Source organism: Leifsonia sp. 71-9 (assembly GCF_001898805.1).
GTDB lineage: Bacteria > Actinomycetota > Actinomycetes > Actinomycetales > Microbacteriaceae > Leifsonia.
Map to the genome: position 1 here is coordinate 39,234 of NZ_MKVJ01000004.1, position 56,644 is coordinate 95,877.

The 56,644-nt window shown below is 71.7% G+C and carries 49 protein-coding genes (1 of these 49 running past the window's edge); 21 read left to right on the forward strand and 28 right to left on the reverse strand.

Annotation, left to right across the window (positions count from 1 at the left end):
• The 6 genes from BGO91_RS03850 to BGO91_RS03875 form a co-directional block, all read right to left on the reverse strand.
• Positions 1-938: heme ABC transporter ATP-binding protein (locus BGO91_RS03850; RefSeq protein WP_366925289.1), on the reverse strand; the 938-nt coding region annotated here is incomplete at its 3' end.
• Positions 935-2,053: an iron ABC transporter permease gene (locus BGO91_RS03855; RefSeq protein ID WP_290471555.1), complete on the reverse strand. Its 1,119-nt coding sequence runs from the start codon at positions 2,051-2,053 to the stop codon at positions 935-937. The genes BGO91_RS03850 and BGO91_RS03855, both read right to left, overlap by 4 nt.
• Positions 2,050-3,180 carry an ABC transporter substrate-binding protein gene (locus BGO91_RS03860; RefSeq protein WP_290471556.1) on the reverse strand — a complete coding sequence of 377 codons (1,131 nt, stop codon included), beginning with the start codon at positions 3,178-3,180 and terminating at the stop codon, positions 2,050-2,052. The genes BGO91_RS03855 and BGO91_RS03860 overlap by 4 nt, the downstream gene beginning before the upstream one ends.
• A gap of 20 nt (positions 3,181-3,200) precedes the next feature.
• On the reverse strand, positions 3,201-6,821 hold the full coding sequence (locus BGO91_RS03865) for an HtaA domain-containing protein (RefSeq protein WP_290471557.1): 3,621 nt from the start codon (positions 6,819-6,821) through the stop codon (positions 3,201-3,203).
• A 196-nt stretch (positions 6,822-7,017) separates the two neighbouring features.
• A complete protein-coding gene (locus BGO91_RS03870) occupies positions 7,018-8,067 on the reverse strand; it encodes a biotin/lipoate A/B protein ligase family protein (RefSeq protein ID WP_290471558.1) in 1,050 nt (349 codons plus the stop codon).
• Positions 8,068-8,154: 87 nt separating this feature from the next.
• Entirely contained in the window at positions 8,155-9,006 is an 852-nt protein-coding gene (locus tag BGO91_RS03875; RefSeq protein ID WP_290471559.1) for an alpha/beta fold hydrolase, read from the reverse strand.
• Between the two features lie 72 nt (positions 9,007-9,078).
• On the opposite strand from BGO91_RS03875, the gene BGO91_RS03880 reads away from it, so the two are divergent.
• The 8 genes from BGO91_RS03880 to BGO91_RS03915 all read left to right on the forward strand — a co-directional run bounded on the left by BGO91_RS03880 (position 9,079) and on the right by BGO91_RS03915 (position 18,218).
• Positions 9,079-9,513 (forward strand): MarR family transcriptional regulator, encoded by a 435-nt coding sequence (locus BGO91_RS03880; protein WP_290471560.1) that lies wholly within the window; start codon positions 9,079-9,081, stop codon positions 9,511-9,513.
• Positions 9,514-9,518: 5 nt separating this feature from the next.
• Positions 9,519-10,817, forward strand: a complete 1,299-nt coding sequence (locus BGO91_RS03885; RefSeq protein ID WP_290471613.1) for an MFS transporter — start codon at positions 9,519-9,521, stop codon at positions 10,815-10,817.
• Positions 10,818-10,970: 153 nt separating this feature from the next.
• Positions 10,971-12,032 (forward strand): LacI family DNA-binding transcriptional regulator, encoded by a 1,062-nt coding sequence (locus BGO91_RS03890; RefSeq protein ID WP_290471561.1) that lies wholly within the window; start codon positions 10,971-10,973, stop codon positions 12,030-12,032.
• Positions 12,033-12,237: 205 nt separating this feature from the next.
• Complete coding sequence (locus BGO91_RS03895) at positions 12,238-12,564, forward strand: L-rhamnose mutarotase (RefSeq protein ID WP_290471562.1); 327 nt, start codon at positions 12,238-12,240, stop codon at positions 12,562-12,564.
• A gap of 46 nt (positions 12,565-12,610) precedes the next feature.
• Positions 12,611-13,774 (forward strand): L-rhamnose isomerase, encoded by a 1,164-nt coding sequence (rhaI, locus tag BGO91_RS03900; RefSeq protein WP_290471563.1) that lies wholly within the window; start codon positions 12,611-12,613, stop codon positions 13,772-13,774.
• A gap of 5 nt (positions 13,775-13,779) precedes the next feature.
• Positions 13,780-14,655, forward strand: a complete 876-nt coding sequence (locus tag BGO91_RS03905) for an alpha/beta hydrolase (protein ID WP_290471564.1) — start codon at positions 13,780-13,782, stop codon at positions 14,653-14,655.
• Between the two features lie 42 nt (positions 14,656-14,697).
• On the forward strand, positions 14,698-16,734 hold the full coding sequence (locus tag BGO91_RS03910; protein WP_290471565.1) for a bifunctional aldolase/short-chain dehydrogenase: 2,037 nt from the start codon (positions 14,698-14,700) through the stop codon (positions 16,732-16,734).
• A complete protein-coding gene (locus tag BGO91_RS03915) occupies positions 16,731-18,218 on the forward strand; it encodes a rhamnulokinase family protein (RefSeq protein ID WP_290471566.1) in 1,488 nt (495 codons plus the stop codon). The genes BGO91_RS03910 and BGO91_RS03915 overlap by 4 nt, the downstream gene beginning before the upstream one ends.
• 73 nt (positions 18,219-18,291) lie before the next feature.
• On the opposite strand, the gene BGO91_RS03920 is transcribed toward BGO91_RS03915, so the two are convergent.
• The gene (locus BGO91_RS03920; RefSeq protein WP_290471567.1) at positions 18,292-21,183 is read right to left on the reverse strand and encodes an Ig-like domain-containing protein; all 2,892 of its coding nucleotides are present in this window, start codon (positions 21,181-21,183) and stop codon (positions 18,292-18,294) included.
• 297 nt (positions 21,184-21,480) lie between these two features.
• Here BGO91_RS03920 and BGO91_RS03925 point away from each other — a divergent pair, with 297 nt between their 5' ends.
• On the forward strand, positions 21,481-22,128 hold the full coding sequence (locus tag BGO91_RS03925) for a nucleoside/nucleotide kinase family protein (RefSeq protein WP_290471568.1): 648 nt from the start codon (positions 21,481-21,483) through the stop codon (positions 22,126-22,128).
• Between the two features lie 9 nt (positions 22,129-22,137).
• Positions 22,138-22,386 carry a glutaredoxin family protein gene (locus tag BGO91_RS03930; RefSeq protein WP_290471569.1) on the forward strand — a complete coding sequence of 83 codons (249 nt, stop codon included), beginning with the start codon at positions 22,138-22,140 and terminating at the stop codon, positions 22,384-22,386.
• A 39-nt stretch (positions 22,387-22,425) separates the two neighbouring features.
• Here the strand turns inward: BGO91_RS03930 and BGO91_RS03935 are convergent, their stop codons facing one another.
• On the reverse strand, positions 22,426-22,992 hold the full coding sequence (locus tag BGO91_RS03935; RefSeq protein ID WP_290471570.1) for a TetR family transcriptional regulator: 567 nt from the start codon (positions 22,990-22,992) through the stop codon (positions 22,426-22,428).
• Positions 22,993-23,076: 84 nt separating this feature from the next.
• On the opposite strand from BGO91_RS03935, the gene BGO91_RS03940 reads away from it, so the two are divergent.
• Positions 23,077-23,976, forward strand: a complete 900-nt coding sequence (locus tag BGO91_RS03940; protein WP_290471571.1) for an SDR family oxidoreductase — start codon at positions 23,077-23,079, stop codon at positions 23,974-23,976.
• A 127-nt stretch (positions 23,977-24,103) separates the two neighbouring features.
• On the opposite strand, the gene BGO91_RS03945 is transcribed toward BGO91_RS03940, so the two are convergent.
• Positions 24,104-24,733 (reverse strand): MBL fold metallo-hydrolase, encoded by a 630-nt coding sequence (locus BGO91_RS03945; RefSeq protein ID WP_290471572.1) that lies wholly within the window; start codon positions 24,731-24,733, stop codon positions 24,104-24,106.
• Positions 24,734-24,835: 102 nt separating this feature from the next.
• Here BGO91_RS03945 and BGO91_RS03950 point away from each other — a divergent pair, with 102 nt between their 5' ends.
• Positions 24,836-25,807 carry an aldo/keto reductase gene (locus BGO91_RS03950; RefSeq protein ID WP_290471573.1) on the forward strand — a complete coding sequence of 324 codons (972 nt, stop codon included), beginning with the start codon at positions 24,836-24,838 and terminating at the stop codon, positions 25,805-25,807.
• A 37-nt stretch (positions 25,808-25,844) separates the two neighbouring features.
• Positions 25,845-26,705 carry an aldo/keto reductase gene (locus BGO91_RS03955; RefSeq protein ID WP_290471574.1) on the forward strand — a complete coding sequence of 287 codons (861 nt, stop codon included), beginning with the start codon at positions 25,845-25,847 and terminating at the stop codon, positions 26,703-26,705.
• A 91-nt stretch (positions 26,706-26,796) separates the two neighbouring features.
• Here the strand turns inward: BGO91_RS03955 and BGO91_RS03960 are convergent, their stop codons facing one another.
• The 14 genes from BGO91_RS03960 to BGO91_RS04025 form a co-directional block, all read right to left on the reverse strand.
• Positions 26,797-28,503 carry a beta-N-acetylhexosaminidase gene (locus BGO91_RS03960; RefSeq protein ID WP_290471575.1) on the reverse strand — a complete coding sequence of 569 codons (1,707 nt, stop codon included), beginning with the start codon at positions 28,501-28,503 and terminating at the stop codon, positions 26,797-26,799.
• Positions 28,500-29,387 (reverse strand): MurR/RpiR family transcriptional regulator, encoded by an 888-nt coding sequence (locus tag BGO91_RS03965; protein WP_290471576.1) that lies wholly within the window; start codon positions 29,385-29,387, stop codon positions 28,500-28,502. Before BGO91_RS03965 ends, BGO91_RS03960 begins: the two co-directional genes overlap by 4 nt.
• Positions 29,377-30,357, reverse strand: coding sequence for an N-acetylmuramic acid 6-phosphate etherase (gene murQ / locus BGO91_RS03970; protein ID WP_290471577.1), 981 nt, complete (start codon positions 30,355-30,357; stop codon positions 29,377-29,379). The genes BGO91_RS03965 and murQ overlap by 11 nt, the downstream gene beginning before the upstream one ends.
• 26 nt (positions 30,358-30,383) lie before the next feature.
• Positions 30,384-31,604, reverse strand: coding sequence for an anhydro-N-acetylmuramic acid kinase (locus BGO91_RS03975; RefSeq protein WP_290471578.1), 1,221 nt, complete (start codon positions 31,602-31,604; stop codon positions 30,384-30,386).
• Positions 31,601-33,118 (reverse strand): glycoside hydrolase family 3 N-terminal domain-containing protein, encoded by a 1,518-nt coding sequence (locus BGO91_RS03980; protein ID WP_290471579.1) that lies wholly within the window; start codon positions 33,116-33,118, stop codon positions 31,601-31,603. Before BGO91_RS03980 ends, BGO91_RS03975 begins: the two co-directional genes overlap by 4 nt.
• A gap of 10 nt (positions 33,119-33,128) precedes the next feature.
• The gene (locus BGO91_RS03985; protein ID WP_179700517.1) at positions 33,129-33,956 is read right to left on the reverse strand and encodes a carbohydrate ABC transporter permease; all 828 of its coding nucleotides are present in this window, start codon (positions 33,954-33,956) and stop codon (positions 33,129-33,131) included.
• On the reverse strand, positions 33,953-34,930 hold the full coding sequence (locus BGO91_RS03990) for a carbohydrate ABC transporter permease (protein WP_290471580.1): 978 nt from the start codon (positions 34,928-34,930) through the stop codon (positions 33,953-33,955). Before BGO91_RS03990 ends, BGO91_RS03985 begins: the two co-directional genes overlap by 4 nt.
• A 4-nt stretch (positions 34,931-34,934) precedes the next feature.
• Positions 34,935-36,224, reverse strand: a complete 1,290-nt coding sequence (locus BGO91_RS03995) for a sugar ABC transporter substrate-binding protein (RefSeq protein WP_290471581.1) — start codon at positions 36,222-36,224, stop codon at positions 34,935-34,937.
• Between the two features lie 169 nt (positions 36,225-36,393).
• A complete protein-coding gene (locus tag BGO91_RS04000; protein ID WP_290471582.1) occupies positions 36,394-37,032 on the reverse strand; it encodes a response regulator transcription factor in 639 nt (212 codons plus the stop codon).
• Positions 37,029-38,135, reverse strand: a complete 1,107-nt coding sequence (locus BGO91_RS04005) for a sensor histidine kinase (RefSeq protein ID WP_290471583.1) — start codon at positions 38,133-38,135, stop codon at positions 37,029-37,031. The genes BGO91_RS04000 and BGO91_RS04005 overlap by 4 nt, the downstream gene beginning before the upstream one ends.
• 10 nt (positions 38,136-38,145) lie before the next feature.
• Positions 38,146-38,580, reverse strand: coding sequence for a hypothetical protein (locus BGO91_RS04010; protein WP_290471584.1), 435 nt, complete (start codon positions 38,578-38,580; stop codon positions 38,146-38,148).
• A gap of 79 nt (positions 38,581-38,659) precedes the next feature.
• Positions 38,660-39,529 carry a LysR substrate-binding domain-containing protein gene (locus BGO91_RS04015; protein WP_290471585.1) on the reverse strand — a complete coding sequence of 290 codons (870 nt, stop codon included), beginning with the start codon at positions 39,527-39,529 and terminating at the stop codon, positions 38,660-38,662.
• A gap of 84 nt (positions 39,530-39,613) precedes the next feature.
• Positions 39,614-40,102, reverse strand: a complete 489-nt coding sequence (locus tag BGO91_RS04020) for a hypothetical protein (RefSeq protein WP_290471586.1) — start codon at positions 40,100-40,102, stop codon at positions 39,614-39,616.
• A gap of 128 nt (positions 40,103-40,230) precedes the next feature.
• Positions 40,231-41,712: a peptide MFS transporter gene (locus tag BGO91_RS04025; RefSeq protein ID WP_290471587.1), complete on the reverse strand. Its 1,482-nt coding sequence runs from the start codon at positions 41,710-41,712 to the stop codon at positions 40,231-40,233.
• A gap of 188 nt (positions 41,713-41,900) precedes the next feature.
• On the opposite strand from BGO91_RS04025, the gene BGO91_RS04030 reads away from it, so the two are divergent.
• From BGO91_RS04030 to BGO91_RS04045, 4 genes are all read left to right on the forward strand, one after another.
• Positions 41,901-42,338 carry an Lrp/AsnC family transcriptional regulator gene (locus BGO91_RS04030; protein ID WP_021763688.1) on the forward strand — a complete coding sequence of 146 codons (438 nt, stop codon included), beginning with the start codon at positions 41,901-41,903 and terminating at the stop codon, positions 42,336-42,338.
• A gap of 52 nt (positions 42,339-42,390) precedes the next feature.
• The gene (locus BGO91_RS04035) at positions 42,391-42,816 is read left to right on the forward strand and encodes an SRPBCC family protein (protein WP_290471588.1); all 426 of its coding nucleotides are present in this window, start codon (positions 42,391-42,393) and stop codon (positions 42,814-42,816) included.
• An 88-nt stretch (positions 42,817-42,904) separates the two neighbouring features.
• Positions 42,905-43,642, forward strand: coding sequence for a response regulator transcription factor (locus BGO91_RS04040; RefSeq protein WP_290471589.1), 738 nt, complete (start codon positions 42,905-42,907; stop codon positions 43,640-43,642).
• Complete coding sequence (locus BGO91_RS04045; RefSeq protein ID WP_290471590.1) at positions 43,639-45,072, forward strand: HAMP domain-containing sensor histidine kinase; 1,434 nt, start codon at positions 43,639-43,641, stop codon at positions 45,070-45,072. Before BGO91_RS04040 ends, BGO91_RS04045 begins: the two co-directional genes overlap by 4 nt.
• On the opposite strand, the gene BGO91_RS04050 is transcribed toward BGO91_RS04045, so the two are convergent.
• Both BGO91_RS04050 and BGO91_RS04055 read right to left on the reverse strand, forming a co-directional pair.
• The gene (locus BGO91_RS04050; RefSeq protein WP_290471591.1) at positions 45,066-45,920 is read right to left on the reverse strand and encodes an aldo/keto reductase; all 855 of its coding nucleotides are present in this window, start codon (positions 45,918-45,920) and stop codon (positions 45,066-45,068) included. The genes BGO91_RS04045 and BGO91_RS04050 overlap by 7 nt on opposite strands.
• A gap of 20 nt (positions 45,921-45,940) precedes the next feature.
• Entirely contained in the window at positions 45,941-49,666 is a 3,726-nt protein-coding gene (locus BGO91_RS04055) for a proline dehydrogenase family protein (protein WP_290471592.1), read from the reverse strand.
• Positions 49,667-49,792: 126 nt separating this feature from the next.
• Here BGO91_RS04055 and BGO91_RS04060 point away from each other — a divergent pair, with 126 nt between their 5' ends.
• A complete protein-coding gene (locus BGO91_RS04060; RefSeq protein ID WP_290471593.1) occupies positions 49,793-51,412 on the forward strand; it encodes an NAD(P)/FAD-dependent oxidoreductase in 1,620 nt (539 codons plus the stop codon).
• Between the two features lie 130 nt (positions 51,413-51,542).
• Positions 51,543-52,094, forward strand: coding sequence for an SRPBCC domain-containing protein (locus tag BGO91_RS04065; protein ID WP_290471594.1), 552 nt, complete (start codon positions 51,543-51,545; stop codon positions 52,092-52,094).
• Between the two features lie 4 nt (positions 52,095-52,098).
• Here the strand turns inward: BGO91_RS04065 and BGO91_RS04070 are convergent, their stop codons facing one another.
• Positions 52,099-53,058 (reverse strand): DNA-3-methyladenine glycosylase 2 family protein, encoded by a 960-nt coding sequence (locus BGO91_RS04070; RefSeq protein ID WP_290471595.1) that lies wholly within the window; start codon positions 53,056-53,058, stop codon positions 52,099-52,101.
• 89 nt (positions 53,059-53,147) lie between these two features.
• Here BGO91_RS04070 and BGO91_RS04075 point away from each other — a divergent pair, with 89 nt between their 5' ends.
• A complete protein-coding gene (locus tag BGO91_RS04075) occupies positions 53,148-54,518 on the forward strand; it encodes an FAD-binding oxidoreductase (RefSeq protein WP_290471596.1) in 1,371 nt (456 codons plus the stop codon).
• A 46-nt stretch (positions 54,519-54,564) separates the two neighbouring features.
• On the opposite strand, the gene BGO91_RS04080 is transcribed toward BGO91_RS04075, so the two are convergent.
• Positions 54,565-55,110 (reverse strand): thioesterase family protein, encoded by a 546-nt coding sequence (locus BGO91_RS04080; protein WP_290471614.1) that lies wholly within the window; start codon positions 55,108-55,110, stop codon positions 54,565-54,567.
• 284 nt (positions 55,111-55,394) lie between these two features.
• Here BGO91_RS04080 and BGO91_RS04085 point away from each other — a divergent pair, with 284 nt between their 5' ends.
• On the forward strand, positions 55,395-56,234 hold the full coding sequence (locus tag BGO91_RS04085) for a helix-turn-helix transcriptional regulator (RefSeq protein ID WP_290471597.1): 840 nt from the start codon (positions 55,395-55,397) through the stop codon (positions 56,232-56,234).
• A gap of 141 nt (positions 56,235-56,375) precedes the next feature.
• On the opposite strand, the gene BGO91_RS04090 is transcribed toward BGO91_RS04085, so the two are convergent.
• Positions 56,376-56,644: the final stretch of a hypothetical protein gene (locus BGO91_RS04090; RefSeq protein WP_290471598.1), read on the reverse strand. The gene runs 1,255 nt beyond the window's last position; only the last 269 of its 1,524 coding nucleotides appear in the window; its start codon lies off the right edge, out of view; it ends in the stop codon at positions 56,376-56,378.

Sequence of the window (56,644 nt, forward strand, 5' to 3'; positions counted from 1 at the left end):
GTACCGGAGGGTCGCCGCGCGCCCCGTGGACGCACAGGAAGCACCAAGGGTGCGCCGCTCTCCGGGTGCGGGATGACGTCGACCGGATACGCGTAGACGTCGGCCACCCGCTCGGCGGTCAGGACCTCCTCGGGAGGCCCGTCGGCGATCACCCGGCCGTCGCTCAGGAGCACCACCCGGTCGGCGTAGGCGGCCGCGAGGTTGAGGTCGTGCAGCACGGCCAGCACGGCGCTGCCGGAGCGGGCCAGCTCGGCGGCGAGGGTGAGCACCTGCTCCTGGTGGCCGAGGTCGAGCGCGTCGGTGGGCTCGTCGAGCAGCACGATCGGGCAGCGCTGCGCGAGCACCCGCGCGAGCGAGACGCGGGCGAGCTCGCCGCCCGAGAGCGTGGTGACGTCGCGGTCGGCGAGGTGGGCGGTGGAGGTGCGCTCGAGCGCGTCTGCGATGATCGCGGCGTCGTCGTCGCTCTGCGGCGTGCGCGCCCACGGCATGCGGCCCATCGCGACGACCTCGCGCACAGGGTAGGAGAACGAGACACCCTTCTGCTGCAGGAGCACGGCGCGCAGCCTCCCGAGCTCGCCGACCTTCACGGTGCGGGCGTCGCGGCCGTCGATCAGCGCGGTTCCGGTCTCGGGTGCGGTGTCGCCGGCGAGCACGCCGAGGGCGGTGGACTTGCCTGCGCCGTTCGGGCCGATGAGCGCGACCAGTTCGCCGGCGCGGACGGCGAGGTCGACGCCGTCCAGGATGCGGCGGCCGGCGATCGTCACACCGACGCCGCGCAGTTCGGCGCCGACGGTCGCGGCCGTCGCGCCGGTCGCGGCCGTCTCTCCGGTCGCGGCCGTCGCTCCGGTTGCAACAGCCGCACCGGTCGCAGCCGTCGCACCGGTTGCAACAGCCGCAGCAGCCACCCCGGTCCCAGCGGCGCGGGATGCGGCGCTCATGCGCTCTCCCCCGACGCGACCGTGCGCCGCAGCAGCACGAAGAAGACGGGGCCGCCGACGAGAGCCGTGAACATCCCGATCGGGAGGTCGGCGAACGGGATGGCCGTGCGGGCCACGACGTCGGCGACCGAGATGAGCAACGCACCGCCGAGGGCGCTCGCGGGGAGCAGGGCGCCGTGGCCGGGCCCGATCAGCAGGCGCAGCAGGTGCGGCACGATCAGGCCGACGAACGCGATGATCCCGGCGAACGACACGGCCACCGCGGTCAGCAGGGCGACCAAAAGGATGGAGACCAGCCGCACGCGCTCGACCGGCACCCCGAGGTGGCGGGCGCTGCGGTCGCCGAGCGCCAGCGCATCCAGCCGCCGGGACATCAGGCAGGCGCAGAGCACTCCGACGATCAGGAGCGGGAGCGTCACGCCGACCGCGGACCAGGTGGCGCCGTTGAGGGAGCCGAGCTGCCAGAACATGATCTGCTCACGGCTGGCGGTGTCGGCGAGGAAGACGAAGAGGGCGATCACCGCGTTGGCGATCGCGTTCACGGCGATGCCGGTGAGCACCAGCATGAGCACGCGGGTGCGGCCGCGCGCGCGGGCGAGCACGTACACGAGCACGGTGGTGATCACGCCGGAGACGAACGCCGCGGCCGGGACCGTGGCGGCGCCGAAGGTCTGCAGGCCGAAGACGATCGCGGCGCAGGCCCCGACCGCGGCGCCCGCCGAGACGCCGACGACCGCGGGCTCGGCGAGCGGGTTGGCGAACACGCCCTGCATCAGCGCGCCCGCGACGCCGAGGGCGGCGCCCACGATCAGGCCGAGCACGATGCGCGGGAACCGGACGTTCCAGAGCGCCCCGTCGGCGTAGGCGTCGGCCGGCGCGGTGGGCGCGAGTCCCAGCCGCCGGCCGAACGACGCGAAGATCTCGGCCGGCGACAGGGAGAACTGCCCGAGCGCCGACGAGGTCAGCACGACGGCGAGGAGCAGCACGATCATCGCGCCGATCACGAGTGCGCGCCTCCCCCGCGCCCGGGTCACCGCGGCGACGGCGACCCGATCGGTTCGGGAGGCACGGGAGGTGCGACGGGCCTGCTCGGGCCGGGTGGCGTGGGCGGTCATCCCACCGCCCCGGGCCGGTACAGCGCGTCGGCGAGCGAGCGCAGCACCGCGGGGGTGGTCGGGCCGAAGGACAGGATCTGCCCGTCAGACATGTCGACGATCCGGCGGTGCTGACCGGCGAGCGTGTCCGCCACCCCGGGCCGCTTCAGGAGGCCGTCGACGCCGCCCGTGGACTCCAGCCCGTCGGTCATCATCAGGAAGACGTCCGGGTTGGTCGCCAGCAGCGCCTCGCTGTTCGCGGGTTTCGCGCCGGTGATGCCCGCCGCGGAGGCGACGTCCACCGCACCGACGCCCGAGATCAGGTCGTCGGCACCCATCCCCTTGCCGAAGAGGAAGAACACGCCGGCCGTGCCGCGCACGTAGAGGAACGCGACGCGCAGCTTGTCGGCGTCGGCCTTCGGGGCGAGCTTGGCGATGTCGGCCTTCGCCGTCACGAGCTCCTCGTCGGTGCGCTTCACCAGCTTGTCGCCGACCGCGTCGAGGCCGACCGCGTGCGCGACCGCCTTCGTCTGCGCGCCGATCGTGGCGATGCTGCGCTTGGGGTCGAAGAACACGACGGGGACTCCGGAGGCGCGCAGCTGGTCCTGCACTTCGCGCGGGCCGAGGGTCGTGTCGGTCAGCACGAGCGTGGGGCGCAGGGCGAGGATCGCCTCGCCGTTCAGCTCGTGGCCGTTCTGGGTGACCAGGGGCAGGTCCTTCATCACGTCGAGCGTGTTGGAGGAGCCGCGGCCGACCAGCTTGTCGCCGAGACCGAGTCCGACGACCGTCTCGGCGAGTGTGCCGTAGATGTCGAGGGCCAGGATGCGGCTGGTGTCGGTGATCGTCACCGAGGTGCCCGTCGCGTCGGTCACGGTGACCGGCAGCGACGGCTTCGGGTTCTTCTCCACCGGCTCGATCTGGGCGATGGAGGCCGCGGTCGACGGTCCGGTGATGGTGCGGGGGTCCGGCAGTGCGTCGCCCGTGGCGGTCGCGGAGGCCGAGGGGCTCGCGCTGGTCGGCTTGGCCGCGGGGGCGCCCGCCGCGCAACCCGTCAGGACCGCCGCGAGGACGGCGACGGCGAAGGCACCTGCCGCGCGCATCCGGATGGTGCGGGAACGCCCATGGGCGGCGCCGGAAGCGCCGCCCATGGTCAGAGTGTCGCGGAGACTCACACAGCCTCCACGTCCGCGCGCGCAGCCCGGCGGCGCACGACCGCCACCGCGGCGATGCCCGCGAGGATCAGCAGGCCGCCGAACAGCGGCACGGCGCCCGACCCGGCGCTGCCCGTCGAGGCGAGGCCGGAGGTCGTGGTGCTGTCGCACGCCACCTCGGCGCCGAGCGGGAACCGGAACGAGATCGGGTCGAGCGCGTCGCCGGCGTTGTAGAACCCGGCGAACGCCTTCGCCCCGTCGGCGGTCAGGGCGGTGGCCGCGCCGTCGACCGAGAAGGTCGAGCCGGAGGCCTTCCCGCCCCCGAGCGCGATCGTCGCGAACGAGACGCCCGAGTAGTCGCTCGGCTTACCGCTCATGTCGGTCGAGTGCACGTCCGCGATGAGCGTCGCCTGGGTCGCGCTGGTGACCCGGATCGCGAGGTTCGAGAGCACCAGGTTCAGCACCCCGTCGTGTCCCGTGAACGAGACCGAGCCGGAGTAGCGCACGAGACCGCGGGTCTCGTCCGGGTTGAAGGTGCCCTTTCCGCCGCTCCAGCCGTACTGGCCGCCGGAGTAGGAAACGCCCGCGAGCGTCCAGGAGCCGTTCGCGATGCCGCCGCTGATGTAGTTGCGGAAGCTCGTCTTCACGCCCCAGTTCAGCGAGGCGTCGCTCACAGCGCGCGCCACGCAGGTCGGCTGGGCCGCGGCGACGGGGGCCGGGGCCTCCGGGGTCACGGCGGCGGCCGGGGCGATGACGACGTTCACCTGCGGCGAGACCGTCGGGGTGAACTGACTCGGGTCGTCCGGCGTGAAGCTGGCCGAGAACGCGTGCGTGCCGGAGGTCAGCCCGGGCACGCGCGCGCTCACCGAGGAGGAGCTCGCGGCGAGGGCGGCGAAGGCCGCTGCGCCGGAGACCGGAGCCGTCACATCCCGGACCAGTCGCAGGCCGCTGGCGACGACCTTGCCGTTGTCCAGGATGGTGATGGTGCCGTCGGCCGCCGGGGTGACGCGCACGGTGACGTCGATCGGGTCGCCCGCGTTGCCGGTGCTGCCCGAGGTGGTCACGGTGATCGTCGGCGTGATGGCGGTGCCGGCCTCGGCGTACGCGAGGTTCGTGACGGTGTTCTGCGACGGATCCGCGAAGCCCTGACCGTGCGCCTTCGAGGTGTAGAGCGCGTACGCCGGGGTGGTCGCGCTGGCCGCGGGCACCGTGATGTCGACGGAGAACGTCCCGTCGGCGTTGAGCGGCGCGGTGCGGGCGGTGCCGGTGGTCACCAGCGGGTTGCCTGCGGCGATCCAGACGACCTCGGTCGCGATGAGCTTGTCCGGTGCCGCGTAGAAGCCGCCGAGACCCGCCGGGCCGAGGCCCAGGTAGATGCCGGGTGCCGACGTGGCGAACCCGCTTCCCGTGACGGTGATGGTGCCGCCGCCGGCCGGGACCTGGGGGACGTTCACGGTCGGGACGCCGGCCGGGTTCACGGTGACGGTCACCGCGGTCGAGGTCGCGGTGGTCGCGGCGTTCGGGTCGGCCGGGGTGAAGGTCGCGGTGATGGCGTGGGAGCCGACGGACAGGGCCTTCGTCGCCGTCGCGGCCACGCCGAGCACGACCTCCGAGGAGCCGAGGGATGTGCCCCCGTCGAAGAACTCGACGGATCCCGCGAGAGCGGAGGAGGCCGGGGTCGAGACGGTCGCCGTGAAGCTCACTTGCGTGCCCGTCGTGACGCTCGAGGCGCTGCTCGTCAGCACCACCGACGTCTGCGGCGTCGCGGCGAACGCGATGGGCGTGTACGTGTCCTGGCTGCGGTCGGCGGAGCCGTGCGCGGCGAACGTGTAGACGCCGCACTCGACGGCGCCGCAGTCGACCGTGGCGCCGTTCGAGCTGAACAGGCGCTTGAGCCCCGAGAGGCTGATCGTGAACGAGCCGTCCGCGTTGATCTTCGCGCCGTACGTGCCGGCCGTGGTCGCCCACTTGACGCCCTGGTAGTACTTCGCGTTCGAGGACCAGTCGGCGTTGTCCTTGGCCGACTTCGGCCCGACGCCGATGTAGAAGCCGGGGCCGGTGGTGGCGAATCCGGTGCCGCTGACGGTGAGGGAGCCCGCGGCCGGGTCGACCCCGGTGTTCGGACTGACCACGACGGCGGGTGTCGCGACGGAGGTCACCGTGACGGTGGTCGCCGCGGCGGTCGACGGGGTCGCGACGGTCGCGTCCGCCGGGGTGAAGGTCGCGGTGATCTGGTGCGATCCGACCGCGAGGGCGCTGGTGTCGAGCGTCGCCGTGGTCCCGGAGGCGATCGAGGCGGTGCCGAGCGAGGTGGTGCCGTCGAAGAACTCGACGGAGCCGACCGCCGCCGGCGACACCGTCGCCGTCAGCGTGACGGAGGTGCCGGTGACGACCGACGCGGCCGAGCTGGTGACGGCCAGGGTGGTCGCAGTCGGCGCGGCGAACGCGATGGGCGTGTACGTGTCCTGGCTGCGGTCGGCGGAGCCGTGTGCAGCGAACGTATAGACGCCGCACTCGACGGCGCCGCAGTCGACCGTGGCGCCGTTGGAGGTGAAGACCCGCTTCAGCTTGGTGAGCGGGATCGAGATGGAGCCGTCCGCGTTGATCTTCGCGCCGTACGTGCCCGCCGTGGTGGCCCACTTGACGCCCTGGTAGTACCCGGCGTTCACGAACCAGTCGGCGTTGTCCTTCGCCGACTTCGGCCCGACGCCGACGTAGAAGCCGGTGCCGGTGGTCGAGAACCCGGTTCCGCTCACCGTGACGGTGCCGGCGGCCGGGTCGATGCCGGTCGCCGGGGTGACGGTGACGGAGGGACCGGTCGGCTGGGGCTTGGCGGTGACGGTCACCGTGGTCGCCGACGAGGTCGAGCCGGTGTGCGCGGCCGTGTCCGACGGCGCGAACGCGGCGGTGATGCTGTGGGTGCCGACCGAGAGCGAGCTGGTGGTCAGCGTCGCGGTGCCGCCGGAGACGGGCGTGCTGCCGAGCTCGGTCGAGCCCTCGGAGAAGGTCACCGTGCCGTCGGTCGCGGGCGTGACGGTCGCGGTCAGGGTGACGGCGGCGCCCTCCTCGACGCTCGCGACGTCGCTGGTGAGCGCGACGGAGGTGGTCGTCGGCTCGGGAGCCGCGTACGAGAGCGCCGTGATCGTGTTCTGGGACGGGTCCGCGAAGCCCTGCCCGTGCGCCTTCGACGTGTAGATGGCGTAGGCCGGGGTCTCGGCGGTGGCCGCGGGGACGGTCAGCTTCACCGTGAAGGTGCCGTCCTCCGCCATCGGCTCCTGACGCGCGGTGCCGGACGGGACCTGCTCGTTGCCCGGAGCGATCCAGACCGTCTCGGTCGGCAGGAGGCTGGAGGCGCCCTGGTAGAAGCCGCCGAGGCCGGCCGGTCCGACGGCGAGGTAGATGCCGGGGGCCGTCGCGGCGAAGCCGCTTCCCGTCACCGTGATCGTGCCGCCGGCGGCGGGCACCTCCGGAGCGGAGACGGCGGGGCCGGCGGCCATCGCGGGCGCGGCGCCCACGGCGCTGAGGCCGGCCGCCGCGAGCAGGGTCGCGAGGGCGGCGGCGAGGACCCGGCGCGGACGACGGGGCGCGCGCGGCCTCTCGGGATCGGGGGCTGTCGAAGCAGTTCGGGACGCTGTCATGGCACTCCTGGCAGCGGGTCGGCATGGGCCGATCCGCGGCGATCTCTGAAGGTGAGGTGTAGGTAAGGCTTGGCTAACTAAGCCATGCCTAACCTAACAGACGCGATCCCTTCGCGCGCAAGCGGCAAACAGGAAAAAGCCCGTATGCCACGAACGGCATACGGGCTTTCCGAGCTCTTCCCGGCTCGCCCGCGGCTTACGGCACGCGGTAGAGCCACTCGTCGGTGCCGAACTTCTCGTCGACCAGGCGCTCGGCCTCCGCGTACTCCTCGTCGGTGAGATCGCCCTCCGTCGCGCCGTACAGGCTCGTGAAGGTCTGCTTCATCCGCTCGATGATCTCGGCGCGGCTGAGGCCGGTCTGGCTGCGCAGCGGGTCGACGCGCTTCGCGGCGCTGGTGATGCCCTTGTCGCTGATCTTCTCGCGGCCGATGCGGAGCACCTCCGTCATCTTCTGGCCGTCCATGTCGTAGCTCATCGTGACGTGGTGGAGCACCGCACCGGAGCCGAGGCGCTTCTGCGCGGCCCCGCCGATCTTCCCCGACGGGCTCGTGATGTCGTTGAGCGGCTGGTAGACGGCGTCGATGCCGAGCGACTTCAGCGCCACGATCGCCCACTCGTCGAGGAACGCGTAGCTGTCGGCGAAGCTCATCCCCTGCACCAGGTCGGCCGGCGCGTAGATCGAGTAGGTGACGACCGAGCCGGCCTCCATGAACATCGCGCCGCCGCCGGTGATGCGGCGGACGACCTGGATGCCGTACTTCTCCGCGTTCTCGGGGTCGACCTCGTTCTTCACGGACTGGAAGCTGCCGATGACCACGGCGGGCTCGTCCCACTCCCAGATGCGCAGGGTCGGGCCGCGGCGACCGTCGCCGACCTCGTTGGTGAGCACCTCGTCCAGCGCCAGGTGCATCAGCGGCGAGACGGCCTTGGCGTGCACGATCTCCCACGGGTAGTCGCGCCAGCTGGTCGCCTTGGCGAGCGCGCGGCGGATCGCGACGGCGACGGCGTCGGGCGAGAACCCGAGCAGGATGGCGCCCTCGGGCAGTGCGTCCTTGACGGCCGCGGCGATCGTCTTGGCGTCGGACTCGGCGGGGAGGCCGTTCACCGCAGCGTCGATCGCCTCCAGCGCCGTGTCGGGCTCGAGGAAGAAGTCGCCGGCGAGCCGGAATCCGCTGATCCGCCCGTCCACGACCTCCAGGTCGACCACTACGAGCTTGCCCCCGGGAACCTTGTACTCACCATGCATGCCCCCAGCCTAATTCGGCCGCCGAGCACAGGAATAGTGCTCTGCATGGCGCCGCGAGCGAACACTTTTCCTGTGCTCGCGGGCCGGCTAGGCGCGGGCGGGGAAGCGGTCGCCGAGCCAGGCGGTGAGGTCGGCGATGACTTCGGCGCGGTTGGTCTCGTTGAAGACCTCGTGGCGGGCACCGGGGTAGACGATCGTGGTGACGTCCGTGAGCCCCGAGCGGTCGCGGTAGGCGCGCTCCAGCTTGCGCGCGGACGCCTCCCCGCCGAGCGGGTCGTCCGCGCCCACCTGGATCAGCAGCGGGAGGTCGCGGGCGAGGTGCCGCGCCGGTCGCCCGAGCAGCCGCGCGGCGTCCGCCAGCCCGAAGAGCTTCTGCAGGGGCGTCAGCGTCGTGAGCGGATCGTCGACGAACTCCTGCGCCACCTTCGGGTCGCGGCTCAGCCACTCCGCGCCGGTGGTCCCGAGATGCGCGTGCCGCTTGTTGAGGTCGCCGCTGTTCATCGAGCCGACCATCCGGTACGCCGTGCCGGTGAGCACGGCGGCGTCGTAGTCATCGCTGTGCCGGTTCAGGATGATCTGCCCGATCAGCGAGCCCCAGCTGTGCCCGAGGTACACGAGCGGCAGGTCCGGGTTCTCCCCGCGGATCAGCGCGCTGAACTGGCGGACGTCGCGGATCGCCGCGCGCAGTCCGCCCGGCCCGAGCCGGCCGATCTTCGAGGCGTCGCCGTCCCACTGCTCCATGCCGGTGCGGCCGTGGCCACGGTGGTCGTCGGCATAGACCGCGTATCCGAGGCTCGCGAGCTGCTCGGCGAGCGCGCGGTAACGAGCTGCGTGCTCCCCCACCCCGTGCGCGATCTGCACGACGGCGCGCGCGGGGCCCTGGGCCGGGTACGCGTCGTAGTGGATCCGGATTCCGTCGTCGTCGGTGAAGGTCGCCACGGGCCCATTCTCCTGTACGCGCAGAGCGGACGGGATTTGTTTAGCAAGCCTAAATTGCTAGGCTAAGTATTCATGGCCTCCACCCGTCTCTCGACGCACGACCTCAGCAGCGCGCTGCGGATCTCCGTCGCACGTCTCTCGCGCCGCCTGCGCGCGGAGAAGGAGGACGACGAGCTGAGCGATTCCCAGACCTCGACGCTCGCCTTCCTGGTGCGCGAGGGCTCCGGGACGATCGGGCGGCTCAGCGAGCACGAGCGGGTCACGCCGCCCTCCATGAACCGCACCGTCAACCACCTCGAGGAGGCGGGCTACGTCGAGCGCACCGCCGACGCGGAGGACGGCCGCAAGGTCGTCGTCGTGCCGACCGATGCCGGCCGCGCGCTCATCGCCGAGACGCGCCGCCGCCGTGACGCCTGGCTGCACCTGCGGCTGCGGGAGCTCTCCCCCGAGCAGCGCGCCGTGCTGGCCGAGGCCGCCGCGATCATGCGGGAGGTCGCCGACTCGTGAGCGCGATGTTCCGTTCGCTCGCCGGCGTCAACTACCGCATCTGGGCCGCCGGCGCCCTGGTCTCCAACGTCGGCACGTGGATGCAGCGCACGGCTCAGGACTGGATCGTCCTGACCCAGCTCACCCACAACAACGCCGCCGCCGTGGGGTTCGTCATGGCACTGCAGTTCGGCCCGCAGCTGCTCCTCCTCCCGGTGACGGGATGGGCGGCCGACCACCTCGACCGCCGCAAGCTGCTCATGGCCACGCAGGGCGCGATGGGGGTGCTGGGCCTCGGGCTCGGCCTCCTGACCGTCACCGGGGTCGTCCAGCTCTGGCACGTCTACGTGTTCGCTCTGCTGCTCGGCGTGGTGGCGGCGTTCGACGCCCCGGCGCGGCAGACCTTCGTCTCCGAGCTCGTGACGGGCCCGAACCTCTCCAACGCCGTCGCCCTCAACTCGGCGTCCTTCAACGCGGCGCGTCTGCTCGGCCCGGCCGTCGCCGGCCTCCTGACCGCCGCCGTCGGCGCCGGTTGGGTGTTCCTCATCAACGCCGCCACCTTCGGCGCGGTGCTCATCTCGCTGATGACGCTGCGGCGCGAGCAGCTCTACCGCACCGAGCGGGCGAAGCGGACGCGCGGCGGGCTCGTCGAGGGCTTCAAATACGTGCGCAAGCGCCCCGACATCATGGTCATCCTCATCATGGTGTTCCTCATCGGCACCTTCGGCCTCAACTTCCCGATCTTCATCTCGACCATGTCGGTGACCGTCTTCCACCAGGGCGCGGGTGAGTACGGCATCCTGTCGTCCGTCATGGCGATCGGGTCGGTGGTCGGCGCCTTGCTCTCGGCCCGCCGGGAGCGGCCGCGGGTCGCGCTGCTGTTCGCCGGGGCCGCGCTGTTCGGCGCCGGATGCACGATCGCCGCCGTCATGCCGACCTACTGGCTGTTCGCGATCGCCCTCATCGTGATCGGCGTCTCGTCGCAGACCCTGATGACGACCGCGAACGGCACGGTGCAGATGACGACCGACCCGATGCTGCGCGGCCGGGTCATGGCCATCTACATGGCGATCTTCATGGGCGGCACCCCGGTCGGCGCCCCGATCGTCGGCTGGGTGGCCGACACCTTCGGCCCGCGCTGGGCGATGGGGGTCGGCGGGGCGAGCGGATTCGCGGCCGCCCTCGTCGGCGTCTTCTATCTCGTGAAGTACCGCGGCCTCCGCGTCCGGTTCACCGGGATGCGCCCGCACGTCACCGTGAACGCCCGCGAGGAGCTGCGCGAGGAGCTCGCCGACACCGAGGCCACCGCCACCCGCACCTCCTGAGCGCGCGGCCTCCACGCCGAAGTTCACATAGTGGCGTCCATCAGGTCCGGAATGAGCGCCACTACGTGAACCTCGGCGGCCGCGCCCGCCGCCCCCGGAGCCCGGGACGATACGATGGCTGATCGATCCGGGGATGCGGGGGAAGGAGCACCGATGGCCGCAGCCAAGCGCCCGAGCGTGAAGGACGTGGCCGCGCTGGCCGGTGTCGCCGTCGGCACCGTCTCCAACGTGCTCAACCGCCCCGACATCGTCGCCGAGCCCACCCGCCGCGCCGTCGAGGACGCGATCGCGACCCTCGGCTTCACCCGCAACGAGTCGGCCCGGCAGCTGCGCGCCGGTGCGAGCCGGAGCATCGCGATGGTCGTCATGGACGTCGCCAACCCCTTCTTCACCGACCTCTACGTCGGCGCCGAGAGTTTCGCCCTCGAGCGCGGCTACTCCATCCAGCTCGGCAACAGCGGCAACAGCGGGGAGCGTGAGCAGCAGCAGCTCTCGGCGTTCGAGCAGCAGCGCGTGCGCGGGGTGCTGCTCGCGCCGATCGCCGGCGCCGAGCCCGTGATCGAGCGGCTGCGGGAGCACGGCATCCCGACCGTCCTCGTCGACCGCGTCGCCTCCGACCTCGAAGCGTGTTCGGTCGCCGTCGACGATGTGGAGGGCGGGAGGCTCGCCGTCGGCCACCTGATCGCCGAGGGCCACCGCCGCATCGCGTTCGTCGGCGGTCCCGCCGATCTGCAGCAGATCCGCGACCGCGTGCAGGGCGCGCGCATCGCGATCGCGCAGGCGGAGGCCGCGGAACCCCGCCTCGCCCCGATCGACCTCGAGACCGTCCCGGTCGAGCACCTCGGCGCCGTGGATGGCCGTGACGCCGCCGAGCGCATCGTCGCGCAGGCCCCGGGTGAGCGACCGACCGCGGTGTTCGCCGCCAACGACCTCCTGGCGCTCGGCCTGCTCCAGGGCTTCGTCGCCGGCGGCCTGCGCGTGCCGGAGGACATCGCCCTCGTCGGCTACGACGACATCGACTTCGCCGCGACGGCCGCGGTCCCGCTCTCGGCCGTGCGCCAGCCGCGCCGCGAGATCGGCTACGCCGCCGGCGAGCTGCTCTTCCGCGAGATCGAGGACCTGGAGGCCGGCGCCACGCACGTGCACCAGCACGTGCGCTTCGTGCCCGAGCTGATCGTCCGCCGCTCCTCCTCCGCCGAGGCCCCCGCCGCGTAACCCCGCGCCCGCCCCTCGCACCCCTTCGCGCCCCTCCCCGCCCCTCGCGCCCCTCCGAGGTTCACGTCGTTGCGGCCATTCCGCCGCGCTTGAGCGCCACGACGTGAACCTCGGCGGTCCGTCTTGTGGAGCCGGCGCTCGCACGCTAGTCTTGAATCGTTTCAGAGCGGGTCGCCACCCGCCCGACCACGACGAAGGAGTCACCGTGTCCGCTTCCCGCCGCGTCTGCTTCACCATGCGGTTGAAGCCCGACCGGGTCGACGACTACCTGGCCGCGCACACCACCGTCTGGCCCGACATGCTCGACGCTCTGCGCGAGACCGGCTGGCGCGACTACTCCCTGTTCGTCGACGCGGCGAACGGCCTCGTCGTCGGCTACCTCGAGACCGACGACTTCGACGCCGCGGTCGCCGGGATGAACGCCCGGGAGGTCAACGACCGCTGGCAGGCGTCGATGGCCGAGTTCTTCGCCGAGGAGACCGCGCCCGACAGCACCATGAACCGGCTCACGGAGTACTTCCACCTCGACTGAGGCACCGCCGCCCCGACATCGATCCGTCCCACAGAAAGCGATATCCATGACTCTCACCGACGACATCCGCTCGCAGCTGGCGCTGCAGGCGATCGAGCTGCCGAGCTGGGCGTTCGGCAACTCGGGCACCCGCTTCAAGGTGTTCAGCACGGCCGGCACCGCCCGCGATCCGTTCGAGAAGGTCTCCGACGCCGCCCAGGTGCACAAGCACACCGGGCTCGCCCCGTCCGTCGCCCTGCACATCCCGTGGGACAGGGTCGACTCGTACGCCGACCTGCGCAAGCACGCCCAGGACAACGGCGTCGAGCTCGGCACCGTCAACTCGAACACGTTCCAGGACGACGACTACAAGTTCGGTTCGGTGACCCACCACGACGACCGGATCCGCCAGAAGGCGATCGACCACCACTTCGAGTGCATCGACGTGATGAACGAGACCGGCTCGCGCGACCTCAAGATCTGGCTCGCCGACGGCACCAACTACCCGGGTCAGGACTCGCTGCGCGCCCGCCAGGACCGCCTCGCGGACAGCCTCCAGAAGATCTACGAGCGCATCGGCGACGACCAGCGTCTCGTGCTCGAGTACAAGTTCTTCGAGCCGGCTTTCTACCACACGGACGTTCCGGACTGGGGCACGAGCTTCGCCCAGACCTCCGCCCTCGGCGACCGCGCGCTCGTCTGCCTCGACACCGGCCACCACGCGCCCGGCACGAACATCGAGTTCATCGTCATGCAGCTCCTGCGCCTCGGCAAGCTCGGCTCGTTCGACTTCAACAGCCGGTTCTACGCCGACGACGACCTCATCGTGGGCGCGGCCGACCCGTTCCAGCTGTTCCGCATCGTGTACGAGGTCATCCAGGGCGGCGGCTACGCCAACCCCGACGTCGCCTTCATGCTCGACCAGTGCCACAACCTCGAGGCGAAGATCCCGGGCCAGATCCGCTCGGTGCTCAATGTGCAGGAGGCCACCGCCAAGGCGCTCCTCGTCGACACCGAGGCCCTCGCCGCCGCACAGCGCGCGAACGATGTGCTCGCCGCCAACACGGTGTTCATGGATGCCTTCAACACCGACGTGCGCGCCGACCTCGCCGCCTGGCGCGAGACCCGCGGCCTCCCGGCCGACCCGATGGGCGCCTACAAGGCGTCGGGCTACCAGGAGAAGATCGAGGCCGACCGTGTCGGCGGCACCCAGGCGAGTTGGGGAGCATAACCTCCGTGACCGACAGCACACACAGCACCGACAGCACCGACACCGGCGACACCGGCAGCGGCCCCGCCATCACCATCCGGGATGCCGTGGCCGACGGGCCGCACGGATCCATTCCGATCCGGGTATATGCCCCCTCCACGGGCGGAGTGCACCCCGGCTTCGTCTGGAACCACGGCGGCGGCTTCGTCGGCGGAGACCTCGACATGCCAGAGGCGGACTGGGTCTCCCGGTCTCTCGCGGCGCGGGGGTTCGTCGTGGTGTCCGTCTTCTACCGTCTCGCGGTGGACGGCGTGCACTTCCCGGTACCGTCGGATGACGTCGTGGCCGCCTTCCGCTGGGTCGCCGCCCACGCGGCCGAACTGGGCATCGACCCGGACCGGCTCGCGATCGGCGGCGCCTCGGCGGGCGGCGACCTCACGGCCGGGGCCCTGCTCCGGCTGCGGGATGAGGGCGGCCCGCTGCCCGCCCGCGCCCTGCTCGCCTACCCGATCGTGCATCCCGAGCTGCCGCCCTTCACGGATGAGCTCGCCGCCGCGGTCGAACGCCACTCCCCCGAGGACCCGCCCTTCGAGCCGGCCGCCGTCCGCGAGATGAACCTGAACTTCGCGGGCGACGAGGCCACCATGGCCGACCCCTACGCGTTCCCCGGCCTGGCCGATCCGACGGGCCTCCCGCCGGTGTTCATCCTCAACTCCGAGGTGGACACCCTGCGTGCGTCGGGCGAGGCGTTCGCCGCCTCCCTCGCCACCCACGGCGTCACCGTCCTCTCGCTCTTCGAGCCGGACACCCAGCACGGCCACCTCAACCGCCCCGGCGAACCGGCTGCCCGCCGCAGCCTCGAGCGCATCGTCACGTGGCTGTCCACGCCGGCGCTCCCTTGAACCCCTGACCATCGCACCCTCCTCGCTAAGGAATCACGCATCATGACGAACGAGACCGTCGCCGCCCTCATCGGCCGCTCGAACCGCCTCGGCGCCGACCCGAAGAACACGAACTACGCCGGCGGCAACACGTCCGCCAAGGGCGTCGAGACCGACCCCGTGACCGGCGAGCCGGTCGAGCTGCTCTGGGTGAAGGGCTCGGGAGGCGACCTCGGCACGCTGAAGGAGTCCGGCCTGGCGGTCCTGCGCCTCGACCGTCTGCGCGCCCTCCAGAACGTCTACCCCGGCCTGGACCGCGAGGACGAGATGGTCGCCGCGTTCGACTACACCCTGCACGGCAAGGGCGGCGCGGCCCCGTCGATCGACACCGCCATGCACGGTCTCGTGGATGCGGCCCACGTCGACCACCTCCACCCCGACTCCGGCATCGCGATCGCGACCGCGGCCGACGGCGAGGAGCTGACGAAGACGATCTTCGGCGGCAGGGTCGTGTGGGTGCCGTGGCGCCGCCCGGGCTTCCAGCTCGGTCTCGACATCGCCGCCATCAAGGCCGCGAACCCGGAGGCCATCGGCACCGTGCTCGGCGGCCACGGCATCACCGCCTGGGGCGACACCAGCGAGGAGGCCGAGGCCAACTCGCTGTGGATCATCCAGACCGCCGCGGACTACATCGCCGCCCACGGCCGCCCGCAACCCTTCGGAACCCCCCTGGACGGTTACGCCGCCCTGCCGGAGGAGGAGCGCCGTGCCAAGGCCGCCGCACTCGCCCCGCACCTGCGCGCTATCGCCTCCACCGACCGTGTGCAGGTCGGGCACTTCACCGACTCCGACGTCGTCCTCGACTTCCTCGCCGCGAGCGAGCACCCGCGCCTGGCTGCGCTCGGCACCTCCTGCCCCGACCACTTCCTGCGCACGAAGGTGAAGCCGCTGGTCCTCGACCTCCCGGCCACCGCGTCCGTCGAGGAGTCGCTCGCGCGTCTCGAGGAGCTGCACGAGCAGTACCGCGCCGACTACCAGGCTTACTACGACCGACACGCCACCCCCGACTCCCCCGCGATCCGCGGCGCCGACCCGGCGATCGTGCTCATCCCAGGCGTCGGGATGTTCTCCTACGGCAAGGACAAGCAGACGGCCCGCGTCGCCGGCGAGTTCTACGTCAACGCCATCAACGTGATGCGCGGCGCCGAGGCCCTCTCGACCTACGCGCCGATCGACGAGTCGGAGAAGTTCCGCATCGAGTACTGGGCGCTCGAGGAGGCCAAGCTGGCCCGCCTCCCGAAGCCCAAGCCGCTCGCCGGCCGCATCGCGCTCGTCACCGGCGCCGCCTCCGGCATCGGCAAGGCCATCGCCACCCGCCTCGCCGGTGAGGGCGCGTGCGTCGTCATCGCCGATCTCGACCTCGGGAAGGCGCAGGCCGCCGCGGCCGAGATCGGCGGCTCCGACGTCGCCATCGGCGTCGTCGCGAACGTCACCGACGAGGACGCGGTCCAGGCCTCCATCGACGCCGCGCTGCTCGCCTTCGGCGGTCTCGACCTCGTCGTCAACAACGCCGGGCTCTCCATCTCGAAGCCGCTGCTGGAGACCACGACCGCCGACTGGGACCTCCAGCACGACGTCATGGCCAAGGGCTCGTTCCTGGTCTCGCGCGCCGCGGCGAGGGTGCTGATCGACCAGAAGCTCGGCGGCGACATCGTCTACATCTCGTCGAAGAACTCGATCTTCGCCGGCCCGAACAACATCGCCTACTCCGCGACGAAGGCCGACCAGGCCCACCAGGTGCGCCTCCTGGCCGCCGAACTCGGCGACCACGGCATCCGCGTCAACGGCATCAACCCTGACGGCGTCGTGCGCGGCTCCGGCATCTTCGCCGGCGGCTGGGGTGCCAAGCGCGCCGCGGTCTACGGCGTGCCCGAGGAGGAGCTGGGCAAGTACTACGCGCAGCGCACCCTGCTCAAGCGGGAGGTGCTTCCGGAGCACGTCGCCAACGCGGTGTTCGTGCTCTGCACCAGCGATCTCGACCACACCACCGGCCTCCACATCCCCGTGGACGCCGGCGTCGCCGCGGCCTTCTTGCGATGAACACGGCTGCGATGGGCGGGGCTGCGATGGGCGGAGTGTCGCGCACGGGAGCCGTCGCGGCCGTCGACCTCGGGGCGACCAGCGGGCGCGTCATGCACGCGCGCGTCGGCGCCGACACGCTGGAGCTCACGGAGGCGGCCCGGTTCCTCAACACCCCCGTGCGGCTGTGGGAGGGCGACCGCCCGGCACTGCACGGGAACCTCGCGGGCCTGTTCAGCAGCATCCTGGACGGGCTCGGCTCGGTCGCCCGCACCGAGCCCGGTCTCGCGAGCATCGCCGTGGACTCCTGGGCCGTCGACTACGGCCTGCTGCGCGGCGGGAGGCTGCTGGGCGAGCCGTACCACTACCGCGACGAGCGCTCCGCGCGCGGCGTGGATCTCGTGCACGCCGCCGTCGCGCCCGACGAGTTGTACCGGGAGGGCGGGCTGCAGTTCCTGCCGTTCAACTCCCTGTACCAGCTGGCCGCAGACCGGGCGGCGGGCAACCTGGACGACGCAGACCGCTTCCTCCTCGTGCCCGACCTGGTGACCTACTGGCTCACCGGGCAGGAGCGCGCGGAGCGCACGAACGCCTCCACCACCGGCCTGCTGACCGCAGGCGGGCAGTGGAACGACGCCCTCATCGCCCGGCTGGGCCTGTCGCGCGACCTGTTCGCGCCGCTCGTCGACGCCGGGACCGCGATCGGCCCCCTCCTGCCCTCGCTCGCCGCCGACCTCCCGTTCGCCGGCGCCGGCCCCACGGTCATGACCGTCGGCTCCCACGACACCGCCTCGGCCGTCGTCGCCGTGCCGATGGACGCCACCCGCGCCGCGTACATCTCGTGCGGCACCTGGGGCCTGGTCGGGGTGGAGCTGGAGCATCGTGTCGTCAGCGACGAAGGCCGCGCGGCGAACTTCACGAACGAGGGCGGGGTGGACGGCCGCATCCGCTACCTCCACAACGTCATGGGCCTGTGGCTGCTCAGCGAGTCGCTGCGCGAGTGGCAGCGCCGCGGCCTGCACGTCACGCTCGAGTCGCTGCTCGCCGAGGCCGCCGAGCTCCCCCGCCCGGCCGATCTCTTCGACGCCGACGACCCGCGCTTCCTGGCGCCCGGCGACCTCCCGGCCCGCATCGCCGACTGGTTCGCCGAGCGCGACCTGCGGGCTCCCGCGAGTCCGGCCGGCATGGTCCGCGTGATCATCGAGAGCCTCGCCGACGCCTTCGCCCGCTCGGTGCAGCGTGCCTCCGAGCTCTCCGGCGTCCCGGTCGAGGCCATCCACATCGTCGGCGGCGGGGCGCGCAACGCCCTGCTCTGCCAGGCCACCGCCGACCGCGCGGGCGTGCCGGTGCTCGCGGGCCCCGTGGAGGCGACCGCGCTCGGCAACGCGCTCGTCCAGGGCCGTGCCGCCGGGCTGCTCAGCGGCGACCTGGAGACGCTGCGCGCGCTGGTCGCGCGGCACTACGCGCCGGTGCGGTACGAGCCCGCCCTCCGAGCGGTGGGGTGAGCGCGGCCTCCTGAGACGCCTTCAGGGCAGGAGCCCGACGGCGCCTGCCCTGAAGTGATGCTGCCCCGTCAGGTCAGCTTTCCGTCGCGCCGTCCTTGCGGCGGCGACGACCGATCAGCACGGCGATGAAGCCCAGGCCGAGCAGCGAGAGGATCCACGGGACGGTCTGGAGCGCGTCCAGTCCGGTGTGGGCCAGGTCGCCGCTGCCGTCCACCGAAGCGCCGGCCGTCTTGTCGTTCGCACCCGGGTCGGTCGCACCCGTGTCAGGCGCCTCCGTGCTGGGCGTCTCCTCCTCGGGCGTCGCCGCGGGGTGCGCGACCGTCACGGTGTTGGACGGTGCGGAGGCATTGCCGTCCTCGTCCGTGGCCGTCGCGGTCAGCTTGGTGCCGTCCGGGAGGGGGCTGGTCAGGACGATGCTGAAGGTGCCGTCCTCGTCGGCGACCGCCGAGCCGATCACGTTGCCGGCGTCGTCGGTCACCGTGACCGTCGAGCCCGGCTCAGCCGTACCCGACACGGTGGTGCCATCGCTGGGCGCGAGCACCGGAGCGTCCGGAGCGACCGCGTCAACCGTCACGGTGTTCGAGGGACCGGAGGCGTTGCCCGCCTCGTCCGTGGCGGTCGCCGTCAGCTTCGTGCCGTCCGCCAGCGGGCTGTCCGGGGTGAGGGTGAAGGTGCCGTCATCGCCGGCGACCGTCTTCCCGACCACGTTGCCCGCGTCATCGGTCACCGTCACCGTCGAGCCCGGCTCAGCCGTACCCGAGACCGTGGTGCCGTTCGACGGAGCCAGCACCGGAGCATCCGGAGCCACCGCGTCCACCGTCACGGTGTTCGAGGGACCGGAGGCGTTACCCGCCTCGTCCGTGGCGGTCGCCGTCAGCTTCGTGCCGTCCGCCAGCGGGCTCTCCGGGGTGAGGGTGAACGCGCCGGAATCATCCGCCACGACCTTCCCGACCACGTTGCCCGCACCGTCGGTGACCGTCACGGTCGAACCGGGCTCGGCCGTACCGGTCACGGTCTTGCCGTCCGTCGAAGCCAGCACTGGAGCATCCGGAGCCACTGCATCCACGGTCACCGTGTTCGACGGGCCGGAGACGTTGCCCGAGCCATCGGTCGCGGTCGCGGTCACCTTCGTGCCGTCCGCCAGCGGGCTGGAGGGCGTGAGGGTGAACGTGCCGTCGTCGCCCGCGAGGGTGGTGCCCACGATCGAGCCCGCGCCGTCGGTGACGGTCACGGTGGTGCCGGGGACGGCCGTACCGGTCACGGTCTTGCCGTCGGTCGGCGCCAGCACCGGAGCATCCGGAGCCACCGCATCCACGGTCACCGTGTTCGACGGACCCGAGACGTTGCCCGACCCGTCGGTCGCGGTCGCGGTCACCGTGGTGCCATCGGCCAGCGGGCTCGACGGGGTGATCGTGAAGGTGCCGTTGTCGGCGGCGACGGTCGTCCCGACCACGTTGCCCGCACCGTCGGTCACCGTGACGGTCGCGCCGGGCTCGGCCGTGCCCGAGACCGTCGTCCCGTTGGACGGCGCCAGGATCGGAGCGTCCGGAGCGACCGCATCCACGGTCACCGTGTTCGACGGACCCGAGACGTTGCCCGAGCCATCGGTCGCGGTCGCGGTCACCGTGGTGCCATCCGCCAGCGGGCTGGAGGGGGTGAAGGTGAAGTGTCCGGAGCCATCCGCGACGGCCGTGCCGACCTCGGCACCCGAGCCGTCGGTCAGGGTCACGGTCGAGCCCGGCTCGGCCGTACCGGTCACGGTCTTGCCGTCGGTTGCAGCCAGCACCGGAGCATCCGGAGCGACCGCATCCACCGTCACCGTGTTCGACGGGGCGGAGGTGTGACCTGCTCCGTCGACCGCGGTGGCGGTCAACTTCGTGCCGTCCGCGAGGGGGCTGGAGGGGGTGACGGTGAAGTTGCCGCTCCCATCAGCGACGGCCGTGCCGACCTCGGCACCCGAGCCGTCGGTCACGATCACGGTCACGCCCGGCTGCGCGGTGCCCGAGACGGTCCGGCCGTTCGTGTCGGCCAGGACGGGGGCGTCCGGGAGCGGAGCCACATCGAGGGTGAACGTGCCGGAGAAGGCGCCCGAGCCGGTGCCCGGGGTGCGGGTGGAGGCCCACGACATCGTCAGCGGGCCGGCCGCGGTCGGGGTCCAGGTGTTGGAGGCGGAGTCGTACGTCGCCGAACCGCTGGACGCGCTCAGCGCCACGGGCGCGCCGTCGACGCCGATCACCGGGTTGGCCGCGCGCGCGCCGACGGTGCCATCCGGCTGGGAGATCGTCTGACCGGCGACGTTGAAGGTGGTCGCCGACGTCAGTCCGGACAGCGACGAGATGTCGCTGATGTGGTTGTTCATCGCCGTCAGGGTGGTGAGGTGCGTGAGACCCGCGGCGGGCGAGATGTCCGAGATGTCGTTCATGTGGACGGACAGGCTGACCAGCGTCGCGAGCTCGCGGACGGCCTCGATGTCCGTCAGCTGGTTGGAGGCGACGTTCAGGTTGAGGAGGTTCGTCATCTGCCGGACGGGCCCGATGTCGGTCAGCTTGTTGCCGTCGACCAGGAAGGTCTGGAGGTTCGGCGCGTTCAGCGGCGCGATGGAGACGATCTGGTTGTTGGCGACGTCGAGGGCGGTCAGCGACGTGAGGCCGCCGATCGGCTGCAGGTCGACGATCGCGTTGTCCCGGATGGTGAGGTTCAGGAGGTTCGTGAACGAGCCGAGACCGGTCATGTCGGTGATGCCGAGGTTGTTGCACGTGATCGAGATCAGGGACTGCGCCTGATCCGAGTCGATCGGTGTGCCGGCGGGAAGGCCGAGCGTGCTGTCGACGCAGTTCAGCAGATTCGAGTCCGGGATGTTGACGGGGGTGGCCGCGCTGGCCGGCCCGGCGACGGCGACGCCGCCCGCGACGAGGCCGAGGACGGCGAGGACCACGGCGGGTCCACGGTAGTGGAACGAGGGCATCGGAGTGTTCTTCCTGTTCGGGTCATGGGGTCTTCGGAGATCGACGCCGCCTGTCGATGGCGGCCTCGATTGCCGTGCTCGGTCCGGACAGGGATCGGCCTCGGCGACGTGCGAAGATTCGTCACCACGGTAGGGAGCGCGTACGTGCACGCAACGGCGGTTGCGGCCGAATTAAGTACGTGGTGAATGGATTTGCGTCCACGAGGCACGGGGGCGCGTCGAGGTGGCCGTCGACACGCCGTCCGTCGGGTTTCGGCTCCGTAGTCGGCGCCGCTCCCGATCCCTCAAGATGGACGGGTGACCCTCGACGATCTCGCCCGCCGCGCTCTGGCCCTCGCTCCGGAGGGCACGCGGGTGGTCATCGGAGTCGCGGGGAGCCCGGGCTCGGGCAAGACGACGCTCGCCCGCGCGGTCACCGAGCGGGTGAACGGGCTGGCGGGTGACGGGGCCGCCGTGCACGTGCCGATGGACGGCTTCCACCTGGCCAACGCCTCCCTCGACGCCCTCGGCCGACGCGACCGCAAGGGGGCGATCGACACCTTCGACGCGTGGGGGTACGTCGGGCTGCTCCAGCGACTGCTCGCCGAGCGGGACCACGCGGTGTTCGCCCCCGCGTTCGAGCGGTCGGTGGATGAGCCGGTCGCCGGCTCCATCGCCGTCGGCCCCGAGACGCGACTGGTGGTCACGGAGGGCAACTACCTGCTGGTGGATGCGGAGCCGTGGTCGCGCATCCCGTCGCTCCTCGCCGAGAGCTGGTTCGTGGCCACGCCAGCCGCCGAGCGCGAGGCGCGGCTGGTCGACCGGCACACCCGGCACGGCCGCACACCGGAGGCCGCCCTGGCGTGGGCGCGCGACGTGGACGGCGCGAACGCGGCGATCATCGAACCGACCCGCGACCGGGCGACCCTCGTCGTGGACGGAAGGCTCCCAGGCATCGGCGCTTAGGCTGAAGGCATGACCGACACGTTCGACAAGGTGACCATGTTCGGCGCGGACTGGTGCCGCGACTGCATCCGCTCCAAGGCGCTGCTCGAGCGCCTGGGCACCGACTACGACTACATCGACCTCGTGGAGCGCCCCGAGGAGGCCGACCGCGCCAAGGCGATCAGCGGCCGCACCAACATCCCCGTCGTGGTCTTCCCCGACGGCCGCCACTTCACGGAGCCGTCCGACCAGGAGCTCGAAGCAGCACTGGCGCAGTAGCACCCGGCCTGCGGAGCTGCGCCCGCCCTCGCCCCGACGTCAGCTCAGGGCGGCGAGCGCCCGCAGCCGTTCCATCACGGCGCGCACGCGCTCAGCCAGCGAGCCGGGCGCGTCGTCGCCGATCCAGGCCGCGAACGCGACCTTGAACGCCGCGACCGCCGTCTCCGCCGCGATCGACGCCTCCGGCTCCGCCACCCCGCGCTCGCGGAGGGCGGCCGTGACGGCCTCCCCGAGCTGGGCGAGCTTCAGCAGCTCCCGCTCCTGCAGGCTCGCGTTCGCCGCGATCGCCGCCGCGCGCCGACGCGCGTACTCACGCCGTTCCTCCAGCATCGCCGTGCCGTCGGCGAGCGCCTCCCCCGCCGCGTCCAGGGCCGGGAGGGAGGGGTCGGTCGCCGTGAGCACCGCCAGCACGTCGTGCTCCATCTGACCGGTCGCGTCGAAGAGCACTTCGCGCTTGTCGGCGAAGTAGCGGAAGAACGTGCGCTCCGTCACGCCCGCGCGCTCCGCGATGTCGGAGACGGTCGTCTGCTCGAAGCCCGGGTCGAGGTAGAGCTCGAGCGCGGCGAGGCGCATGCGCCCCTGCGCGTCCGGCTCCCAGCGTCCCATGCGCTCCAGTCTAGTGATGACAGCGGCTGACATCAGTGCTATCGTCGATGTCAGTCACTGACATGACCTGAAAGGGATGATCCCATGCGCGTTTTCGTCACCGGAGCCTCCGGCTGGATCGGCTCGGCCGCCGTACCCGAACTCCTCGCCGCCGGACACGAGGTCGTCGGCCTCGCCCGCTCCGACGCCTCCGCCGCCGCACTCCGCGAGGCGGGCGTGGAGGTGCGCGCCGGCAGCCTCGACGACCTCGAGAGCCTCCGCGCCGGCGCCGCCGAGGCGGACGCCGTCCTCCACCTCGCCTTCAAGCACGACTTCTCCGACTTCGAGGCGGCGGGCCGCACCGAGCGCGCCGCCGTCGAGACGATGCTCGACGCGATCGCCGGCGACGACAAGCCGTTCCTGTTCGCCTCCGGCATCGCCATGCTCGCGCCCGGTCGCGTCGCCACCGAGGAGGACGCCGCCCGCTCCTCCGACCCCGTGTCGCCGCGTGGAGGAGCGGAGGGCTTCGCGCTCGGCTCGGCCGATCGCGGCATCCGCCCGGTCGCGCTGCGCTTCGCCCCGACGGTGCACGGTGTCGGCGACCACGGCTTCAGCGCGGTCCTGGCCGGGATCGCCCGCGAGAAGGGCGTGGCCGGCTACGTCGGCGACGGCGCGAACCGCTGGCCCGCCGTGCACCACTCCGACGCCGGCCGCCTGATCGCGCTCGCGCTCGACGCAGCGCCGGAGGGCGGCGGCATCGTCCACGCCGTCGCCGAGGAGGGCATCCCGACCCGCGAGATCGCGGAGGCCCTCGGCCGCGCGATCGGCGTGCCCACCGCCTCCATCGCCCCGGAGGACGCGGCCGCGCACTTCGGCTGGATCGGCGCCTTCTTCGGCGTCGACATCCCCGCCTCCAGCGCCCTCACCCGCGAGCGCTACGGCTGGACCCCCACCGGCCCGACCCTCTTCGAGGACATCGCGGCGGGCGCCTACCCGGGCCACTGACCCGGCCGCTTCCACCCGCCACGACGCGCGCAACGGAGGAGATCCGAGGGCCGACCCGCCCTCCCCTCCTCCGTTGCCCGTCACGGCCCGGAGTGTCGCGCGGAAGCTCCTCCGTTGCCGACCGGCCCTAGACCAACCGATCCGGCGACCCGTGCCCCGGGCACACCAGCCGGGGCCGGGAGGCGGTGATCGCCGCCAACGTCGCGTCGGCGGCGGCACGATCGCTGATCAGGAATCCGGGGAAGTGGACGAGCTTCCCGTCCGAGACACGCGCAGCATCGCCGATGAACGCGACGCCGCGCCAGCGGACGAGGTGATGCCCGGGCGTGTGTCCCGGAGCCGGCACGGCCAGGACACCCGGCGCGATCGCGGTCTCGGCGTGGCCGGGCAGCTCGTGCAGCCCGGCCGGCACCTCGGTGCGCCCGAGCCAGCCCAGTCGCTGCATCGCCCGCCGAGTGGAGGTGGGAGGCTGCTGCTCGCCGCGCAGGATGCGCGCGTCCGGCGCCCCGATCCACACCCGCGCGCCCGTCGCCCGCTGCACGGCCGCCGCGGCGCCGGCATGGTCGGGGTCGTAGTGGGTGAGCACGACATCCGTCACCGGAGAGATGCGCGCGGCGGCGAGCTCCGCGACCAGCGCCCGCGCACCGGACGCGAGGCCCGAGTCGACGAGCACCGAACGGCCGTCCTCCTCGATGAGGTACGCGTTCCCGGCGCGGGCACTCTCGATCCGGTACAGGCCGTCGATCAGCAGCTTCATACGGTGGATGCTATCCCTGCGCCCGGATTGATGACCCCCATCGCACAATCCCATCCGAACCTCCTGTTGGACTTCCGGCCCGCGCGGGCGGATGCTGACGACATGGAGTACACCCAGCTCGGCCGGTCCGGCCTGAAAGTATCCCGCCTCGTCCTCGGAACGATGAACTTCGGCCCGCAGACGTCGTCGGACGACGCGCACACGATCATGGATGCCGCCCACGAGGCCGGCATCAACTACTTCGACACCGCCAATGTCTACGGCCAGCACGTGGGCAAGGGAGCGACCGAGTCGATCATCGGCGACTGGTTCGCCCTCGGCGGCGGCCGCCGCGAGCGCACGGTGCTCGCCACGAAGCTCTACGGCGAGATGGGCGACTGGCCCAACGAGGGCCGTCTGTCGGCGCTCAACATCCGTCGCGCGCTGGACGCCAGCCTGAAGCGCCTGCAGACCGACCACATCGACATCTACCAGTTCCACCACGTCGACAGGGACACCCCGTGGGACGAGATCTGGCAGGCGATCGAGACCGCCATCGCGCAGGGCAAGATCCTCTACGCCGGCTCGAGCAACTTCGCCGGTTGGCACCTCGCGACCGCACAGGCCGAGGCCCGCAAGCGCAACCTGCTCGGGCTCGTCAGCGAGCAGTCGATCTACAACCTCCTCACCCGTCAGGTGGAGCTGGAGGTGCTGCCCGCCGCGCAGGCGAACGGCATCGGCGTGATCGCCTGGTCGCCGCTGCAGGGCGGTCTGCTCGGCGGCGTGGTCCGCAAGCAGAACGAGGGCAAGCGGCGCCTGGAGGGCCGCGCGGCCGACACGCTCGCGCAGCACCGCGACGCGATCGAGGCGTACGAGGCCTTCGCCGACGAGCTCGGCCACGAGCCGGGCGACATCGCGCTGGCCTGGCTGCTGAGCCGCCCCGGCGTGACCGGCCCGATCATCGGACCGCGCACCCTGGACCAGCTCAACGCGGGCCTGCGCGCCCTGCACGTGGAGCTGGACGAGGCGGCTCTGGCGCGCCTCGACGAGATCTTCCCGGGCCACAAGACCGCGCCCGAGGACTACGCCTGGTGACCCCCTGGCACCGGACGACGACGCAGAGAGGAACAGAGTGAAGACACGCAGGATCGCCGACGTCGAGGTGAGCGCGATCGGCCTGGGCGGCATGCCCATGTCGATCGAAGGCCGCCCGGACCGCGAGCGCTCGATCAAGACCGTCCACGCCGCACTGGATGCCGGCGTCACCTTCATCGACACCGCGGACGCATACCACCTGCACGCCGACGAGGTCGGGCACAACGAGGAGCTCATCGCCGAGGCGCTGCGCTCCTGGAGCGGGGACGCCTCCACCGTCCTCGTCGCGACGAAGGGCGGCCACCTCCGCCCGGGCGACGGCCGCTGGACGCTGAACGGCCGCCCCGAGTACATCAAGGAGGCCGCGAAGGCCTCCCTGGCGCGGCTCGGCGGCGACGCGATCGGGCTCTACCAGTTCCACCGCCCCGACCCGGAGGTGCCGTACGCGGACTCCGTCGGAGCCGTGCGCGACCTGCTCGACGAGGGCGTCATCCGCCTCGCCGGCATCTCGAACGCGAACCCCGAGCAGATCCGCTTGGCGCAGGACATCCTGGGCGGGCGGCTGGCGTCGGTGCAGAACCAGTTCTCGCCGGCGTTCCGCTCGAGCGCGCCGGAGCTGGAGCTGACCGGCGAGCTCGGCATCGCGTTCCTGCCGTGGAGCCCGCTCGGCGGCATCACCAACGCCGCCGACCTCGGGTCCCGGTTCGAGCCGTTCAAGGACGTGGCGGAGGCCCGCGGGATCAGCCCGCAGGTCGTCGCGCTCGCGTGGCACCTCGCGCAGGGGCCGCACGTCATCCCGATCCCGGGCTCCTCGCGCCCCGAGACGATCCGCGACTCCGTCACGGCCGCCGACGTCGAGCTCACCCCCGACGAGCTCGCGCGCCTCAACGCCGCCTGACCTAACCGTCGAGAGGGCGAATCCTTCGCCCTCTCGACGGTTCGGCGCGCACGTGATGCCGTCTCGGCCACCTCCCTGTGGAGGCGGCGGCTCAGGAGGCGATGGTCGCGGTGAGGGCGGCGACTTCGGCGGCGCGGTCGGCGCGATCGCGCGGGGCGCCGGGGATACCGGGCCGCTGCTGCCAGGGCAGCGGTCCCTCCGCGTGGCGGTACTCGACCCCGACCGCGTCGAGCCGCGCGAGGTGCGCCTCGAGCCGCGGCACGAACGCCTCCCACGACCGCTCGCCCGCCTCGTCGGCGGTCCACAGCGTCTCGGCCAGCGCGGCCAGTCGCGGGAACGCGAAGTAGTCGAGCCCGCGCGGCTGGTCGATGTACTCGGTCCACAGGTTCGCCTGGGCGCCCAGCACATGGGCGCGCTGCGCGGCGGTGAGCTCGGCGGGCACCGGGTCCAGCTCGTACACGTCGCGCACCGTCGTGACGGTGACCAGCGGGATCGGCTCGTCCATCGACTCCGACTGGCGGTAGTTGAAGTAGAGGACACGGTCCGGGCAGAACACGACGTCGTGGCCCTGGCGCGCGGCCGCGACGGCACCGGTCTCACCGCGCCAGCTCGCGACGGTGGCCCCCGGGGCGAGGCCGCCCTCCAGGATCTCGTCCCACCCGTACGACCGGCGGCCGAGCGCCGTGAGGTGCTCGTCGATGCGGCGGACGAACCAGCTCTGGCCCTCCTCCTCGGTCGCGGCGCCGATCTCGCGCAGTCGCTCCTGCGTGCGCGGGTCGGCGCGCCACTGGTCCTTGCGGCACTCGTCTCCGCCGATGCCGATGTACGTGGAGGGGAAGACCTCGACGACCTCGTCGAGCACGTTGCGGAAGAACTCGACCGTCGACTCTTCGAGGTTCAGGACGTTGCGGCTGATCCCATACCGCGTCCACACCTCGCGCGGCTCGTCCCCGCCCGCGACGCCGAGCTCGGGATACGCGGCGATCGCCGCCTGCACGTGCCCGGGCGACTCGATCTCCGGGATCACCGTGATGCCCCGCGCGCCCGCATACGCGACGATCTCGCGGAGGTCGTCCTGCGTGTAGAAGCCGCCGTGGGGGCGTCCGTCGGTCGGCGCGTCCGGCCCGAACCCGACCTGCGACTCCCGCCGCCACGCCCCGATCTCGGTGAGGCGCGGGTAGCGGCGGATCTCCATCCGCCAGCCCTGGTCGTCGGTGAGGTGCAGGTGGAGCACGTTCATCCTGTGCATCGCGAGCAGGTCGACGAAGCGGAGGATGTCGTGCTTGGGCAGGAAGTGCCTGGCCACGTCGAGCATCAGCCCGCGCCAGCGGAACGCAGGGCGGTCCTCGATCCGGCAAGCGGGAGCGGACCAGCGCACGCCGTCGAGGGCGCCACGACGGTACACGGCGGGCGGCAGCAGCTGCAGGAAGGCCTGCGCGCCGTGGGCGAGGGCCGCAGCGGATCCGCCCCGGATGCGCACGCCGTCCGGCTCGACCGTGAGCCGGTACTCCTCGTCGGCGAGGGAGGGATCGGCGGCGAGGGTGATCGCGCCGGCGCCCCCGCCGCCCGTCGAAGCGGCGGTCGATGCGCCCGCCGAGGCGTCAGCCGACTCGGCCGCCAGCGGCAGCGCGGTCGCGGCCGCGAGCTGGGCGCGCAACCAGGCGCCGACCGCGGAGGCCGTCGCGTCGGCGACGACGGTCGTGCCGGCGTCGAGCACGAACTCGCCCGGCAGCTCCTCCACCCGCCGCGGGCGCGGCAGCAGGCGGTCGGCGATCGCGCCGCGCGTCGCGCCGCTCATCGCTCGGAGCGCTCGGGCCGCACGGGACGCTGGCTGCGGACCGCCTCGTAGGTCAGCCGCAGCGACTCCGTCATCTGGTCGTACATCTGCTGGGCCACGCGCACGAAGAGGAAGTCGACGAGCGCGAGCTGCGCGATGCGGCTCGACATCGCGCCGGACCGGTAGAGGCTCTCGCGGGCCTGCGTCGTGAGCACGTGGTCGCTGGCGCGGCCGATGCTCGACTCCGGGAAGTTCGTGATGGCGACCGTCGTCGCCCCGGCCGCGTGCGCGACCGCGAGCGCGTGCGTGGTCTCCAGCGTCTCGCCGGAGTGGGAGAACCCGATGGCCACGTTGCCCGGCTTCTGCAGCGCGGCCGACGCGAGGGCGAGGTGGGAGTCGACGGAGCAGAACGCGGTCAGCCCGATGCGGGAGAGCTTCTGCTGCAGGTCCTGGGCGGTGAGGCTGCTCGAGCCGACGCCGTAGAGGTCGATGCGGCCCGCGCCGACGATGGCGGCGACCACGCGGTCGAGGGCGTCGAGGTCGAGCTCGCGAGCGGTCTGCTCGATCGCCAGAGCATCCTGATACGCGATCTTGGCCACGACCTCCTGCACGCTGTCGGCCGGGTCCACCTCGCTCTCGGTGAGCTCGAACCGCTCGCGCGCGGCCTGCTCACGGCTGGTCGCGGCGGCGATGGCGAGCCGGAACTCCCGGTAGCCGGTGAAGCCGATGCTCTGGCAGAACCGCGCGATGGTCGCCTGGGACGAGTCGCACACCGCGGCGAGCTCCGAGATCGTCAGGTCGACGACGCGCTCGGGATGGTCGATCACCACCTGGGCGATGCGCGCCTCGGTCGCGCTCAGCCGCGGCACCGCCTGCCGGACCGCGGAGAGGACGTCAGGCACCATGCTCGGCCCGAACTGCCTCGCCTCGGTCGCCCTCGGCGGCATCGACCGCCGCGAGCGCGTCGCGCAGTCGTCCGCCGTGCTCGGCGAGGAGCCGCACGGCGGCATCCGCATCGAGGGTCGTCTCGCTCATGAGGATCGCCGCCTTAATCCACCCGCCGGTCGCGTCGAGCGCCTCCGCGGCCTGCTGCGCGTCGGTGCCCGTCGCCAGCATAACGGTCCGCTCGGATCGTGCCCGCAGCTTGGCGTTGGTGGCCCGGAGGTCGACCATGAGGTTGCCGTAGACCTTGCCCAGCCGCACCATCGAGATGGTGCTGATCATGTTGAGCACGAGCTTCTGGGCGGTTCCCGCCTTGAGGCGGGTGGAGCCGGTGAGGATCTCGGGGCCGACGACGACCTCGATGCCGACCTCGGCCTCCCGCCCGAGCGGGGAGTCCGCGTTGCACGAGAGCCCGACCGTGAAGGCGCCGGCGCGGCGGGCCTGGTCGATCGCGCCGAGTACGAAGGGGGTGCGGCCGGAGGCCGAGATGCCGACGAGCGCGTCGAGCGGGCCGATCCGGATCGAGCGGACCGCGTCGCGCCCGGCCTCCTCGTCGTCCTCCGCGTTCTCGACGGCGGTGTGCAGCGCTTCAGGGCCGCCCGCCATCAGCCCGACGACGAGCTCGGGAGGGGCGCCGAACGTGGGCGGGATCTCGCTCGCGTCGAGAACGCCCATGCGTCCGGCCGTCCCGGCTCCGGCGTAGATCAGACGGCCGCCGCGGCGCATCCGCTCCGAGACGCCGGTCGCGGCGGCGACGATGCTCGCGCTCTCGCGCGCAACGGCGACGGGGACCTCGGTGTTGGCGACGTTCATCGCGGCCACCAGCTCCTCGATCGACATGATGTCGAGGTCGCGGGTGGTCTCGCTCACCGCCTCGGTCGCGAGCGTCCCGAGCGTCTCGCGGAGGTCGGCGAGGGGATGCGGCTCAGCCACGGAAGGTCCTTTCATCGGTGCGTCGGTCACCGCGCCACCGCCAGAGCGGGGTCGGCGGCCAGTGTCAGCCCGGCGACACCGCGCAGGCGGCGGCCGGGGACGGAGTCGGGGGCGAGGGTCAGTCGCCCGAGCACGCGCGCGCGTCCGGCCGGGGTGCCCGGCAGGTCGGCGGGCACGCCGTGCCAGCTGAGGTAGCCGACGAACGCGAAGAGCAGCGACTCCTTGTGGTCGGCGTCGATGCCGAGCGCGTCGCTGCTGGTCACCTCGACGCCGTGCAGTCCGAGCACGGCGCTGAGGGCGCGCATGAGGGCCGGGTTGCGCGTGCCGCCGCCCGAGACGATCGCGCGCGACGGGATGTGCGACGACGACGACCGCACCGCGTCGGCGACCGTGCGGGCGGTGAGAGAGGTCAGGGTCGCGACGAGGTCGGCGAGCACGGGCTGGACGCCGGCTCGCGCGGCGGCGGCATCCACGACGGCGAGGTCGAACGTCTCGCGCCCGGTGCTCTTGGGCGTCGGCGCCGAGAAGTAGGGATGCGCGAGCAGCTCGCCCAGCATCCGCTCGTCCACCCGGCCGGTGGCGGCGAGCAGTCCGTCGGTGTCCTGCCCCTGGCGGCCGTCGGTCGCTCGCGCGACCGCGGCGTCGATGAGGGCGTTCGCCGGGCCGCTGTCGAAGGCGACGAGGCCGCCGTCCGGCTCCACGATCTGCACGTTGGCGATGCCGCCGAGGTTGACCGTCGCGACGGGACGGCCGCTGCGCGCGGCCTCGCCCGCGAGCCACGCGCGGTCGAAGAGGCCCATCAGCGGAGCGCCTTCGCCGCCGGCGGCGATGTCGGCCGAGCGCACGTCGGAGAGCACGGGGACGCCGAGCCGCTCCGCGATCCACGCCGGCTGGCCGACCTGGAGGGTGCCGCGGGCATGGCCGTCCTCGACCCAGTGGTGCAGGGTCTGGCCGTGCGAGACCGCCAGCTCGACGCCGCCCGCCTCCTCGGCGGCGACGGCCGCGGCCTCCGCGAACTCCTGCCCGGCGAGGGTGTCCATCCGCACGAATTCGGCGGGGGTCAGGCTCTGCCCCTCGACCGCGGCGAGCAGGAGCGCGCGGGTGGGCTCCGACCACGGCACGGTGCGGGCGACGACGGAGGTGAGCCGGACGACGGGACGGTCGCTCGCGTCGAGCGGGTCGATGTCGACGACGGCGACGTCGATCCCGTCGACGCTCGTCCCGGACTGCAGGGAGAGGATCCTCATGCGCGCGCCCCCACGAGCGTCTCGGCGACGACCCGGGCCGTCACGCGGCTCGAGCCGTAGGTGTCGAGGCCGGGGAGCGCGAGCTCGTCCGGGGCGGGGAGCCCCGTGTTCACGATCAGGGCGGAGGGACGCGCGGCGGCGAGCATCCCGAGCGCACGACGCTGCGGCGATCCCGGCTGCACGGCGTCGACCAGGGCGACGACCGCGCTGCTCTCGGGGATGTCGCCGAGCGCGTCGCACATCACGGCCACGACGTCACGGCCGCCGAGCGGGCCGACGACGGCGCGCGCGGCACCGAGGGCCACGCTGAACGGCTCGGCGGTGGAGGCGACGGCGCCGCTGGCGCGATCCCGCAGGTCGAGCACGACGCGCTCCCCCGCAGGAACGTCGGCCGGGACCGTTCCACGCACGACGATCGCCTCGCGGACGATCTGCGCGGGATCGAAGTCGTCGTCGCCGAGGGACGAGCCGCCCGCTCGCGACGCCGCGTCGGTCCACTCCGAGAGGTCGGCGACGGACCGGGATGCGCGCTCGAGCGCGGCGAGGGGCAGGGTGCCGTCGTCCACCGCGGCCAGCAGCGCGTCGCGCACCTCCGCGTAGTCGTCGAGGTCGCTCGTCGCGCCGTGCTTCGGACCCAGGTCTGAGGGGTTGCCGATGCACAGGAGGTCCGCTCCGGCGAGGATCGCCCGGACCGCTCCCGCGCCGGCCCCGAACTCGGCGCGGATCGCGGCCATGTCGAGGGCGTCCGTGATGATCGCACCCGCGAAGCCGCGCTCGCGCAGCATCCCGAGCACCCGCGGGTCGAGTGTTGCGGGGAGGTCCCCGAACGCGTCCACGACGACGTGCGACGTCATGACGGCGGCGACGCCGGCGTCGATCGCGGCCTGGAACGGCGGGAGGTGCTCCGCCTCCACCTCGGCGGCGGGCAGCGTGACGTGCGGCAGTCCGAGATGCGAGTCGACGGCCGTGTCGCCGTGACCCGGGAAGTGCTTGACGCACGCGGCGACACCACCGGCCTGGATGCCGGACACCATCGCGGCGACGTGCCGACCCACCAGGTCGGCCGTCGAACCGAACGCCCGGGTGCCGATCACGGGGTTGCGCGGGTTGGTGTTGACGTCGGCGACCGGGGCGAGGGCGACGTTCGCGCCCGACGCGCGCACGCGCCGGCCGAGCTCGACGCCCGCGGCCCGCGTGATCGCCGTGTCGTCGACGCGTCCGAGCTGCGAGGCGCTCGGGAGGGTGGAGCCGAAGGCGGCCTCCAGCCGGGTGACCGGTCCGCCCTCCTCGTCGACGCCCAGGAGGGCGCCGGGGCGCGCCTCCCGCAGCCGGGCGGAGAGCGCGGGCAGCTGCTCCGCGTCCTCCGGGTCGATGTTCTGGCCGAAGTACACGGCACCGGCGAGCCCCTCCTCGAGGGCGTGCAGCAGCCAGTCCGGCGCCGTCCGGCCCAGGAAGCCGGGCCACAGCACGCTCGCGACCAGCGAGCGAACCCCCGGATCGGTGCTCGCGCTCATCCTGCTCCCCCTAGCCCTTGACCGCGCCGGCGACCAGGCCGCTCGACAGGCGGCGCTGGACCAGCACGAAGAAGATCATGACCGGGATCGTGATGATCGTCGAGGCCGCCATCACGTAGCCCCACTCGTTGGTGTGCTCGCCGAAGAACTGCTTCAGGCCGATCGCGACGGTGTAGTTGTCGCTCGCGCCGCCCAGCAGGGTCATCGCGAAGATGAACTCGTTCCACGCCGTGATGAAGGCGAAGACGCTGGTCGCGACCAGTCCGGGCATCACGAGCGGGAACAGCACCGAGCGGAACATCCGCCACCAGCTGGCGCCGTCGAGGTACGCGGCCTCCTCCAGCTCGACCGGCACCGCCGCCACGAAGCCGCGCAGCATCCAGATGCCGAAGGGCAGGGACAGCGCGACGTACACGACGATCAGGCCGAGCAGCTGGTTCAGGAGGCCGAGGTCGCGCACCTGCACGAACAGCGGGATGACGAGGGCCTCCAGCGGCACCATCTGCACCGACAGGATCATGAACAGCATCGCGGTGCGGAACTTGAAGTTGAACCGCGCCACCGCGACCGACGCCAGCAGGGCGAGGACCGCCGAGATCACCACGACCGCGACCGCGACGATCAGCGAGTTGCGGAGGAAGACGTCGAAGCCGCCCTTGGTGAGCACGTACGCGAAGTTGTCGAGCGTGAACTCCTGCGGGATGAGCGACTGGCCGCCGCTCGACGCGCGCTTGTCGAACGCGCTGGACAGCATCCAGTAGACGGGGAAGAGCGTGAAGACGAGCAGCAGGGCGACGAGGACGCCCTTGCCGATCTTGCCGCCGATCGAGCGCTTCACAGCTTGTCCTCCTTGAGCATCGTGCGGACGTAGACGACCGTGATCGCGAGCAGCACCAGCGTGAGCAGGACGGCGATCGCGGATCCGAAGCCGTACCGGTTCTGACCGAACGACTCCACGTACGACCACACGCCGAGGTTGAGCACCTGGCGGTTGGACCCGGAGCCTCCCGGCATCAGATAGACCTGCGCGAAGACTTTGAAGTCCCAGATCGTGGACAGGATGATCACCACGGCGAAGACCTGCTTCAGCGACGGCACGATGATCGAGAAGAAGCGGCGCACCGCTCCCGCGCCGTCCATCGCGGCCGCCTCCAGCATCTCCTTCGAGACGCCGAGCAGACCGGCCAGAACGGTGATCGCGACGAACGGGAAGCCGTGGTGGATGATGTTGAGGAGCACGATCCCGTAGAACGTGAACGGGTTGGTGAACCAGTTGAACGACTCGTGCATCAGCCCGAGGTTCTTGAGCACCTGGTTGACGATGCCGTTGTCCGCGTCGAAGATCCAGACCCAGACGTAGGTGCCGGTCACCGCGGGCATCGCCCAGGCGATCATGATGGCGCTGCCGACGATGGTCCGCCAGGTCGGGCCGAGGCTCGCCATCAGCAGCGCGACGAGCGTGCCGAGGGCGACCGTGCCGGCGACCGACAGGATGGCGAAGATCACCGTGTTGGGGAGCGCGACCGTCCACAGCGTGGAGTTGCCGAAGATCTCGGCGTAGTTGTCGAAGCCGATGAAGTTCGTCTTGCCGCTGACGATCTCGCGCAGACCGTAGTCCTGCAGCGAGATGATGACCACGCGGATCAGGGGCCACAGCAGCAGCCCGGCGAGCACCACCAGCGCGGGGGCGAGCAGCAGCCACGGCCGGCTCACGGCGATGAACGAGCGCTTGCGCTTCGGGGCGGGGGCGCCGGGGCGCCGGCCGCGCGCGGTGCGCACGGCCGGCGTCTCGGGACGAACGTCGATGGCCATCGGGCTACTTGTCGTTCAGCAGCTGGGTCATCTCCTTGGCCGCGTCGGTCGTCGCCTGGTCGACCGTCTTCTGCCCGGAGAGGATGGACTGGATCATCGCGTTGGTCGTCTGCTTGGCCTGCACCGCGCCGAACTGCGGGGTGACCGGCACGGACGCGCCGCCGTCGACCATCTGCGTGGCGAAGGGCTTCACCAGCGGGTCGTCCGACTCCATCGCCTTCTTGACGAGCGAGGTCAGGCCGGAGAAGTAGCCGGTCTGCGACGCCCACTCCTGGGCGTACTTGCCCGTGGTCATCATCTCGACGAACTTCCAGGCGAGGTCCTTGTTCTTGGCCGTGTTGAACACGCTCAGGTGCGAACCGCCGAGCACCGACGGGCTGATGCCGCCGTCCTTGCCCGGGATGGGCGTCGCGGCGATCTTGCCCTCGAGGTCGGGGGCCTTCTGCACGATCGTGGCGGGGGTCCAGGAGCCCTGGATGGCCATCGCGACCTTGCCCTGGTTGAAGTTGTCGAGCACGTCGGTCTCCTTCCAGGTGGTGGCGCCGGAGGTGGAGAAGCCGTACTTGGTGGCGAGGTCGGTGTAGAACTGGATGCCCTCACGCGACTTGGCGCTGTCGAGACCCGAGGTCCAGGTGCCGCCCTTCTCGGTGGCGACCTGGCCGCCCGCGCCCCAGACCCACGGGTACACGCCGAACTCGGCGGTGCCGGGAACGGCGAACGGGATCATGTCGGGCTTGGCGGCCTTGATCTTCTCGCCCGCAGCGACGATGTCGTCCCACGTCTTCGGAGCCTCGATGCCGAGCTCCTTGAAGACGTCGGCGCGGTAGACCAGCGAGCGGACGCCGGCGTACCACGGCATGCCGTAGAGCTCGCCGTCGTAGGTGCCCGCCTCCTTGAGGCCCTTCACCAGGTCGTCCTCGAGGCCAGCCTTCTTGACGTCGTCGCCGATGGGGGCGAGCGCCCCGGCGTCGGCGAACTCGGTGGTCCAGGTGGTGCCGGTCTCCGCCACGTCCGGGGTGGTGTTGCCGGCGATGGAGGTCACGAACCGGTCATGCGCGTCGGCCCACTGGACGAACTGCACGTCGAGCGTGGCTCCGGTCTCCTTCTTGAACTCGTCGCCGACCTCCTTGAAGAAGGCCGTGGAGTCGGGGTTGGTGCCCTGCATGATCCACACGCTGAGCTTCTGGCCCTTCGCGTCGACCGAGCCCCCATCGCCGCTGCCACCGCTCGAGCAGGCCGTGAGGGCCAGTGCTGCGATCGTGACGGCGGCGACGGAGAGGTAGCGCTTCTTCATGGTGCTGTCTCCTCTTCGAAACCGGGAATGTGTTGGTGGATGCCGTGCATCCGGGAATGAAACTATCCTTCACACTTCGACGTGTGCTTGCAAGTTATTTCCACTCTACACATGTAAAAGGTTTGTAACGGCACCGTGACGACGGCCCGCGCGGGTCGGACGGGGCGCCTCAGGAGGAGGATGCGCCGAGCAGTCCTCGACGGAAACCTTCCGCCACGGCCGCCGCGCGATCCCCGACACCCAGCTTGGCGTAGACGCTGAGGAGGTGCGTCTTCACCGTCGCCTCGCTGACGTGGAGGCGACTGCCCGCCTCCCGGTTCGTCGCACCGTCGGCGACGAGTGCGAGCACCTGCAGCTCGCGCGGGCTGAGCAGTCCCGCCTCCGGCGTTCGCACCCGGTCGACCAGCCGCGACGCGACGGCCGGGGCGATCGGCGCGTGCCCGCTCGCCGCCGCGTGGATCGCGCGCACGAGCTCGTCGCGCGGCACGTCCTTGAGGAGGTAGCCGGTGGCGCCGGCCTCGATCGCCGGCAGCACGTCCGCGTCCGAGGCGTAGGTGGTGAGGACGACGACGCGGCTCCGCACGCCCAGCCGCGTCAGCTCCCGGATCGCGCTGACGCCGTCCATCCCCGGCATGCGCAGATCCATCAGCACGACGTCCGGCTCGAGCGCTCGCGCGAGTCCGACCGCCTCAGCGCCGTCGGATGCTTCGCCGACGACGTCGATCTCCGGATCCGAGGAGACCATGCCGACGATCCCGTCGCGCACGACCGGGTGATCGTCGGCGACCAGCAGCCGCACGGCGCTCATGCCGGCACCTCGACGCGCACCGCGGTGCCCCGCCCGGGGCTCGACTCGATCACGACCCGTCCCGCGAGCCCCGAGATGCGCTCGCGCATCGCGATCAGACCGTAGCCGCCGTCGATGTCGTCCCGGCGCGGTGAGGCCGGGTCGAACCCGCGGCCGTCGTCGCGCACTTCCAACCGGGCGCCTCGGGCGTCGTGGCGCAGGGTCAGCGTGACGCGGTGCGCATCGGCGTGACGCTCCACGTTCGCGAGCGCCTCCTGGGTGGTCCGCAGCAGCGCGACCTCGGCGTCCGTCGGGAGCGGGGCCGCCGCCTCGCGCGCATCGACGTCGACCGGGATGCCCGTCCGCTCCGACCAGCGTCGCGCGGCCTCCGCGATCGCGTCGGCGAGCCCGGCCGCGTCGAGGGCGGCCGGGCGCAGGGCGTGCAGCGAGCGCCTCGCCTCCGCGAGCCCCTCGCGGGCCAGGGCCAGTGCCGCTCCTGTGTGCCGGTCGCGGTTCGCATCGTCGTCGGCCTGCTCGGCCGCCTGCAACTGCATCACGATGCCGGCGAAGCCTTGGGCGAGCGTGTCGTGGATCTCGTGGGCGAGCCGCGCGCGCTCGAGCACGGTCGCCGCGCGCTCCTCCTGCCGCCTGGCGACGCGGAGCCCGAACGAGAGCCCGCACATGATGACCACGTTGATCGCCACCACCGCCACGCGTCCGGCGATCCCCGCGAGGTCGAGCCCGAGCCCGGAGGCCTGGGCCACGCCCGCGACCACCGCCGTGGCACCGACCGCCAGCAGCTCCCACGGCCACTCGACGAGCGAGTAGGCGAGCGAGAAGGTCGCGATCGTGAGGAACGCGAACCAGCTGTCGAGCTGGACGAGGGCGAGGTTGATGCCGATGGTGCCGGCCATCAGCGTCGCGATCGCCGCCGGACGGCCGCGCCACGGCAGCGGGAGGTCGCGCAGCACGAGCACCCATCCGGCGTACGCCGCGCACAGGATGAGCTCGGGCACGAGCGTGGTCCACCGGCCCCATCCCACGCCCACGGCGAAGGCCGCGAGCATTCCCGCAACCAGATAGGGCGCGACCGTGAGCACGGTCCGCCAGCGCGGATCGACCATGGTGCCGACCCTACGCGCCCGCGGGGAAGAGGGCACGCGTGCGTGGCAGGGCGGTCAGGATCGCGGCGGGGAGCACGAGGGCGCCGCACACGGCCTGCTCGAGGCGCACCCAGTCGGGGAGGAAGCCGGGGATGGAGACGATGACGACCACCGCCACCACCACGATCGGGGCGATGATCAGCAGCCGCAGCCACGACGATCGCGAGCCGCGCGCCGCGGCGAGCGCGATCAGCAGCAGCACGACCGCGCTGCCGAGCACGAGGGAGCAGCGGATCCAGACGGCGATGGCGACCTCGCCGCCGGTCGTGCTCTGGACGAGGAGCGCGGCCTCCATCGCCACGCTGACCACGAGGAAGGAGGTGAGCAGGATGAGGATCGGACGGAAGGCGGCGCGACGGGCGGCGCTGTCGGGACGGGCGGAGGAGCGAGCGGATGTGCGAGTCATGGTTCCAGCGTCGCGACGGGGCGCGCTCGGCGGATCCACCGATCGGTCCGTCCCCGCGATCGATCGGTGGAGGGGCTACTCAGGCGATGCTGACCTGTCTCAGGAAGGCAGCCGCAGCCGGGCTGGGCTCCTCCGACGCCGCGACCGCCACGTTCCACTTCGGGACATCACCCGAGAGCGGGACGGCCCGCAGCGTGTCGGGGCGCTTGCGAGCGAAGCTCGCCGGGACCACGGCCACGCCCAGGTCGTAGCCGACCAGGTCGAGCAGGGGGTGCACGTCGTTGACCTCCATCGCGGGCCGGTAGTCCAACCCCGCCGCCGCGAACGCCCGTCGGGTGAGCGCCTGCGCGCCCCACCCCTCCTGGAAGCCGATCATGGTCTCGCCGCGCAGGCTCTCGATCGGGAGGCTCTCCTCGCCGGAGTAGCGGTGCCCGGGGTGGCACAGCACGAGCAGGTCCTGCGTGCTCAGCCGTCGCAGCCGCACCCCGACGGGCGTGTGACCGGTGTCGACGACGAGGGCGACATCCACCTGGCCGTTCGCCACCGCGTCCACCAGCTCGACGGACCCCGTCTGGCGGAGGCGCACCTCCACCCCCGGGTTGGCGGTGCGGAAGGCGGCCAGCTCGGCGGGCAGGTCCACGGACCCGAGGCACGGCTCGGCGCCGACCGTCAGCCGGCCTCGCTGCAGTCCGCGCACCGCGGCGACGGCGTCCCGGGCGGCGGCGGCGCTGGCCAGCGTGCGCACGGAGTCGGCGAGCAGGGCCTGCCCGGCCGTCGTCAGCTCGACGCGGCGGGTGCTCCGGATGAAGAGGGAGGTCCCCAGCTCCTGCTCGAGGGAGCGGATGGAGGCCGACAGCCCCGATTGCGAGATCTGCAGCAGCTCGGCGGCGCGGGTGAAGTGCCGCTCCTCCGCGACCGTGACGAAGTGCTCGAGCTGGCGGAGTTCCATTCAGCAAGGATACTGCTGAATGGCGCTCGCTTGATCTGCGTGGCCGATGTGCGAACGGGCGCCGGAGTGCCGCTCAGCGCCCGCTCACCGGCCGCAGTGACCGGCCGGCTCCGCGGTCGCTGCGCCGCTGCTGGCGTGGCGGTGCGGGTCCACCTGGCCGAGGGTGACGGGCCCGTGGGCGGGGAGGGCGACGAGATCGCCCGGGTGCAGGTCGGCGGGCAGGTCCATCAGGCGGGGGCCGGCGTGGACGGCGCAGAGCGGCGCCGGGGAGGCGCGGCCGATGAGTCGGGCCTGGGACGTCTCGGCGGCGATCGTGCGCAGGTCGGCGTCGAGTTCGACGTCGAGGCCGCCTCCGGGGTGCCGGGTGACGTTCGTGACCGCGGTGACGACGGCGGCAGCGTCGTCGTCGGTGTGCACGCAGGGTGTGGTGCACCAGTCGGCGAGGCGGACGAGCGAGACGCCGGCGATGACCACGTCGGTCGTCGTGGGGTGCGTGTGTGCGGGCCAGCGGGTGGCGTCGAGCGGTTCGGGGATGCTGCAGCGGAGCGTGGGGATGATGCGGGTGAGGGTCATGCGTCCGGTCTACGCGGCGAGCGCCTCCCGTGGGGCCGTCCTGACGGATCCCATGCGGGAGGCGCTGCGATCCGTGCGGTTCCCTGACAGGGAGCCGGTCGGACGGGAGCCGGTCCTGCGGATGCCGGTCAGCGCACGCCGCGCATCATGCGCAGCACCCAGGGGGTGAGCAGCACGAGGACGACACCCACGGCGACCGCCACCCCTCCGATGATGCCGAAGTAGATGCCTTCGGTCTTCGGCGAGTACAGCTTGGCGAGCTGCCCGGCCATCGCGGATCCGAGGGCGACGGAGAGGAAGAACAGGGCGACCATCTGCGCCTGGAACGCGTGCGGCGCGAGTTTGGTGGAGGCGGAGAGGCCGACCGGCGAGAGCAGGAGTTCGGCGACGGTGAAGGCGAGCAGGATGCCGACCACCGCGAGCAGCGGGGTGCTGTTCTTGCCGCCTCCGGCCCAGAACAGGAACAGCCAGAAGGCGAGTCCCATGATGATGGTCCCCGCGGCGAACTTGATCGGGGTCGACGGCTGCTTGTCGCCCCATTTCGTCCAGATCGCGGCGAAGACGCCGGAGAGCACGATGATGAAGACCGGGTTGATGGACTGCACCCACGAGACCGGGAACTCCCAGCCGAACAGGTTCCGGTCGAGGCGTTCGTCGGAGTAGATCGTGAGCACCGTGAACTGCTGCTGGTAGAGGGACCAGAACGCCGCGCTGGTGATGAAGAGCGGGATGAACGCCACGATCCGGCTGCGCTCCTCGCGGCTGACCAGGCGGGAGGAGAGGATGACCGCGAAGTACGCGATCGCGGCCGCGATGGTCACGGCGATCACGACGAGCGCCAGGTTCTGCGCCGTGATCACGCCGGTGAGCACGAGCGCGACGACGATGATCACGCCGGCCGCGGCCACACCGATGACGAGCGGGTACCGCTTCGCCCGCAGCGGGTTCGGGACGGCGCGCGCCTCCTCCGGGAGCCGCTTGCGGCCGAGCGAGTACTGGATGAGGCCGATCGCCATCCCGACCGCCGCGAGCCCGAAGCCGTAGTGGAAGCCGAGCGTGGTCTGCAGCAACCCCGTGAGCAGCGGTCCGAGGAACGCACCCAGATTGATGCCGAGGTAGAACAGCGAGAACCCGGCATCGCGCCGGGAGTCGTGCTCGTCGTAGAGGGTCCCGACGATCCGCGTCGCGTTGGCCTTCAGCCCCCCGCTGCCCACCGCGACGAAGATCAAACCGACCGTCACGCCCGCGAATCCGGGCAGCAGGGCGAGTGCGATGTGTCCCGCCATGATGACGACCGCGCTCCAGAACAGCACCCGCTCCGAACCGAAGAGCCGGTCGGCCAGCCAGGCGCCGAGGATGGTCGACAGGTAGACCGCACCGCCGTAGGCGCCGACGATACCGGCCGCGGTCGGCTGGTCGATCCCGAGGCCGCCCTTCGTGGCGGAGTAGTAGAGGTAGATGAGCAGGATGCCCTGCATCCCGTAGAACGAGAACCGCTCCCACATCTCCACCCCGAAGATGTTCGCCAGGGATCGCGGCTGGCCGAAGAAGCCGTGGCTGTCGCGGTTCTTCGGCCGGGGCGCCGGTGTCACATCACTGGTGTCGCTCATGCGCACATGGTCCCACTCCACCGGAAGCTGCGGGAGGCCGCGTTCACTTGAAAAACCCGCCGTCGGCGCCGGAGGCGTGCAGATCAGCTCGCTGAGAAGCGGGCCGGTCGCGAGCGACTCGTGCGCGCCCACGCACGATTCCCGCGTAACACTCCCTGACGCGCAATGATCCACCCTATGCTTGCGCCGTGGACAACCTCGATCGCAGCATCCTCGACCTTCTCCGCCAGAACGCGCGCGCGGGCTACGGCGATATCGGCTCGGTCGTGGGGCTGTCCGCCTCCGCGGTGAAGCGCCGCGTGGACCGCCTGGTGGCCGACGGGGTCATCCGCGGGTTCACCATCCAGGTCGACCCCGCGATCGACGGCATGAGCACCGAGGCCTACGTCGAGCTCTTCTGCCGCGGCACCGTCTCGCCCGAAGAGCTCCTGCGGATCCTCTCGGCCGTCCCGGAAGTCGTGGACGCGGGAACCGTGACGGGCAGCGCCGACGCGATCGTCCACATCCGCTCCCGCGACATCCCGAGCCTGGAGGCCGCCCTCGAGAAGGTGCGCCTGGCGCCCAACGTCGATCACACGCGCAGCGCGATCGTGCTGTCGCGCCTGATCAACCGCGGCAACTCCTGACCCCGTCGCGAATCTTCAAGACGACGGCGGCGGGCCGGCGCACACTCGGGAGATGACCGAGACAGCACGGACGAGCCTCCCGATCGCCGCATCACGCGATGCGATCTGGCACGCTCTGACCGACCCCGACACCATCGCCCGTTATATGTACGGCACCCGCGTCACGACCGACTGGCGGGAGGGCGGCCCGATCACCTACCGCGGCGAGTGGGACGGGAAGCCGTACGAAGACAAGGGGACCATCCTCGAGATCGTCCCCGGCGAGCGCCTCGTCACCAGCTACTACAGCCCGCTCAGCGGCAAGCCCGACGTCCCGGACAGCTACCAGACCGTCTCGTACCTGCTCTCCGACGACGGCGACACGACCGTCGTGACCATCACGCAGGACGGATGCGCCGACCGGACGGAGGCCGAGCGCATGGCCGACAATTGGGCGTCGACGCTCGCATCCCTCCGTTCCGTGGTCGAAGAAGCCTGAACGTCCTCTGCGAGAATCCTCAGACCGTGCGACGCGCTGCGACCACGGAACCGAGCGCCGCCACGGCGAAGAGTGGCACGATGGGCGCATGAAGCTGCTCGTTGTGGAAGACGACCCGGACATGGGAGGCCTCGTCCAGCGCGGTCTCGCCGCCGAAGGATACGAGGTCACCCTCGTCACGAACGGCGTCGACGCACTGATCGCGCTGCGGAGCGACGCCTACTCGGCCGCCGCCATCGACGTGATGCTGCCCGGGATGAGCGGGTTCGAGCTGTGCCGCCACATCCGCGAGGCGGCCAACCCCATGCCGATCCTGCTCCTCACCGCGCGCGACGCGATCGAGGACCGCGTGCACGGCCTCGACTCCGGGGCCGACGACTACCTCACCAAGCCGTTCGCCTTCGCCGAGCTGGCCGCCCGCGTGCGCGCCCTGCTGCGCCGGGAGCCGACCGGGATGCGCCCCCAGGTCACCGTGGGCCGTCTCACGGTCGACTCGCACGAGCATCAGGCGCTCGTCGACGGCCACGAGATGCCGCTCAGCCGCCGCGAGTTCACCCTGCTGCGTCTCTTCGCCACCAACCCGGACAAGACGCTCTCGCGCGCCGACATCCTGGAGTCGGTGTGGGGCACCACCGAGAACATCGGCACCAACGTGATCGACCAATACGTCTCGTACCTGCGCAAGAAGCTCGACCTCGCCGAGGCCGGCCTCTCGATCGTCACCGAGCGCGGGCGCGGCTACCGGCTCGACGCCAAGAACGCCCTCGACGCGAAGGCGGCCGGCGAGAACAAGCAGGACGAGAAGCTGGAGACGTCGACGTCGTGAGCTGGCTGCGACGCCTGTCGATCACGGCGCGTATCACCATCGGCAGCCTCCTCGTCGCCTCGCTCTTCGGCCTCGCGGCGGTCGTCGTCATCCGCATCGGCGTGGCCTCCATCCTCCACAACGCGACGGTCACGCTGCTCGACAACGACATCGCCGCCCCCGCCGAGTCGGTCAAGAACAGTCCGCAGGGGCCTTTCGATCTTCCCGGCGGCGGCCAGGAGCTCGCCGTCGTCGATGCCAGCGGCGCCATCCTCGCCTCGACGCTCCCCGCGGCGATGGAGCCGAAGGTCGACAAGCTCATCTCGTTCGGCTCCGCTCCGACCATGTACCAGCTCGGGGACGACCAGTATCTGGTGCTGACCCAGACGGTGGAGACCTCCGACGGGGTCGTGCACATCGTCGCGGCGCGCAACGACGAGACGACCGCCCTCATCCTCGACCGGCTGACGGCCGCGCTGCTGATCGGGGCCGGCGTGCTCATCCTCGGCTTCGGCGGTGCGTCGTGGCTGCTGGCGCGCGCCGCCCTCCGCCCGGTGAGCAGGATGCGCGAGCAGGCCGAACTCATCGCGGGCGAGGAGCGCACGAGCCAGGAGGCGTCGACCACCGTCCTCACCGTCGGTCCCGCTCAGGACGAGCTCTCCGAGCTGGCCACCACGCTCAACGATCTGATCCGGCGGCTGCGAGCCTCGGCCGATCGTGAGCGCCAGATGGTCTCGGACGCCAGCCACGAACTGCGCACACCGCTGGCCGTGCTGCGCGGGCAGCTGGAGCTCGCCGAGCTCGACGCCGGCGACTCGGACGCGCTCCTCCACGACATCCGCTCCTCGCACGCGACCGCGTTGCGCCTGGGGCAGCTCGCCAACAACCTGCTCGAGCTCTCCCGCATCGAGGCGGGCCCGACGAGCGGCCGCATCGACTGGCGGACCCTCGTCGACGAGCTCACGGACGCGATCGATCGCGCCCGTCTCCTCGCGAGCGGCGACGACGACGCCGGCAGCATCTCGGTCGACTTCGAGTACGACCCGCGCCGCCGGCCGGCCGCGGATGCCCGGATCGCGCTCAGTCCGACCGACGTGGGCCGCATCCTGGACAACCTGCTGGGCAACGCCATCACGGCGATCCGCTCCGTGCCCGGGCACGGGGATGCGACGGTGACGGCAGAGGTCGCCGTCGACGCGGACCGGGTCGTGCTCACGGTGCGCGACACCGGCCCCGGGATGCCCGAGGAGTTCATCCCGGTGGCGCTGGACCGCTTCACCCGTGCCGATGGCGCGCGCACGTCGACCTCGGGTGCGGGTGGCGGGCTCGGTCTGGCGATCGTCGCGGCTCTGGCCGGCGCGGCCGGCGGGGACGTCCTCCTCGCCAACGGGCGCCCGAACGGCCTCGTGGTGACGGTCTCGCTCCCGCTGGTGCGCCCGATCGATCAGTGACCGCTGCGGTCTGAGTCGACCCCGGCGTCCGGGCCCTCGTCGAGGGTGTCGAGGGCGGCGAGATCGTCGGCGTCCAGTTCGAAGCCGAACGCGCCGAGGTTGTCGGCCATCCGCTGCGGGTTCGCCGACTTCGGGATGACCACCAGACCGTTCTGGAGGTGCCACCGCAGCACGGTCTGCGCCGGGGTGCGATCGTGCTTCTCGGCCACGCGCGCGAGCACCCGGGACGAGAGGAGGTCGCCCGAGCCGCCGCCCAGCGGGCTCCACGACTCGGTCAGGATGCCGTGCTCGGTGTCGTAGGCGCGCTGTTCGCGCCGGGTGATCGCCGGGCTGAGCTGGATCTGGTTGACCGCGGGGACGACGCCGGTGGCGGCGATGAGCGCGTCGATGTGCGCCGGCTTGAAGTTCGAGACGCCGATGGCGCGGGCCTTCCCCGCCTCGCGCAGGCGGATGAACGTCTCCCAGGTGGAGACGAACTCGCCGCGCGCGGGGAGCGGCCAGTGGATGAGGAGCAGGTCGACGTACTCCAGGCCGAGCCGGTCGAGGCTCGCGTCGAGGCCGGCGACCGCCCGGTCCTTGCCCTGGTACTCGCCGTCGAGCTTGGTGGTGACGAACCAGTCCTCGCGCGGCACGCCGCTCGCGGCGACTCCGCGGCCGACGCCGACCTCGTTGCCGTACTTGACCGCGGTGTCGACGTGACGGTAACCCAGCTCGGCCGCGGCGATGACGGCCTTCTCGACGTCGGTGTCGTCGAGCGGCCAGGTGCCGAGCCCCAGCTGCGGGATGGAGCCGCCCGAGTTGAGGGCGAGCGACGGCACGGCGGACGGGGCGGAGGCGGGGGTCGTCATGTCTTCAGCCTACGCGCGGGTCAGATCACGTCGTCGGAGAACCGGGTGGGGTTGCCGAAGCGGTGGTTCGTGATCGAGATCGCCTGCTCGTGGACGAACGGGAGCACCTCGACCCGGCCGGACGGGGTCACGGCGCCGGCGTAGACGGCCACGTCGGGGGTGCCGCCGAGCGCCTCCGCGACGGCCACCGGGTCGCCGCCGATGAGCCGGATCCGGTGCACGCCCGGGATGCCGCCGCGCAGGCGCGCCAGCCACTGGGCATCGTCCTCCACGGTGACGTCGATCTCGCGCTCGCGGAGGAGCTGGTGGGTCCCGCGGGGCAGGCGGAGCGCGGTGCTCACCGCGAACGGCGAGCGCGCGATGGTCCCCGCCGCCACGATCCGGAGCAGCTCCGCGAGGGTGCTCCCCTCCGAGAGCCGGATGGTCACCGGAACCGGACGGTAGCGGAGCAGGTTGCGTTCGACGCCGAGCTCCGACACGTCCTTCACCTGCCGGTACTCGGTCGCGACCGCGATCGCGTCGCTGAGCGCCGATCGGCGGACGAGGTCGAACGCCGCGTAATCCATCGACGACTGCCCCGACTCGATGAGGTCGGAGACGCGGTCCTCGAGGCCGCGCAGGTGCAGGCTGGCGCTGGACCGTCCGGTCTCCGGCACCCATCCGCCGAGGCCGAACAGGTAGTTGGGCCCGCCCGCCTTCGTGCCGGCGCCGACGGACGACCGCTTCCAGCCCCCGAACGGCTGGCGCCGCACGATCGCGCCGGTGATGCCGCGGTTGACGTAGAGGTTGCCCGCCTCGACCGTCTCCAGCCACTCGGCCAGCTCGTCCGCGTCGAGGGAGTGCAGGCCGGCCGTGAGGCCGTACTCGACGGAGTTCTGGTACCGCACCGCCTCGTCCAGGGTCCGGGCGGTCATGATCCCGAGGACGGGTCCGAAGAACTCGGTGAGGTGGAAGTAGGAGCCGGGCGCGACTCCCGTGCGGATGCCCGGCGACCAGAGACGCCCGGTGTCGTCCAGCCGCTTCGGCTCCACGAGCCACTCCTCGTCGGATCCGAGGGTGGTGAGCGCGTGCAGCAGCTTGCCGGAGGCGGGCTCGATGAGCGGCCCCATCTGGCTGGTCGGGTCGGACGGGTACCCGACCCGCAGGCTCGTCGCGGCGTCGACCAGCTGGCGCCGGAACCGCTCCGAGCGCGCGACCGAGCCGACCAGGATGACGAGGCTCGCCGCGGAGCACTTCTGGCCGGCGTGGCCGAACGCGCTCTTCACGATGTCGGAGACGGCGAGGTCGTAGTCGGCGCTCGGCGTCACGATGATGGTGTTCTTGCCGCTCGTCTCCGCCAGCAGGGGGAGGTCGGCTCGCCACGAGCGGAAGAGCTTCGCCGTCTCGTAGGAGCCGGTGAGGATGACGCGGCCGACCCGCGGGTCCGCGATGAGCGATCGACCGAGCTCGTTCTCGGGCACGTCGGCGAGCGCGAGCAGCTCTCGCGGGATGCCGGCCTCCCACAGCGCCTCCACGAGCACGGCGGCGCAGCGCTTGGCCTGCGGCGCCGGCTTGATGATCACGCCGCTGCCGGCGGCGAGCGCCGAGAGCACGGAGCCGGCGGGGATGGCGACCGGGAAGTTCCACGGCGGTGTCACGACGGTGAGGGCCGACGGGACGAACCGCGCTCCCTGCACGCGGTCGAGGTCGCGCGCGAGCGCGGCGTAGTAGTGCGCGAAGTCGACCGCCTCGCTGACCTCCGGGTCGGCCTCCGCGATGGTCTTGCCCGTCTCGGCCGCCATGATCTCGATGAGGCGGTCGCGGTTGGCCTCCAGCGCGTGGCCGGCGCGGTCGAGCACGGCGGCGCGCTCGTAACCGCTCCGCGTCCCCCACGAGGTGCCGGCCGCGACCGTCTGGCGGAGGATCGTCTCGAGCCGGGTGGCGTCGGTCACGGCCGCGGCCGCGATGGTCGCGGAGCCGAGGTCGGATGCGGTCGAGCGCGAGAGGATGCGCCGGCCCCAGGCGCGGTTGGCGGCGATGGAGGGGTCGGTGTCCGGAGCGTTGCGGAACGCGGCGGCCGCCGTCCCCGGCGGCACGGAGGGTGCGGCGGGGGCAGAGGCTGCGGCGGTGGCGTGCGGCTGGTCGGCCGGCGCGTCCGGGTCCGTCGAAGGGAGGGCCGGATCCTCGACGTCGAAGAGGCCGTCTCCCGCGGAACCCCGGGACAGCCCGAGCACCACGCTCGTCAGCCCCTCCTCGGTCTGGGCGGACGGGAGCGCCGCCGGTGGCCGGGTGAACGAGGGCGCGGTCGCCTCCTCCCACTCGCGCGTGCGGTCCTGCTGGCGGTGCGGCACGGGTGCGGCGCCGCGCGGAAGCGGGTCGGCTTCGAGGGCGGCCACGGAGGCCAGGAACCGGTCCTTCTCCCGATCGAACAGCGCCGGGTCCGAGTCGAGCTCGAAGACCGCGGACATGAAGTTCTCCTGGCTCGCGTTCTCCTCCAGGCGGCGGATGAGGTACGAGATCGCCACGTCGAACTCACCCGGGTCGACGACCGGCGTGTACAGGAGGAGCCCGCCCACCGTCCGCTTGACCGCGTCGGCCTGCGCCGTCGCCATTCCGAGCAGCATCTCGAAGTCGATCCGCTCCGTGACGCCCCGCTGGGAGGCGAGCAGCCAGGCGTAGGCGACGTCGAAGAGGTTGTGGCCGGCGACGCCGATCTTCACCGCGTCCGTGTGCTCGGGCGTCAGCGCCCAGTCCAGCACGCGCTTGTAGTTGGCGTCGGTCTCGAGTTTGCTTCCGTAGGTCGCCAGCGGCCACCCGTGGATGGCGGAGTCCACCCGCTCCATGGCCAGGTTCGCCCCTTTGACGACGCGGACCTTGATGGGGGCTCCGCCCTGGAGGCGGCGGTCCGTCGCCCACTCGGTGAGCGTCTGCAGGGCGTCGAGCGCGTCGGGCAGGTACGCCTGGAGCACGATGCCGGCCTCGAGCCCGCGCAGCCGCGGCTGACCGAGGATGCCGGTGAAGACCGCGACGGTGAGGTCGAGGTCGCGGTACTCCTCCATGTCGAGGTTGATGAACTTGGGGGTCGGCGACGAGGCCGCGAGCTCGTAGAGCGGGGTGAGCCGTTCGACCACCCGCTGCACGGTCTCGTCGAACGACCACATCGACAGCTGCGACGCGATCGACGAGACCTTGATCGAGACGTAGTCGACATCGTCCCGCGCGAGCAGTGCGCGCGTGCCTTCCAGCCGGCGTGCGGCCTCCGCCTCCCCGAGCACCGCCTCGCCGAGGAGGTTCAGGTTGAGTCGCGCGCCGTGGCCCTGGGGATCGGACGACGAGCGCAGGTGCGCGATGGCCGGCCCGAGCTTCTGCGGGGTCGCGTCCACCACGAGGTGGCCGACCATCCGTCGGAGCACCCGGCGTGCGATGGGGATGACGACCCACGGGATCACCGGCCCGAAGACGCCGCCCAGCCAGATCGCCAGCCGCATGTACCAGGGGAGGAAGCGCGGGATGCGCTTGGCGACGCGCTGCAGGTTGTATCCCGCGACGAAGAGGTCCTGCGGGCGGGCCACGCCGTCCACGAAACCGACGGCGAAGTCGAGCCCGTCCGGATCGCGGAGCACGCCGGCGAGGCGCTCCGCCGCCGGGTCCTGCCGGGAGCCGTCGCCTGCGCGCGAGCTCTCGGCCAGCCAGACGCGCACCAGCTCGACGGCCTCGTGGGCCAGCTGAGCGGGGCGCTGCGGGGCGCCGTCCGTGTCATCCACCATGACCACGACTGTAACGACACCGGCCGCACGGACGCTGGCGGCGCTCGAACTTGTGGAGAAGTCGCAGCAGCGCCGGGTGCTGTGGAGTCATTCGTCTCGCCGGGAGCGTCCCCTAGGCTCTCTTGCATGACGGACAGCGCACCCTCCTCCCCCGCTGCGACGCACGATGTCGTGATCGTCGGCGGCGGCCACAACGGGCTCACCGCCGCCGCCTATCTGGCGAAGGCGGGCAAGAGCGTGATCCTGCTCGAACGGCTCGACGACGTCGGCGGCGCCGCCGTCAGCGCGCAGGCCTTCCCGGGCGTGGAGGCGCGCCTCTCGCGCTACTCCTATCTCGTGAGCCTGCTCCCCCAGCGCGTCATCGACGACCTCGGGCTCGACATCCGGCTCGCCCGCCGCCGGTACTCGTCCTACACGCCGGTGCCGGGCGACCCCGCCGGCGCCGGCCTGCTCATCGACAACACCGACCAGGAGGCCACGGCGGCCTCCTTCGCCCGGGTCGGCGCCGAGAGCGACGCCCAGGCGTTCACCGAGTTCTACGAGTCCACCGGCGAGGTCGCCCGCGCGCTCTGGCCCACGGTCACCGAGCCGCTCCTCACCCGGTCGGAGGCCCGTGCGCTCGTCGGCGACGACGAGCTGTGGGACGCACTGATCGAGCGACCCATCGGCGGCTTCATCGAGTCGCGCCTGCAGAGCGACCTCGTGCGGGGCGTCGCGGCGACGGACGCCCTCATCGGCACCTTCGCCAGCGTCTCCGACCCGTCGCTCGACCAGAACCGCTGCTTCCTCTACCACGTCATCGGTCAGGGCACCGGGGAGTGGGACGTCCCCATCGGCGGGATGGGCGCGGTCACCGGCGAGCTGGCCCGCGTCGCCCGCGAGGCCGGCGCCCGCATCGTCACGGGCGCCGAGGTCACGGCCATCCACCCGGACGGCTCGGTGTCCTACCTGCGCAACGGCCACGAGCGCCACGTCGAGGGCGAGCACGTCCTCGTGAACGTCGCGCCGGAGGTCCTCGATCGCCTGCTCGACACAGACGACGCCGCCGGCACCGGCCCTGGCACCAGTGCCGCACCGGTCCGCCCGCGCGCCGAGGGCGCACAGGTCAAGGTCAACCTGCTCCTGAGCCGCCTCCCGCGCCTGCGCGACGAGTCGCTCGACCCGCAGGCGGCCTTCGGCGGCACGTTCCACATCAACGAGACCTACACGCAGCTCGAGACCGCGCACTCCGGGATGCTGCGCGGCGTCATGCCCGAGTTCCCGCCGTGCGAGATCTACTGCCACACCCTCGCCGATCCGAGCATCCTCGACCCCGAGCTGGCGGAGAGCGGCGCGCAGACCATCACTGTCTTCGGCCTCCACACCCCGGACCGCTGGCTGACCGACGAGAACAACGACGCGACGCGCCAGCGCCTGCAGGACGCCGTGCTCGCCTCGCTCGACTCCGTGCTCGCCGAGCCGATCGAGAGCCTCCTGCTCACCGACGGCGACGGCAACCCGTGCATCGAGACCAAGACCACCCGCGACCTCGAGCGGGCCCTCAACATGCCCGGCGGCAACATCTTCCACGGGCCGCTGTCGTGGCCGTTCGCCGAAGACGACGAGCCTCTCGACACCCCCGCGCAGCGCTGGGGCGTCGCGACCGCGCACCCGCGCATCCTCATCTGCGGGTCCGGCGCGCGCCGGGGCGGGGCCGTCAGCGGGCTCGGCGGACACAACGCCGCGATGGCCGTCCTGGAGGGCTGAGAGCCGCACGTGCGGGGGCTGAGAGGACTCGCACCCACCACTCATCACGCGCCCAGCGCCACCACTGCCGCGACGAGCGGGCGGTGACTAGGGTGAGGGACACGAGGGTCGGACTCAATGGGAGGTCATCATGACACCGCAGCCGACGGGAAGACTGGTCCGCAAGGACGACGGGGTCTATGTGGTGCTCGACCGCATCGTCCACGCCCCGATCGAGGAGGTGTGGGCCTACTTCAGCAGGTCCGCCTACCTGAGCCGATGGATCGGCGAGTTCACCGGCACCCCGGCGACGGGCGCCGTGAAGTTCCGGATGAACGCCGAGGGTGAGGGCGCCGAGTGGGAGAACGTGACCATCCGGCTGTGCGACGCCCCGCACCGTCTGCACGTGGACGTCGGGACGGCTCCAGCACGGCGGATGTTCGTCCACCTCACCCAGTCCAGCGGCCACACCACGATCACCTTCGGCGACCTGCTCCACACGGTCTCGGAGGGCGCCGACTACGGCGTCGGCTGGGACTATTACCTCGACCGGATGATGGCGGCGCACGACGGCAGGCCGCTGCCCGTCTGGGACGACTACTACCCGGACTTCCTCGACCACTACGCGACCCTGTGCCGCGAACTCGACCGCGATCTGAAGGTCGAGCACGCCGAGGCGCTGCGCAACGGCACGACCGGCTGAGCGCTCAGTGCCAGCGGTGGTCCTGGACGGTCATCCGCGGCCCGCGCCGCTCGAACCGGAAGCCGCTCGCCAGGATCAGCCGCACCACGCGCTGCCGGTGGCCCGTCCACGGCTCCAGCAGTTCGAGCATCCCGTCGTCGTCCACGCGCCGGCCGATGAGCGCCTCGCCGACGTAGTGGGCCAGGTGGTAGTCGCCGACGCTGACCAGATCGGGATGCGCGTGGGAGCGCTGCAGCGTCTCGGCCGCGGTCCACTGGCCGACGCCCGGAACCGTCCTCAGCGCCTCCGCGGCGGCTGCGAGGGTCTCCGCCCGTTCGGCCGCGCGTTCCAGCGACGTGGCCACCACCAGCACCGCCTGTGCCGCGCGCGCACGCCGCGGATCCACACCGGCGCGATGCCAGTCCCAGGAGGGGATGCCCCTCCACTGCTCGATCGTCGGCACCACGCGCATCCCGTCGGGCGCGGGCCCCGGTGCGGGCTCCCCGTACCAGCGCAACAGCCGCGCCCACGAGCGGTACGCCTCGAGGCTCGTCACCCGTTGCTCGATGATCGCCGGCAGCAGCGCTTCCAGCAGACGCCCCGTGCGGGCGAGCCGCAGGCCCGGGTTGCGCCGGAGGCTGTCGCGGAGCAGTGGATGCCCGCTCACGTCGAGCGCGGTCCAGTCGTCGTCGCGGCCGAGCAGCGCCGGCACCGCGTCGACCGCCCAGGCGGCGCCCGGTCCCCACGCCTCCGCGACGATCGAACCGTCCGCGGCGGGACGATGGATGCGCAGGGTCGCCGGCCCGAGCGGCGTGCGCCAGGTGCGCCAGACGCCGCCGAGGTCCCACCGGGTGGTCGGGTCGTAGGGCCCGCGACCGAGGAGGCCGAGCGTCCCCGGCACATCGACGGCGGCGGCCGGACGGTACACGGTCTCCGCATCGGGGAGCGCGCGCTGCCCGGAGGCGGTGGGCAGCACGGCGGTCATGCCGCACATGCTACGTGAGCCTCCTGACAGCGGACGGGCGCTCCCGGCCCGCTTCCCGCGCGTCGGTGGCATCCCCTACATTCGGCGCCATGGGAATCGAACTCGGCGACGACATCGTCGCGCAGCTGCGTGAATCCGTCCGCGGCACCGTCCTCCTCCGTGGCGACGACGGCCTCACCGCCGAAGCCGCCTGCTTCAATCCGACCATCCGTCACGACCCCGACATCCTCGTGGCCGCCCGCGATGAGAACGACGTCGTGGAGGCCGTGCGCTTCGCCCGCGCGCACAGCCTGCCGCTGCGCATCCAAGCCACCGGCCACGGATCCGAGTCGCCGATCTCCGGCGGTCTGCTGCTGATCACCCGCGACCTCGACGCGCTCGAGGTCGATGCGGACGCTCGTCGCGTGCGCATCGGCGCCGGGCTCCGCTGGGGCCCTGTCATCGCGGCGACCGCCGAGCACGGTCTCGCCCCGGTCACCGGCTCGTCGACCAGTGTCGGGGCGGTCGGCTACACGCTCGGCGGCGGCCTCGGACCGCTCGCCCGCAGCCACGGCTTCACGGCCGACTGGGTGCGCGCGTTCCGCGTCGTGACCGCCGGCGGCGAACTGGTGACGGCCGACGACACCACGAACCCCGAGCTGTTCTGGGCGCTGCGCGGCGGCAAGGGAGGCCTCGGCGTCGTCACCGAGATGACGCTCGAGGTCGTCCCGCTCGCCACTCTGTACGCGGGCAGCGTCTTCTTCGAGGGCGACGCGATCGAGGAGGCGTTCCGCGCCTGGGCCGGCTGGTCGGCCGACCTCGCGGAGGAGGCCACCACCTCGGTGGCGTTCCTCCGCATCCCGGACATGGAGGGTCCGCCGCCGCCGCTGCGCGGGCGTTCGCTGCTCAACGTGCGGTTCGCCTATCCCGGCGACGCGGCCGAGGGCGAGCGGCTCTTCGCCCCGATGCGCGCCGCCGCACCGGTGTACCTCGACTTCGTCGCCGAGATGCCCACGACCGCGGTGGCGACCATCCACAACGACCCCGAGGTGGGCGGCCCGACCTGGATCCGCGGGCACATGCTCGACGCGTTCGACCAGGAGCTGGCCGAGGCGCTGCTCCCGCTGATCGGTCCCGACGCGGAGTCGCCGTTCCTGGCCGTCGAGGTCCGCCAGCTCGGCGGGGCCACCCACCGGGACACTCCGGACGGCACCGCAGTGGGCGGGCGCGCGAGCACGCACACGTTCAGCTCGATCGCGGCGGATCCCGCGACCTTCGCGGAGGCCGCGCCCGCTCACGCGGAGGCGATCGCCGCCGTGCTCGGCGACCGCGTCTCCTCGGTCACCAACATCAACTGGGTGACCGACCTCGACGATCCGGCCGCGTTCGAGCGCATGTGGCCGCGGGAGATCGCGGACCGCCTCACCGAGACCCGGTCCCAGTGGGATCCGGAGCGCGTCTTCCCGTTCGGCCCCGCCTAAGGGCGGAGCCCGCCCCGCCGATCCGCCCGACCGGCCGCGCCCCGCGTCACTCGTTCCAGACGCTGGGCGCGGCCGCACGGGTCGACGGCAGTGCCGCGTCCGCACCCCACTCGAGCAGCCACTCCGGCACAGCGACATCGCTCGCCGCCGGGCCCACGGCCTCCAGCAGCTCCTCGATCGTCACGATGCCGCCGCCGCGCTTCAGGAACCGGCCGCGGATGAACGCCTGCGTGTAGATCTCCCCGTCGACCGTGAACCGCTGCTCCACGTACACGGCCTTCTCGTCGAAGCCGAGGATGCGCGACTCCACCACGAACGGCTGCCAGAGCTCCAGCGACTTGCGGAACGAGATCGTCTCCGACGCCACGACCGGGTACCACCCGCGCTTCTTGAACACCGCCCACACGCCGTTGCGGCTGAGCAGATCGAAGCGCCCGATGTCGGCGATCGACAGGTACACCCCGTTGTTCATGTGCTTCAGGATGTCGAGGTCGGTCGGCACGACGCGGAACTTCGTGCGGGCCACATCCCAATGCCCGAGCCGCGGCCCGAAGCGCGAGAGCCAGAAGTGGAGCATCGTCCGGAAGATCATGTGCACCGAGCCAGAGTAGCCACCGGCCAACGATCCCGCGCAATCGTTGTGATTGATCTCCAATTCAGGTCGCGCCCCGGTATTCAGGTGTTGTGCGATTTCACCCGCCGTCCAGCCGCCAGCGTCCCCGATTTCTCCGCCACACCAGGCGATGAAGGGATAGCGATTCCGATCGGCAGCTCGATCCGCGTGTGGCCGATCAATACCGGCGAAGTCGAGCGCTCTTTGCATTCGCCCAATCGGCTCGGTACTGTCTAGGTACCTACCGGACAGAAAGGCTGCTGATGCCACCGCGGACGAAGACGGGAAGCCGAGAGCTCGGGGATGCGATCCGAGAGCAGCGAACAGTTCTCGGCTTGACGATCGAGGATGCCGCCGCCCGAGCCAACGTAGGAGCGAAGTCGTGGGGGCGCTACGAAGCCGGCCAAGCGATCCGATCCGACAAGGTCCGCGGTGTCTGCAGAGCTCTCGGCTGGACCTCGCTGCCGACCAGCGTGGGAGACGAAACCGATTCGGAAGCGGCGTGGTTGCGGACTGTGAGCGACGAGCACGAGGCGTGGTCGGAGTCTCTCCAGGAGTTCCACGGTCGGGCCTGCGCGATCACCTTCGCGGTCGGCAGCGACCTCCTTATCGACCATGCCCGGGAGGATCTCGAGTCACTGAGCCGCGAGCCTCGCGGCACCCACATCGGCCAGTTGGGGCACTCCTGGTTTGTCGGGGACCTACCGGCCCAATTCCTCCCGCGGTACGACTACGACTTCATGTACTCGCTGCTTGCCGCCGGGCATGCCCTGCGCAAGCGAGCCCGCCACGGGCATCTGGTCGCGTACACGGTGCTCGAGGAGATTGCGCTCTACCTGATCTTCGGCGAAGGAGAGATGTTCGCCGAAATGGATCCAGACCTGTTCAAGAACGAGGACTGGCGGGGTTGGGTCGGCGAGATTCTCGGAGATCTCGATCTCGTGTGGCTGCTGTACAGCAGCACCAACGTCTTGATCCCGGCAGATGGATACCACTTCGACAAATGGCTGGAACACCAATTCTGGACTTCCGGCGAGGACGACGGAGAAGAGAGTGGGGAGCCTGCGGACATCGGCCACACACACGCTGGTGAAGGGGATTAGGAGGAGCTGTCCTTCGCCTGTTTCACAGGTCGTGTCTCGAGGGGTCAAAGCATCGACAGGGCGCACTGTTCAACCTGGGAGGTATCGTCGAGTGCGAGCGAACGTTCGGCGGCCACTCCCGATTCAGATCATTTCGTCGCATCAGCGGCCGGGTGAGCCGGCGCAACCGGCATTCGTATCGGTGTAGGTCAACTGTTGATTGCTGTCGATGGCGATCGTCGTATCGCCGGTCTCACCCGGGACGAACCGCGGGAGAAGGTAGCTGGTACGCCCGACGGTTCCTGCGAGCCAGTACGTACCGCCCTGGCGGCCGGCGGGTTCGCTGACGCAGACCGGTTCGAGCCCGAACGTCCACGCAGAGTTGTAGTACCCCTGCTCGGCAGTGATCTGACCGTTCGCGAAGGCGCTGT

What these genes read in the sequence shown, in the direction of transcription:
- BGO91_RS03855 (WP_290471555.1), bottom strand. Translation starts at nt 2,053, where the DNA reads ATGACCGCCCACGCCACCCGGCCCGAGCAGGCCCGTCGCACCTCCCGT.
- BGO91_RS03860 (WP_290471556.1), bottom strand. Translation starts at nt 3,180, where the DNA reads ATGGGCGGCGCTTCCGGCGCCGCCCATGGGCGTTCCCGCACCATCCGG.
- BGO91_RS03865 (WP_290471557.1), bottom strand. Translation starts at nt 6,821, where the DNA reads ATGACAGCGTCCCGAACTGCTTCGACAGCCCCCGATCCCGAGAGGCCG.
- BGO91_RS03870 (WP_290471558.1), bottom strand. Translation starts at nt 8,067, where the DNA reads ATGCATGGTGAGTACAAGGTTCCCGGGGGCAAGCTCGTAGTGGTCGAC.
- BGO91_RS03880 (WP_290471560.1), top strand. Translation starts at nt 9,079, where the DNA reads ATGGCCTCCACCCGTCTCTCGACGCACGACCTCAGCAGCGCGCTGCGG.
- BGO91_RS03885 (WP_290471613.1), top strand. Translation starts at nt 9,519, where the DNA reads ATGTTCCGTTCGCTCGCCGGCGTCAACTACCGCATCTGGGCCGCCGGC.
- BGO91_RS03890 (WP_290471561.1), top strand. Translation starts at nt 10,971, where the DNA reads ATGGCCGCAGCCAAGCGCCCGAGCGTGAAGGACGTGGCCGCGCTGGCC.
- rhaI (WP_290471563.1), top strand. Translation starts at nt 12,611, where the DNA reads ATGACTCTCACCGACGACATCCGCTCGCAGCTGGCGCTGCAGGCGATC.
- BGO91_RS03910 (WP_290471565.1), top strand. Translation starts at nt 14,698, where the DNA reads ATGACGAACGAGACCGTCGCCGCCCTCATCGGCCGCTCGAACCGCCTC.
- BGO91_RS03915 (WP_290471566.1), top strand. Translation starts at nt 16,731, where the DNA reads ATGAACACGGCTGCGATGGGCGGGGCTGCGATGGGCGGAGTGTCGCGC.
- BGO91_RS03920 (WP_290471567.1), bottom strand. Translation starts at nt 21,183, where the DNA reads ATGCCCTCGTTCCACTACCGTGGACCCGCCGTGGTCCTCGCCGTCCTC.
- BGO91_RS03930 (WP_290471569.1), top strand. Translation starts at nt 22,138, where the DNA reads ATGACCGACACGTTCGACAAGGTGACCATGTTCGGCGCGGACTGGTGC.
- BGO91_RS03935 (WP_290471570.1), bottom strand. Translation starts at nt 22,992, where the DNA reads ATGGGACGCTGGGAGCCGGACGCGCAGGGGCGCATGCGCCTCGCCGCG.
- BGO91_RS03940 (WP_290471571.1), top strand. Translation starts at nt 23,077, where the DNA reads ATGCGCGTTTTCGTCACCGGAGCCTCCGGCTGGATCGGCTCGGCCGCC.
- BGO91_RS03945 (WP_290471572.1), bottom strand. Translation starts at nt 24,733, where the DNA reads ATGAAGCTGCTGATCGACGGCCTGTACCGGATCGAGAGTGCCCGCGCC.
- BGO91_RS03950 (WP_290471573.1), top strand. Translation starts at nt 24,836, where the DNA reads ATGGAGTACACCCAGCTCGGCCGGTCCGGCCTGAAAGTATCCCGCCTC.
- BGO91_RS03960 (WP_290471575.1), bottom strand. Translation starts at nt 28,503, where the DNA reads ATGAGCGGCGCGACGCGCGGCGCGATCGCCGACCGCCTGCTGCCGCGC.
- BGO91_RS03965 (WP_290471576.1), bottom strand. Translation starts at nt 29,387, where the DNA reads ATGGTGCCTGACGTCCTCTCCGCGGTCCGGCAGGCGGTGCCGCGGCTG.
- BGO91_RS03975 (WP_290471578.1), bottom strand. Translation starts at nt 31,604, where the DNA reads ATGAGGATCCTCTCCCTGCAGTCCGGGACGAGCGTCGACGGGATCGAC.
- BGO91_RS03980 (WP_290471579.1), bottom strand. Translation starts at nt 33,118, where the DNA reads ATGAGCGCGAGCACCGATCCGGGGGTTCGCTCGCTGGTCGCGAGCGTG.
- BGO91_RS03990 (WP_290471580.1), bottom strand. Translation starts at nt 34,930, where the DNA reads ATGGCCATCGACGTTCGTCCCGAGACGCCGGCCGTGCGCACCGCGCGC.
- BGO91_RS03995 (WP_290471581.1), bottom strand. Translation starts at nt 36,224, where the DNA reads ATGAAGAAGCGCTACCTCTCCGTCGCCGCCGTCACGATCGCAGCACTG.
- BGO91_RS04000 (WP_290471582.1), bottom strand. Translation starts at nt 37,032, where the DNA reads ATGAGCGCCGTGCGGCTGCTGGTCGCCGACGATCACCCGGTCGTGCGC.
- BGO91_RS04005 (WP_290471583.1), bottom strand. Translation starts at nt 38,135, where the DNA reads ATGGTCGATCCGCGCTGGCGGACCGTGCTCACGGTCGCGCCCTATCTG.
- BGO91_RS04010 (WP_290471584.1), bottom strand. Translation starts at nt 38,580, where the DNA reads ATGACTCGCACATCCGCTCGCTCCTCCGCCCGTCCCGACAGCGCCGCC.
- BGO91_RS04015 (WP_290471585.1), bottom strand. Translation starts at nt 39,529, where the DNA reads ATGGAACTCCGCCAGCTCGAGCACTTCGTCACGGTCGCGGAGGAGCGG.
- BGO91_RS04020 (WP_290471586.1), bottom strand. Translation starts at nt 40,102, where the DNA reads ATGACCCTCACCCGCATCATCCCCACGCTCCGCTGCAGCATCCCCGAA.
- BGO91_RS04025 (WP_290471587.1), bottom strand. Translation starts at nt 41,712, where the DNA reads ATGAGCGACACCAGTGATGTGACACCGGCGCCCCGGCCGAAGAACCGC.
- BGO91_RS04035 (WP_290471588.1), top strand. Translation starts at nt 42,391, where the DNA reads ATGACCGAGACAGCACGGACGAGCCTCCCGATCGCCGCATCACGCGAT.
- BGO91_RS04040 (WP_290471589.1), top strand. Translation starts at nt 42,905, where the DNA reads ATGAAGCTGCTCGTTGTGGAAGACGACCCGGACATGGGAGGCCTCGTC.
- BGO91_RS04050 (WP_290471591.1), bottom strand. Translation starts at nt 45,920, where the DNA reads ATGACGACCCCCGCCTCCGCCCCGTCCGCCGTGCCGTCGCTCGCCCTC.
- BGO91_RS04055 (WP_290471592.1), bottom strand. Translation starts at nt 49,666, where the DNA reads ATGGTGGATGACACGGACGGCGCCCCGCAGCGCCCCGCTCAGCTGGCC.
- BGO91_RS04060 (WP_290471593.1), top strand. Translation starts at nt 49,793, where the DNA reads ATGACGGACAGCGCACCCTCCTCCCCCGCTGCGACGCACGATGTCGTG.
- BGO91_RS04065 (WP_290471594.1), top strand. Translation starts at nt 51,543, where the DNA reads ATGACACCGCAGCCGACGGGAAGACTGGTCCGCAAGGACGACGGGGTC.
- BGO91_RS04070 (WP_290471595.1), bottom strand. Translation starts at nt 53,058, where the DNA reads ATGACCGCCGTGCTGCCCACCGCCTCCGGGCAGCGCGCGCTCCCCGAT.
- BGO91_RS04075 (WP_290471596.1), top strand. Translation starts at nt 53,148, where the DNA reads ATGGGAATCGAACTCGGCGACGACATCGTCGCGCAGCTGCGTGAATCC.
- BGO91_RS04080 (WP_290471614.1), bottom strand. Translation starts at nt 55,110, where the DNA reads ATGATCTTCCGGACGATGCTCCACTTCTGGCTCTCGCGCTTCGGGCCG.
- BGO91_RS04085 (WP_290471597.1), top strand. Translation starts at nt 55,395, where the DNA reads ATGCCACCGCGGACGAAGACGGGAAGCCGAGAGCTCGGGGATGCGATC.